At 72.6% G+C, this 54,000-nt stretch carries 48 protein-coding genes; 26 read left to right on the top strand and 22 right to left on the bottom strand.

The genetic code is table 11. The annotated features are described in order from the left end of the window. Window positions 1-460: 460 nt before the first annotated feature. The 3 genes from pcaC (at window position 461) to ACIG3E_RS20120 (ending at window position 3,298) form a co-directional block, all read left to right on the top strand. On the top strand, window positions 461-1,756 hold the full coding sequence (gene pcaC / locus ACIG3E_RS20130) for a 4-carboxymuconolactone decarboxylase (protein ID WP_399617990.1): 1,296 nt from the start codon (window positions 461-463) through the stop codon (window positions 1,754-1,756). Between the two features lie 81 nt (window positions 1,757-1,837). Further along, window positions 1,838-2,470 (top strand): MBL fold metallo-hydrolase, encoded by a 633-nt coding sequence (locus tag ACIG3E_RS20125; protein WP_399618823.1) that lies wholly within the window; start codon window positions 1,838-1,840, stop codon window positions 2,468-2,470. A gap of 48 nt (window positions 2,471-2,518) precedes the next feature. Continuing rightward, window positions 2,519-3,298: an exodeoxyribonuclease III gene (locus tag ACIG3E_RS20120; RefSeq protein ID WP_138962536.1), complete on the top strand. Its 780-nt coding sequence runs from the start codon at window positions 2,519-2,521 to the stop codon at window positions 3,296-3,298. Here ACIG3E_RS20120 and ACIG3E_RS20115 read toward each other — a convergent pair. Continuing rightward, the gene (locus ACIG3E_RS20115; protein ID WP_399617986.1) at window positions 3,295-5,067 is read right to left on the bottom strand and encodes a GDSL-type esterase/lipase family protein; all 1,773 of its coding nucleotides are present in this window, start codon (window positions 5,065-5,067) and stop codon (window positions 3,295-3,297) included. The genes ACIG3E_RS20120 and ACIG3E_RS20115 overlap by 4 nt on opposite strands. A 171-nt stretch (window positions 5,068-5,238) precedes the next feature. Here ACIG3E_RS20115 and ACIG3E_RS20110 point away from each other — a divergent pair, with 171 nt between their 5' ends. The 6 genes from ACIG3E_RS20110 to ACIG3E_RS20085 all read left to right on the top strand — a co-directional run bounded on the left by ACIG3E_RS20110 (window position 5,239) and on the right by ACIG3E_RS20085 (window position 9,685). Next, window positions 5,239-5,682, top strand: coding sequence for a DUF3093 domain-containing protein (locus ACIG3E_RS20110; protein ID WP_399617983.1), 444 nt, complete (start codon window positions 5,239-5,241; stop codon window positions 5,680-5,682). Between the two features lie 167 nt (window positions 5,683-5,849). Beyond that, window positions 5,850-6,290, top strand: coding sequence for a DUF6278 family protein (locus ACIG3E_RS20105; RefSeq protein ID WP_399617980.1), 441 nt, complete (start codon window positions 5,850-5,852; stop codon window positions 6,288-6,290). Between the two features lie 179 nt (window positions 6,291-6,469). Next, entirely contained in the window at window positions 6,470-7,213 is a 744-nt protein-coding gene (locus ACIG3E_RS20100) for an amino acid ABC transporter ATP-binding protein (RefSeq protein WP_399617977.1), read from the top strand. 16 nt (window positions 7,214-7,229) lie between these two features. Further along, a complete protein-coding gene (locus ACIG3E_RS20095) occupies window positions 7,230-8,144 on the top strand; it encodes a glutamate ABC transporter substrate-binding protein (RefSeq protein WP_399617974.1) in 915 nt (304 codons plus the stop codon). A gap of 9 nt (window positions 8,145-8,153) precedes the next feature. Beyond that, entirely contained in the window at window positions 8,154-8,798 is a 645-nt protein-coding gene (locus tag ACIG3E_RS20090; protein ID WP_138962542.1) for an amino acid ABC transporter permease, read from the top strand. Then, window positions 8,795-9,685, top strand: coding sequence for an amino acid ABC transporter permease (locus ACIG3E_RS20085; protein ID WP_399617971.1), 891 nt, complete (start codon window positions 8,795-8,797; stop codon window positions 9,683-9,685). Before ACIG3E_RS20090 ends, ACIG3E_RS20085 begins: the two co-directional genes overlap by 4 nt. A gap of 48 nt (window positions 9,686-9,733) precedes the next feature. Here the strand turns inward: ACIG3E_RS20085 and ACIG3E_RS20080 are convergent, their stop codons facing one another. Together ACIG3E_RS20080 and ACIG3E_RS20075 are read right to left on the bottom strand one after the other, a co-directional pair. Continuing rightward, window positions 9,734-11,320, bottom strand: coding sequence for an alpha/beta fold hydrolase (locus ACIG3E_RS20080; RefSeq protein ID WP_399617968.1), 1,587 nt, complete (start codon window positions 11,318-11,320; stop codon window positions 9,734-9,736). 117 nt (window positions 11,321-11,437) lie between these two features. Further along, window positions 11,438-12,643: an Ig-like domain-containing protein gene (locus ACIG3E_RS20075; RefSeq protein WP_399617965.1), complete on the bottom strand. Its 1,206-nt coding sequence runs from the start codon at window positions 12,641-12,643 to the stop codon at window positions 11,438-11,440. 363 nt (window positions 12,644-13,006) lie between these two features. Between ACIG3E_RS20075 and ggt the strand changes: the two genes are divergently transcribed. Continuing rightward, entirely contained in the window at window positions 13,007-14,893 is a 1,887-nt protein-coding gene (gene ggt / locus ACIG3E_RS20070; protein ID WP_399617963.1) for a gamma-glutamyltransferase, read from the top strand. A 182-nt stretch (window positions 14,894-15,075) separates the two neighbouring features. Here the strand turns inward: ggt and map are convergent, their stop codons facing one another. Further along, window positions 15,076-15,843 carry a type I methionyl aminopeptidase gene (map, locus tag ACIG3E_RS20065; protein ID WP_399617961.1) on the bottom strand — a complete coding sequence of 256 codons (768 nt, stop codon included), beginning with the start codon at window positions 15,841-15,843 and terminating at the stop codon, window positions 15,076-15,078. A 48-nt stretch (window positions 15,844-15,891) separates the two neighbouring features. Between map and ACIG3E_RS20060 the strand changes: the two genes are divergently transcribed. Beyond that, window positions 15,892-16,143, top strand: a complete 252-nt coding sequence (locus tag ACIG3E_RS20060; protein ID WP_399617958.1) for a helix-turn-helix domain-containing protein — start codon at window positions 15,892-15,894, stop codon at window positions 16,141-16,143. Here the strand turns inward: ACIG3E_RS20060 and ACIG3E_RS20055 are convergent. Beyond that, entirely contained in the window at window positions 16,100-17,311 is a 1,212-nt protein-coding gene (locus ACIG3E_RS20055) for a Cmx/CmrA family chloramphenicol efflux MFS transporter (protein WP_399617955.1), read from the bottom strand. The two genes, ACIG3E_RS20060 and ACIG3E_RS20055, sit on opposite strands and share 44 nt — an antisense overlap. Window positions 17,312-17,834: 523 nt before the next feature. Here ACIG3E_RS20055 and ACIG3E_RS20050 point away from each other — a divergent pair. The 6 genes from ACIG3E_RS20050 (at window position 17,835) to ACIG3E_RS20025 (ending at window position 25,015) form a co-directional block, all read left to right on the top strand. Continuing rightward, window positions 17,835-19,466: a hypothetical protein gene (locus ACIG3E_RS20050; protein ID WP_399617952.1), complete on the top strand. Its 1,632-nt coding sequence runs from the start codon at window positions 17,835-17,837 to the stop codon at window positions 19,464-19,466. Window positions 19,467-19,662: 196 nt separating this feature from the next. Next, a complete protein-coding gene (locus tag ACIG3E_RS20045; RefSeq protein WP_399617950.1) occupies window positions 19,663-20,505 on the top strand; it encodes a nitrilase-related carbon-nitrogen hydrolase in 843 nt (280 codons plus the stop codon). Continuing rightward, entirely contained in the window at window positions 20,502-21,782 is a 1,281-nt protein-coding gene (locus ACIG3E_RS20040; RefSeq protein ID WP_399617947.1) for an aspartate aminotransferase family protein, read from the top strand. The genes ACIG3E_RS20045 and ACIG3E_RS20040 overlap by 4 nt, the downstream gene beginning before the upstream one ends. Before the next feature lie 63 nt (window positions 21,783-21,845). Continuing rightward, window positions 21,846-23,249: a dihydropyrimidinase gene (gene hydA, locus ACIG3E_RS20035; protein WP_399617944.1), complete on the top strand. Its 1,404-nt coding sequence runs from the start codon at window positions 21,846-21,848 to the stop codon at window positions 23,247-23,249. A gap of 9 nt (window positions 23,250-23,258) precedes the next feature. Next, entirely contained in the window at window positions 23,259-24,257 is a 999-nt protein-coding gene (locus ACIG3E_RS20030; protein WP_399617941.1) for a TIGR03842 family LLM class F420-dependent oxidoreductase, read from the top strand. A gap of 50 nt (window positions 24,258-24,307) precedes the next feature. Beyond that, a complete protein-coding gene (locus ACIG3E_RS20025; RefSeq protein ID WP_399617938.1) occupies window positions 24,308-25,015 on the top strand; it encodes a DUF4232 domain-containing protein in 708 nt (235 codons plus the stop codon). Here the strand turns inward: ACIG3E_RS20025 and ACIG3E_RS20020 are convergent. Continuing rightward, window positions 24,981-26,045 (bottom strand): lipoyl protein ligase domain-containing protein, encoded by a 1,065-nt coding sequence (locus tag ACIG3E_RS20020; protein WP_399617935.1) that lies wholly within the window; start codon window positions 26,043-26,045, stop codon window positions 24,981-24,983. The two genes, ACIG3E_RS20025 and ACIG3E_RS20020, sit on opposite strands and share 35 nt — an antisense overlap. Before the next feature lie 107 nt (window positions 26,046-26,152). Between ACIG3E_RS20020 and ACIG3E_RS20015 the strand changes: the two genes are divergently transcribed. The 6 genes from ACIG3E_RS20015 (at window position 26,153) to ACIG3E_RS19990 (ending at window position 33,249) form a co-directional block, all read left to right on the top strand. Then, entirely contained in the window at window positions 26,153-27,976 is a 1,824-nt protein-coding gene (locus tag ACIG3E_RS20015) for a gamma-glutamyltransferase family protein (protein ID WP_399617932.1), read from the top strand. A gap of 163 nt (window positions 27,977-28,139) precedes the next feature. Further along, window positions 28,140-28,994 (top strand): inositol monophosphatase family protein, encoded by an 855-nt coding sequence (locus tag ACIG3E_RS20010; RefSeq protein ID WP_399617929.1) that lies wholly within the window; start codon window positions 28,140-28,142, stop codon window positions 28,992-28,994. A 107-nt stretch (window positions 28,995-29,101) separates the two neighbouring features. Further along, window positions 29,102-30,523, top strand: a complete 1,422-nt coding sequence (locus ACIG3E_RS20005) for a phytoene desaturase family protein (RefSeq protein WP_399617926.1) — start codon at window positions 29,102-29,104, stop codon at window positions 30,521-30,523. Then, on the top strand, window positions 30,520-31,050 hold the full coding sequence (locus ACIG3E_RS20000) for an O-acetyl-ADP-ribose deacetylase (RefSeq protein ID WP_399617923.1): 531 nt from the start codon (window positions 30,520-30,522) through the stop codon (window positions 31,048-31,050). Before ACIG3E_RS20005 ends, ACIG3E_RS20000 begins: the two co-directional genes overlap by 4 nt. 139 nt (window positions 31,051-31,189) lie before the next feature. Further along, complete coding sequence (locus ACIG3E_RS19995; RefSeq protein WP_399618820.1) at window positions 31,190-32,743, top strand: DNA-3-methyladenine glycosylase 2 family protein; 1,554 nt, start codon at window positions 31,190-31,192, stop codon at window positions 32,741-32,743. A gap of 20 nt (window positions 32,744-32,763) precedes the next feature. Then, window positions 32,764-33,249, top strand: coding sequence for a methylated-DNA--[protein]-cysteine S-methyltransferase (locus tag ACIG3E_RS19990; protein WP_242725900.1), 486 nt, complete (start codon window positions 32,764-32,766; stop codon window positions 33,247-33,249). 7 nt (window positions 33,250-33,256) lie between these two features. Here the strand turns inward: ACIG3E_RS19990 and ACIG3E_RS19985 are convergent, their stop codons facing one another. From ACIG3E_RS19985 to ACIG3E_RS19970, 4 genes are all read right to left on the bottom strand, one after another. Further along, window positions 33,257-33,577, bottom strand: a complete 321-nt coding sequence (locus ACIG3E_RS19985; protein ID WP_399617919.1) for a DUF4326 domain-containing protein — start codon at window positions 33,575-33,577, stop codon at window positions 33,257-33,259. Then, window positions 33,574-33,837 carry a hypothetical protein gene (locus ACIG3E_RS19980; RefSeq protein WP_399617916.1) on the bottom strand — a complete coding sequence of 88 codons (264 nt, stop codon included), beginning with the start codon at window positions 33,835-33,837 and terminating at the stop codon, window positions 33,574-33,576. The genes ACIG3E_RS19985 and ACIG3E_RS19980 overlap by 4 nt, the downstream gene beginning before the upstream one ends. Window positions 33,838-33,983: 146 nt before the next feature. Next, entirely contained in the window at window positions 33,984-34,478 is a 495-nt protein-coding gene (locus ACIG3E_RS19975) for an NUDIX domain-containing protein (RefSeq protein WP_399617913.1), read from the bottom strand. 49 nt (window positions 34,479-34,527) lie between these two features. Continuing rightward, entirely contained in the window at window positions 34,528-36,246 is a 1,719-nt protein-coding gene (locus ACIG3E_RS19970; protein WP_399617910.1) for a BCCT family transporter, read from the bottom strand. Window positions 36,247-36,470: 224 nt separating this feature from the next. Here ACIG3E_RS19970 and ACIG3E_RS19965 point away from each other — a divergent pair, with 224 nt between their 5' ends. Then, window positions 36,471-37,592, top strand: coding sequence for a glycerate kinase (locus ACIG3E_RS19965; RefSeq protein ID WP_399618817.1), 1,122 nt, complete (start codon window positions 36,471-36,473; stop codon window positions 37,590-37,592). A 108-nt stretch (window positions 37,593-37,700) separates the two neighbouring features. On the opposite strand, the gene pssA is transcribed toward ACIG3E_RS19965, so the two are convergent. From pssA to ACIG3E_RS19920, 9 genes are all read right to left on the bottom strand, one after another. Next, window positions 37,701-38,564: a CDP-diacylglycerol--serine O-phosphatidyltransferase gene (gene pssA, locus ACIG3E_RS19960; RefSeq protein ID WP_399617907.1), complete on the bottom strand. Its 864-nt coding sequence runs from the start codon at window positions 38,562-38,564 to the stop codon at window positions 37,701-37,703. Continuing rightward, window positions 38,551-39,207, bottom strand: a complete 657-nt coding sequence (locus ACIG3E_RS19955) for a phosphatidylserine decarboxylase (protein ID WP_399617904.1) — start codon at window positions 39,205-39,207, stop codon at window positions 38,551-38,553. The genes pssA and ACIG3E_RS19955 overlap by 14 nt, the downstream gene beginning before the upstream one ends. Before the next feature lie 182 nt (window positions 39,208-39,389). Next, entirely contained in the window at window positions 39,390-40,595 is a 1,206-nt protein-coding gene (locus ACIG3E_RS19950; protein ID WP_138962570.1) for an acyl-CoA dehydrogenase family protein, read from the bottom strand. 2 nt (window positions 40,596-40,597) lie between these two features. Further along, window positions 40,598-41,110, bottom strand: coding sequence for a MaoC family dehydratase (locus ACIG3E_RS19945; RefSeq protein ID WP_399618814.1), 513 nt, complete (start codon window positions 41,108-41,110; stop codon window positions 40,598-40,600). Between the two features lie 5 nt (window positions 41,111-41,115). Next, on the bottom strand, window positions 41,116-42,132 hold the full coding sequence (locus ACIG3E_RS19940) for an HpcH/HpaI aldolase/citrate lyase family protein (RefSeq protein ID WP_399617900.1): 1,017 nt from the start codon (window positions 42,130-42,132) through the stop codon (window positions 41,116-41,118). Beyond that, on the bottom strand, window positions 42,129-44,180 hold the full coding sequence (locus tag ACIG3E_RS19935; protein ID WP_399617897.1) for a protein meaA: 2,052 nt from the start codon (window positions 44,178-44,180) through the stop codon (window positions 42,129-42,131). Before ACIG3E_RS19935 ends, ACIG3E_RS19940 begins: the two co-directional genes overlap by 4 nt. A 46-nt stretch (window positions 44,181-44,226) precedes the next feature. Further along, the gene (gene ccrA / locus ACIG3E_RS19930; protein WP_399617894.1) at window positions 44,227-45,564 is read right to left on the bottom strand and encodes a crotonyl-CoA carboxylase/reductase; all 1,338 of its coding nucleotides are present in this window, start codon (window positions 45,562-45,564) and stop codon (window positions 44,227-44,229) included. Between the two features lie 499 nt (window positions 45,565-46,063). After that, window positions 46,064-46,873, bottom strand: a complete 810-nt coding sequence (locus ACIG3E_RS19925; RefSeq protein ID WP_242725921.1) for a TetR family transcriptional regulator — start codon at window positions 46,871-46,873, stop codon at window positions 46,064-46,066. Window positions 46,874-47,009: 136 nt separating this feature from the next. Then, window positions 47,010-48,824, bottom strand: a complete 1,815-nt coding sequence (locus tag ACIG3E_RS19920) for a 3-hydroxyacyl-CoA dehydrogenase family protein (protein WP_399617891.1) — start codon at window positions 48,822-48,824, stop codon at window positions 47,010-47,012. Window positions 48,825-49,188: 364 nt separating this feature from the next. Between ACIG3E_RS19920 and ACIG3E_RS19915 the strand changes: the two genes are divergently transcribed. Next, window positions 49,189-49,767: an adenylosuccinate lyase gene (locus tag ACIG3E_RS19915; protein ID WP_399617888.1), complete on the top strand. Its 579-nt coding sequence runs from the start codon at window positions 49,189-49,191 to the stop codon at window positions 49,765-49,767. Window positions 49,768-49,885: 118 nt separating this feature from the next. On the opposite strand, the gene ACIG3E_RS19910 is transcribed toward ACIG3E_RS19915, so the two are convergent. The 3 genes from ACIG3E_RS19910 to ACIG3E_RS19900 form a co-directional block, all read right to left on the bottom strand. Beyond that, a complete protein-coding gene (locus tag ACIG3E_RS19910; protein ID WP_399617885.1) occupies window positions 49,886-50,302 on the bottom strand; it encodes a RidA family protein in 417 nt (138 codons plus the stop codon). A 120-nt stretch (window positions 50,303-50,422) separates the two neighbouring features. Further along, entirely contained in the window at window positions 50,423-52,009 is a 1,587-nt protein-coding gene (locus ACIG3E_RS19905) for an alpha/beta hydrolase (RefSeq protein ID WP_399617882.1), read from the bottom strand. A 144-nt stretch (window positions 52,010-52,153) separates the two neighbouring features. Next, a complete protein-coding gene (locus ACIG3E_RS19900; RefSeq protein WP_399617880.1) occupies window positions 52,154-53,188 on the bottom strand; it encodes an Rv2578c family radical SAM protein in 1,035 nt (344 codons plus the stop codon). Between the two features lie 157 nt (window positions 53,189-53,345). Here ACIG3E_RS19900 and ACIG3E_RS19895 point away from each other — a divergent pair, with 157 nt between their 5' ends. Continuing rightward, window positions 53,346-53,789, top strand: coding sequence for an SRPBCC family protein (locus tag ACIG3E_RS19895; RefSeq protein ID WP_138962580.1), 444 nt, complete (start codon window positions 53,346-53,348; stop codon window positions 53,787-53,789). The last annotated feature ends 211 nt before the right edge of the window (window positions 53,790-54,000 follow it).

Below are 54,000 nucleotides of genomic sequence, written 5' to 3'. Positions count from 1 at the left end.
CCGCAAAATTCTCAATCATACCCGTGGCCGACACTTGGGGTGGCACAGATTGCTTGTTCGGCTGGGATGCCCTGGCGGAATCGGGGTGCGGCATGCCTCTGATCGTAGGCGTGGGGGAGACCCCACTCCCTCGCGATGAGAGGGAGCCCGCCGCCCCCGGCTGTGGCAAAGTCGCCGACCCGGTGGGTGCAGATCTTGTTCACCATGTGGTGTTCGGGCTGCTGGTGGGGAGATTGTGGAACGTTTTCGGGCCGGTCGCGTCGAGCCTCGTCCGTGTCACCAAACTTGGTGCGTCACCTGAGTCACCCTGAAAGCCGTGCCCTACGGGCAAGGAGGGACTGACGGAGGGCGCGCGACAGGAGGGTCCGGCAGTGCCCGGCCCCGCGTCGCGAGCGAGCCAGGACCCGCTAGGTTCACCCCGACGGTGTGACTTTTTGTGACTGATGAGAGGGTCGGGCGGGTGAGTGAGACGCCGATGAACACCCTGCAATACCGCTTTGACGGGCCAGAAGACGCCCCGGTCCTGGTCTTGGGTCCCTCACTGGGCACCACATGGCACATGTGGGACCGGCAGGTGCCCGAGCTGAGCAAGCACTGGCGGGTGCTCCGCTTCGACATGCCCGGACACGGCGGCGCCCCCGCCCACCCCGTGGCCTCCGTCGGTGAGCTCGCCGCCCGCGTGCTGGCCACGCTCGACGAGGTGGGCGTGCAGCGCTTCGGCTACGCGGGCTGTTCGCTCGGCGGCGCCATCGGCGCGGAACTGGCCCTCAGGAACCCGCAGCGGGTCGCCTCGCTCGCGCTGATCGCCACCTCGCCGCGGTTCGGCACCGCCGACGAGTGGCGCCAGCGCGGCGTGATCGTCCGCACCAACGGCCTCGACCCGGTCGCCAGGACCTCGCCCGAGCGCTGGTTCACGGCAGGCTTCGCCGCCGCCCAGCCCGCCATCACCGACTGGGCCGTGCAGATGGTGCGCACCACCGACCCCGGCTGCTACATCGCCGCCTGCGAGGCGCTCGCCGCCTTCGACGTCCGCGGCGAGCTCGGCAGCATAGGAGTGCCCACGCTGGTCCTCGTCGGCTCCGAGGACCAGGTGACCGGCCAGGGCGAGGCCCGGACGCTCGTCGCGGGCATCCCCGACGCCCGCCTCGCCGTGGTGCCCGGCGCATCCCACCTCGCGCCCGTCGAGCAGCCCGCCGCGGTCACCGACCTGCTCGTCCGCCACTTCGGCAGCGCCTGGCAGGCCGCGCCGGACATCGGCGCGACCGGGCAGCACGCGATCGCGGCGGCGCCCGTCAAGCCCGTGCTCGCCCCGCCGCCCGCCGCGCCCCCGGCCGAGATCGCGCCCGTGGAGCGGCCCGAGGAGCGCGCCGAGCGCCCCGACGCGTACGCCACGGGCATGAAGGTGCGCCGCGAGGTCCTCGGGGACGCGCACGTCGACCAGGCCCTGGCCGCGGCCGACGACTTCGCCGAGGACTTCCAGGAGCTCCTCACGCGCTACGCCTGGGGCGAGGTCTGGAGCCGCCCCGGCCTGGACCGCCGCACCCGCAGCTGCGTCACGCTCACGGCCCTCGTCGCGGGCGGCCACCTGGAGGAGCTGGCCTTCCACGTCCGCGCCGCGCTGCGCAACGGCCTGACCCCGCCCGACATCAAGGAGGTGCTGCTCCAGGCCGCCGTGTACTGCGGCGTGCCCGCGGCCAACAGCGCCTTCCGGGTCGCGCAGGCGGTCATCCGTGAGGAAACGACGCCCCAGGAGTAGCGCGGGACCCCGCGGCGAGCAGGATGGGGACCACGGAACGGAGAAGGGGAGTCCATGACGAAGGCCACCGGTAGCACCGGCATGAAGCTCACCAAGCAGTCCCACGCGTGCGTGCGCCTCGAAAAGGAGGGCCGGACGCTCGTTGTCGACCCTGGAGGCTTCAGCGAGGCCGACGCGGCCGTCGGCGCCGACGCGATCCTCGTCACCCACGAGCACCCCGACCACTTCGACGAGGCCCGCCTGCGCGCCGCCATGGAGGCGAACCCGGCCGCCGGGATCTGGACCCTGGCGGCCGTCGCCGACCGGATCGCGGCGGCCTTCCCCGGCCGTGTGCACCGGGTCGGCCACGGCGACACGTTCACGGCCGCCGGGTTCGACGTCCAGGTCCACGGCGAGCTGCACGCCGTGATCCACCCCGACATCCCGCGCGTCACCAACGTCGGCTACCTGGTGGACGGCGCCGTGTTCCACCCTGGTGACGCGCTCACCGTCCCCGAGCACCCCGTGGACACCCTCCTGGTCCCGGTGATGGCTCCCTGGAACAAGATCTCCGAGGTCATCGAGTACGTCCGCGAGGTCAAGCCGCGGCGCGCGTACGACGTCCACGACGCGCTGCTCACGGATCTGGCGCTGCCCATCTACGAGGGGCACATCGGCAGGCTCGGCGGCACCGAGCACACGCGGCTCGCGCCGGGCCAGTCCGCGCGGGTGTGACCGCCGCCGGGCGGCCCGCTGTCACACCCGGCAGGTAGGTTGTCCGTCATGCGCATCGCCACCTGGAACGTGAACTCGATCACCGCCCGCCTGCCCCGTCTCCTGGCCTGGCTGGAGAAGAGCGGCACGGACGTCCTGTGCGTCCAGGAGACCAAGTGCACCGCGGAGCAGTTCCCCACCGAGGCCCTGCGCGAGCTGGGCTACGAGTCGGCGGTCAACGCCACCGGCCGGTGGAACGGCGTCGCGCTGCTCTCCCGCGTCGGCCTGGAGGACGTCACCACCGGCCTGCCCGGCGGCCCCGACTACGACGGCGCGCAGGAGCCCCGGTCCATCGCGGCCACCTGCGGCCCCCTGCGCGCCTGGTCGGTCTACGTGCCGAACGGCCGCGAGGTCGACCACGCCCACTACGCCTACAAGCTCCAGTGGTTCGAGGCCCTCAAGGCCGCCGTCACCGCCGACGCCGCGGGCCCGCGCCCCTTCGCCGTCCTCGGCGACTACAACGTCGCGCCGACGGACGACGACGTCTGGGACGTGGCCAGGTTCGAGGGCCTCACGCACGTCACCCCCGCCGAGCGCGCGGCCCTCGCCGCCCTCCGCGAGACCGGCCTGACGGACGTCGTCCCGCGCCCCCTCAAGTACGACCACCCCTTCACGTACTGGGACTACCGCGAGCTGGGCTTCCCCAAGAACAAGGGCATGCGCATCGACCTGGTGTACGGCAACGCGCCGTTCGCCAAGGCCGTGAGCGACGCCTATGTGGACCGCGAGGAGCGCAAGGGCAAGGGCGCCTCGGACCACGCCCCGGTGGTCGTGGACCTCGACCTCTAGCCCCGGAGCACCTCCAGGGGCACCGCCCCGGCAAGGGCGGCCAGGCCCGCGTCGCCGGGATGCAGATGGTCGCCGCTGTCGTAGCGCGGCAGCAGGCGCGCGGGCAGCTGAGGGTCGCGAAGCACCGCGTCGAAGTCGAGCACGGCGTCGAAGCCCGCCCCGCCCCGCCGCAGCGCCGCGTTCACCGCACTCCGCTCCGCGTCGACGGCCGCCGTGCACCGGGCCTCCCCGGCGCACGGCACCAGCGTCGCCGCGACGACCCGCAGGCCCCGCGCGCGGGCGCGTGCGGCGATCTCCCGCAGCCCGTCCAGGACCTCCGCCGCGGGCGTCCCGGCCCGCAGGTCGTTGATGCCCTGGAAGACGACCACGGTGCGCGCGGACGTCTGCGCGAGCACGTCACGGTCAAGGCGGTGCAGCGCGCTGACGCCCCCGGTATCGGTGGACACGCCGTCCCCGGGGTAGCGGTCGCCGACGACGCGGTTGGCGGAGACGCCCTGGTTGAGGACGCCGTGGCGCGGCACCCCCGGCTCCTCCAGGAGCCGCCGCGCGAGCACGTCGGGCCACCGCCGGTTCGTGTCGGGCGTGGAGCCGACCCCGTCCGTGATGGAGTCGCCGAGCAGCACCACGGAGCCCGCCCCGCCCGCCACGTCGACCCCGGTCAGCAGCGGCCACACCCGCACCGTTGAGGTGTACGCGGCCCCCGACCCGTCCGCGGCGTGATCGCCGGGCTCGCTCACGTACGAGGTCTGCAGGGCCTGGCTGTGCAGGGGCGCCGCAGCCACCGTCCCCGGCAGGTGGAAGCTGACCAGCAGATCCGCGCCCGCGGGCACCGCGAACCGCAGCGGGTCGCTGAACACCCGCGCCCCCGCGGGGATCTCGGCCCCCCTCGCCCCGCCGAACGTCAGCGCCACGGGCGCGCCCCGCGCCCGCGCCCCCGCGTCCCGCACGGCGACGCTGGCGCTCCCGACGCGCACGGGCGCCCCCGCGAAGGTGTTGTCGAGCCGGATCCGCACCCGGGGCCCGCCCGCACTGGTGTGCACCACGAGCCGCACGGTCCGGTCCGCCCACGGCCCCACGGGCGCGTACCCGGCGGTGGACGCCGACCAGGTTCCCGTCCACCCGGTGGCAAGGGGCCGTACCGAGAGGGCGAAGACGTGCAGATCGGCCGCCCCGGGGGCGCGGGGCAGGCGCACCGACGCCACCTCGCGCCCGCGCGCGAGCGGCACGGTGACGACGTACAGCCGTGCCTTCTCGGCGCGTTGCCCGTCCGGCGTGTTGACGTGCGGCAGGGCGACGGCCTTGGTGGCGAGCGGACCGGTGCGCCAGTCGGGGGCGGTCAGCCGGTACGTGGAGCGCGACCCGTCGCGGTAGCGCACGGTCCCGGTGCCGCGCGCGGCGCCGCCCGTCCCGGCCACCAGGAGGGCGAGGGCGTCGCCGCGCCCGCGCAGCCGCACCCACTGCCCGTCCGCCCGTACGTTGTCCGGCTCGCCCGCCCGGGTGTCCGGCAGGGCGAGGCGCGCGCCCTCAACTCCCAGGGTGCGCCCGGGAGTCCACCCGGCCGCCGCCAGGTCCGGCGCGGACAGCGAGGCGCCCGAGCCGTCGAAGTCCGCGTCACCGGGCCGCGCGTCGTCGCTGATGGCGCGGTTGTCGAAGAGCCGCTCCAGGGGGAGCGGCCCGGATCCGGGCGGCGCGGCCCCCGCGGCGCCCACGGGGGCCAGACCCCCCAACAGCGCGAGTACGACGGCGGTGCCCCAGGCGCGTCGGCGCACGACGGCCCCTTCCCCGAGCCTCGGTGTTCCCGGTGTGACGGTGGACGCGCCCTGGAGCGTGTGACGGTGGACGCGCCCTGAAGCTAAGGAGCCGTCAGGCGCCAGTCAAGACGGCGGCCGTGTCCGTCACCCCGACCACCGGTCCCCGAACCCCTTTGCCAGGATGGGCCCATGCATCTCTACGATGAGCGTCTGACTGTCCCGGTCGCGTGGTGGTTCCTCGTCGTGCTCGGCGGCGGGCTCTTCGCCGGGCTGCTGCTGCCGCTCGGCCCCGTGGCCGCCGCGGCGGGTCTCCTCCTCGTCGTCGCCGTCTTCGGCCCGCTCGTGCACCGGTACGGCTCGGCGCGCATCGTCGTGACGCCGGGCACGCTCGTCGCGGGCGGCCGGGCGATCCCCATCGACGAGCTCGGCCCGACCGAGATCCTGGACGCGGGGGAGGCCTTCGAGTGGCGCACCCGCAAGGCGAACGCGTACGCGCACCTGCTGCTGCGCAGCTATGTGCCGACCGCCCTGCGCGTGGAGCTGCGGGGCCCGCACCACACCGCGCCCTATCTGTACCTCTCCACGCGCCGTCCGATGAACCTGGCCACGATCCTCGCCTTCACCCGCCGCTGAGCCCGCGTCGGCGGCGCCGCGCTCGGCTCCGCCGCGGGTGCGACACGTACGCCCGGTGCACCAAGGGGAGTGATTCGCCTGATTCCGTGATCAACTGCCGCAAGATACATTCCTTGGAATGCGGAGCCGCCGTCCGAACGCTCGGGCGCCCCACGGAGAGGCCGGTCATGAACATTCCGTTCCTGGACAAGTGGCGCAAGCGGCACGCGGGCGACCCCGGTCCGCGGCTCGCCGCCGCCTTCGAGGCCGATCCGGACGGGGTGGCCGAGCTGCTCTCGGAGTGCGAGCTGCTGCGCTCCCAGGCGGCGCGCGCCGGGCTCGAACTGGACGACACGCCCGCGTCGTTGGCGGCGCTCGACCAGCTCACGCCGCGCTGGCGGGAGGACCCGGAGACCCTGCCCTGGTTCGGCAACGACGCGGGCCTCTACCTCGGCACGGTCATCGTCCGCACCGTCCCCGGCGCCGTGTGGCACGTCCTGCCCGGCGGCACGCCCGTCGTCCGGCTCGCCTCGGGCCGGGAGCTCCAGGTGGTCGCCGCGGGCCTCGACTGGGCCGTCCAGGGCACCCCCGAGCTGTCCCAGATGTACGCCGAGACCTCCGAGACGTAGCCCCGGCGTGACCGGCTCATGACCCGCGCATGGCCGGAACACGGCCGGTCCATGGCCGGACGGCGAACCCCCGGTCTCAAATACGGTTAATGCTCGTAAGTGCGTGTCGTCCCATAAGTCCTGTTTTGCCGTGGATAGTTTGCGCGGACCGACACAGCTGAGAGTGAGCAGGTCCGGGCATGGCCGTCGATCCGTTGATCGAGCTGCGTGATGTGAACAAGTACTACGGCGAGTTGCATGTCCTGCAGGACATCGACCTCACCGTCGGCAAGGGGGAGGTGGTCGTGGTCATCGGCCCGTCAGGGTCGGGCAAGTCGACGCTCTGCCGGACGATCAACCGTCTTGAGACCATCCAGTCGGGCACCATCCGCCTCGACGGACAGCCGCTGCCCGAGGAGGGCAAGGCCCTGGCCCGGCTCCGCGCCGAAGTCGGCATGGTCTTCCAGTCGTTCAACCTCTTCGCGCACAAGACCGTGCAGCAGAACGTCTCCCTGGCCCAGATCAAGGTCAGGGGCCGCAAGAAGGACGAGGCGGACCGGCGCTCCCGCGAGCTCCTGGAGCGGGTGGGGCTCGCCGCGCACGCGCAGAAGTACCCCGCGCAGCTCTCCGGCGGCCAGCAGCAGCGCGTGGCCATCGCCCGCGCGCTCGCCATGGACCCCAAGGTCATGCTCTTCGACGAGCCGACGTCGGCCCTCGACCCCGAGATGATCAACGAGGTCCTCGACGTCATGCAGTCGCTCGCACGCGAGGGCATGACGATGGTCGTCGTCACCCACGAGATGGGCTTCGCCCGCTCGGCCGCCAACCGCGTGGTCTTCATGGCCGACGGCCGGATCGTCGAGGACCGGGCGCCCGAGGACTTCTTCACCCACCCGGAGAGCGACCGAGCGAAGGACTTCCTCTCCAAGATCCTCAAGCACTGACGGGGGGATGAGTCCCATGCGCATGACACGTCTGCTCGGGCTGCTCGCGGCCCTGTCGCTCACCGCGCTCGCCACGGCCGCCTGCGGGAAGGAGGGCAGCCCGCCGACCAAGGGCCCCGCCGCCGGGAAGCTGCCCGTCTACCGGGTCGCCGAGGGCTTCGAGCTGCCCGGGTCCGGCACCTGGCGCAAGGCCAAGAACCGCGGCCGCTTCGTCGTCGGAGCCAAGGAGGACCAGCCCTACCTCGGCGAGAAGGACCCCGCGACCGGCCGCTACTCGGGCTTCGACATCGAGATCGCCAAGATGGTCTCGGCCTCCCTCGGCCTTGACCCCCAGCGCATCTCCTTCAAGACCATCGCCTCCGCGAACCGCGAGACCGCCCTGCAGAACGGGCAGATCGACTACTACGTCGGCACCTACACCATCAACGACAACCGCAAGAAGCTCGTCGGTTTCGGCGGCCCCTACTACATGGCGGGCCAGGGGCTGCTCGTGCGCCACGACGAGGAAGACATCAAGGGCCCGAACGACCTCGACGGCAAGCGCGTGTGCTCGGCCGCGGGCTCCACCCCGTACCAGCGCATCCAGAAGGACTACCCGAAGGCCACGCTCGTCGCGTACGACACGTACTCGGTGTGCGTCGACAACCTGCTGACCTACCAGGTCGACGCGGTCACCACCGACGACGCGATCCTGATCGGCTACGCGGCGAAGGTCCCCGACGAGCTGAAGGTGGTCGGCAAGCCCTTCTCCGAGGAGCCCTACGGCATCGGCGTCCCCCGGGGCGACAACACGCTGCGGTTCGCCATCGACGACGCCCTCGCCGCCCGCGAACGCGACGGCGACTGGAAGAAGGCGTACGACGCGACCCTCGGCCTGTCCGGGGTGCCCGCGCCGAAGCCGCCCGCCATCGACCGCTACCCGGCGAGCTGAGGAGGCGTCGTGGACGTACTGACGGACAACTTCTCCACCTACGGCGAGGGCTTCCTCGGCACGGTCGAACTCACCGTGTACGCCTCCGTCCTCGCGCTCGTCCTTGGCTTCGTCATGGCCTCCTTCCGGGTGGCGCCCGTCGGCTCCTTCCGGGTGTTCGGCGCGGTGTGGGTGGCCGTCCTGCGCAACACCCCGCTGACGCTGCTCTTCTTCGCCGTCCTGCTCGGCCTGCCGCGCTTCGGACTCGTGCTGCCCTTCAAGGTGTTCGCCGTCCTCGCGCTCGGCTGCTACACCTCCGCGTTCATCTGCGAGGCGCTGCGCTCCGGCATCAACACCGTGCCCCGGGGGCAGGGCGAGGCGGCCCGCAGCCTCGGCATGACGTTCGGTCAGACCCTGTCCGTGGTGGTGCTCCCGCAGGCCTTCCGCTCGGTGATCCCGCCCGTGGGCTCCACGCTCATCGCGCTCGCCAAGAACTCGGCGATCGCGGGCGCCTTCAGCGTCACCGAACTGCTCGGCACCTACAAGACGCTCAGCGAGCTCGGCTACAACATCGTCTGGACCTTCCTCTGGATCGCCCTTGGCTATCTGATCATCACCCTCGCCATCAGCGCCGTCTTCCACATCCTCGAAAAGCGCTGGGGAGTCGCCCGATGACCACCACCGCCGCCGAAGCCACCGCCCTCTACGACATCCCGGGGCCGAAGACCCGCAGGAGACACCTGCTGTACGGCGTCCTCTCGACCGCCGTCATCATCGGGCTCGTCGCCTGGGTCCTGTACCTGCTGTTCGACACCGACCAGTTCACGCGCACCAAGTGGACGCCGTTCGAGTACAAGGGCATCCAGGAGCTGCTCCTGCGCGGGCTCGGCAACACGCTCAAGGCCTTCGCCGTCGCCGCCGTGCTCTCCCTTGCGCTCGGCGCGCTGCTGGCCACCGGGCGCCTCTCCGAGCACCGCGTGGTGCGCTGGCTGGCCACGCTGGTCGTGGAGTTCTTCCGGGCCATGCCCGTACTCGTGATGATCTTCTTCGTCTTCGTGGCGCTGAAGGTCCAGCCGCTTCCGGCGCTCGTCGCCGGGCTGACGCTCTACAACGGCTCCGTGCTCGCCGAGGTGTTCCGCTCCGGCGTCAACTCCGTCGAGCGCGGACAGAGGGAGGCCGCCTACGCGCTGGGGATGAGAAAGACTCAGGTCATGTCGTACGTCCTGGTGCCACAGGCCGTGCGGGCCATGCTGCCCGCCATCATCAGCCAGTTGGTCGTGGCCCTGAAGGACACCTCGCTCGGTTATCTGATCACCTATGAGGAGTTCCTGCACGCCGGGAAACTGATCGCGTCGAACCTCGACTACGATTTGCCTTTCATCCCCGTGGTCATGGTGATCTCACCGATCTACATCGGGATGTGCATGCTGCTGTCGTGGTTCGCCTACTGGGTGTCCAAGCGCCAGCGGCGCAGTCCCAAGACAGAGGCCGTGGACGTCGCCCCGGCTGAACCAGGGACGCTGCTGCCGGGAGGGGGTCCCCCCAGGGCCCCCGCCCCCTAGGGGGGAGCAGTAGCTGGAGGGCCAGGCCCGCCCGGCAGCAGCCGGTGATCACTGCTCGCGCAGGGGGATTGACACGTACGACGGGTCGGTCCCGGGCGAGGAGAAGGTCAGCTGCGCGCCGGACGGGTTGTGCTCGATATAGAGCGGGTCGACCGTGTCGACCACCAGGGCGAGCCTGTGTCCTGCCGGGACGTCGTAGGCCGTGGAGAACAGCTCCAGGTCGACGCCGAACGGCTTGCCGGGGGTCTTGCCGTGGAAGGTGTACGGCGCGTTGCTGACCAGCTTGCCGAGGCCGAGCGGGCCCACGTCGTAGAGGTACGCGACGAGGGTTCCGCTCTCCTTGGTGCTGGTGAGCGTGGTGTGCAGCTTCGCGGTGCCGCGCACGCGCTGGGGCCGCTCGGCCCGCTGCCCCTGCCAGACGGCCGCGTACCGGCGCGGCAGCAGCGGCATCGACGCCACCGGCGGCAGCTTCAGGAACTGGTCGAGGGCGTTGGAGAGCATCACGATGCCTCCGTTGGCGCCGGAGTCGACGTTCGTGTGGATCGTGGTGGTGCCCGCGAGGTCCAGCTTGTGCCGGTTGGCGCCGACCGACTTCCAGTCGGGGTAGCCCTCGTAGCCGCCGGTGGAGCGGGACTTCAGCTGGACGGGCTGCTCCTGGTCGATGCCGTTGTGCTCGCCCTTCAGATAGCGGTCGAACCAGCGCCGGGTGTTCGTCCAGGTGTCGTTGGGCAGGCCGAACAGGCCGGTCGCCTCGGCCGTCGCGTGGTCGCCGGGGCGGAACTCCAGGCGCTTGGGGCCCTTGAGCTTCTCGTAGAACGCGGCGTACGCGTTGGGCGGGAAGATGGTGTCCCCCCAGGCGTTGCCGAGCATGACGGCGGCGCCATTGCTGTTGATCCGGTCAAGATAGGTCGCGGGGGAGCGCTTGGCGCCCCACGCGATCATCTCGTCCTCCTGGTCGAGGTCGGAGGCCAGGAAGTCCTTCAGGATCCGCTGGAGCTCGGCGCTGGGACGGCCGGTGAGATAGCCCGCGCCGCCGAGCAGGGCACTCGCCTGGACGTGCTGGGTGCGGCCGCTGTAGATGGACTCGACGAGGTCGCTCCAGCCGCTGAGGGCCGCGACCGCCTTGACCCGCTTGTCGTGCCCGGCGGCCAGCAGGCTGATGCCCGCCCCGTAGCTGACGCCCGCCATGCCGACCTTGTCCGGGTCGGCGGGGGTGTTCCGCAGCGTCCAGTCGATGACCCGGGAGGCGTCCGCGACGTCCTCGGGGCCGCCGACCTCGATCTCGCCGCCGGACTGCCAGAAGCCGCGCGAGTTGTAGCTCACCACCGCATAGCCCGCGTCGGCGAGCTTCTTGGCCTGCGCGATGTACTCGATCTGCGGCATGGCCCAGCTCGTGGGCAGCACGACGACGGGGTACGAGCGGTCCGCCGCGGCGCCCTCGGGCGTGACGACGTTGGCCTTGAGGACCGTGCCGCCGTCACCGGGGATGTCGACGAAGCGGACGCCGGGCGCGGCGGCCTGGGACGGGGGTGCCGCCTGCGCGGCGGGGGCGAGTCCGAAGGCGGTACCGGCGACCAGGACGGTGGAGACGGCCCCCGCGGTCAACGACCGCAGGGACTGGTGGGGGTCTCGCACAGGTCACTCCTCACTCGTTGAAAGTGCAAAGTGACCGCACGGTAACCACGGTTCCTTACCGAGGGTAACCCGTCGGTAAGTTACGCCCCGGTAACGATTGTTGACGTGATCGTCACCTCAAGAGGCCTGCTTCAGCGCACTTTTGGCCTGCCAGTCCGTCCACGACAGGTTCCACTCGCCGAAGCCGTTGCCCGGGTCCGGCGTGCCCTTGGAGCCGTTGCCCGAGACCTCGAACGGGTCGCCGATCTGGACCTGGCCGTACAGCCACGCGGCGTCGCCCGTGCTCATGCCGACGCAGCCGGAGCTGTGGTTGGTGTTGCCGAAGTACGCCGCGTTCCAGGGGGCCGCGTGGGCGTACATGCCCGACCAGGTCAGGCGCATCGAGTAGTCGACCATCTTGTCGTAGGCGTTGCCCAGGCCGACGGTCTCGGAGCGCATGTTGATCGTGCCCTCCTTGGCCATCAGGACCGACGTGCCGCCCCAGGAGGCCTTCTCGCCGCCGGGCGTGCCCGCGGACATCGGTACGGTCTTGACGGTCTTGCCGTCGCGCGTCAACGTAGCGGTCTTGTTGTCAAGATTGACCTTGACGACCTGGTTCTTGCCGACGGTCATCGCGGTGTCGTAGTCGCGCACGAACCAGCCGCCGTCGGCGCCGGAGTCGACCCCGTTCAGCTGGGCGTCGAGGGCGACCTTGGTGCCGGACTTCCAGTAGTCCTTGGGCCGCCAGTCGACGCGGTCCCTGCCGTCGTAGTTCTTGATCCAGCCCCAGGAGCCGACGGTGTCGTCGGACGTCTTCACCTTGAGGTGCTTCTCGACCTCCGCCTTGTTCTTGACGGGGTGGTCGAAGACGATCGACAGGGGCTGGGCCACGCCGACGGTCTTGATGTTCCGGCCCGGCGTGATGGTGACCTTGTTGACCTTCTCGGGCGCGGCCGTGGTGAACGCCTTGCCTGCCTTGCCGCCCTCCTGCGTGGTGGCGCGCACGGTGTAGCTGGTGCCGGGCGCGGCCACGCGCGCCGAGGTCCAGCCGCGGCCGTCGGCGGAGACCTTGCCGGGCAGCTCGGTGCCCTCGGCGTCGGCGACCTTCACGTCCTTCAGCTTGGCGTCCCCCGAGGCCAGCTTCACGGTGACCGGGACGCCCGCCTTGGCCTGCTTGCCGGTGAGGTTCACCGAGAGCTTCGGCTTCTCGGCCTTCGCGTCGTCACCGGAGCCGCCGCCGGAGCAGGCGGTCAGGGCGGCCGCCAGGGCCGCGGCGCCCGCCACGGCCGCGTACCGGGGGCGTATGGAGCGGCGGCTGGAGCTCAGGGACCTGCGGGACCTCAAGGAAACGTACCTCCGTGCGGATGTTCATGCCTGCCCGGAGTGAGAGGGCGGAGGGTTCCCCGAGGTTGCCTGGTGTCCGGAAAATCCGGACTGCGTCATGGAAGCGTTATACGGTCCTTGCGTTCCGTGAAGGTTTGCTCACTCGGCGCGAGCTTGCGCCCCGAAGGGGCGCGGGGCTGTGTCGATATGCGGCTCCGCCGCGCGGGCGCGACCAGTCACGACGGACCCGCAGGCGGTCGACGGCCCATCCCGGCAATTCCAGCGAAGCGCTGAGCGGTGGTGCCCGGCCACCTCGGGAGGCGCCGTGGCCCGGGAGAGGGCACGAAGTTACGCTGCGCGGAGGGTTGTTGACCGGAGGTGTTCATGCGGCATGACGTGGTACGGAATCTGACGCTATTGGCGGTGGGCGGGGTATTGGTGACGGTCGGTGCGGCCGCGCCCCCTTCGCCTTCGCGCACAGCGGAACCGGGCACTGCGGCCGAAGCGGCCGCACACGCCCAAGCGGGCACAAGACCGGATTCGGCCCGTACGGCCGGTGCGTCCGGGACTCCGCGGAAGGTGCCCGAGGCCGTCGGCTACGGCGGGGCCGTCGCGAGCGTCGACGCGGACGCGTCCGCCGTCGGCATCGAGGTCCTGAAGAAGGGCGGCAACGCCGTGGACGCGGCCGTCGCCACGGCCGCCGCGCTCGGCGTCACCGAGCCCTACTCGGCGGGCGTCGGCGGCGGCGGGTACTTCGTGTACTACGACGCGAAGACGCGGAAGGTGCACACGCTCGACGGCCGCGAGACCGCCCCGCGCACCGCGGACGCGGACCTCTTCCTGGAGGACGGCAAGCCCCTGCCGTTCGCGGACGCCCAGACCAGCGGCCTCGGCGTGGGCACGCCCGGGACCCCGGCCACCTGGCGGGCGGCGCTCGACAACTGGGGCAGCGAACGGCTCGGCACGCTCCTGCGGCCCGCCGAGCGCCTCGCCCGCGACGGCTTCACGGTGGACCGGACGTTCCGCGCGCAGACCGAGGCCAACCAGGCGCGCTTCAAGGACTTCCCGGACACGGCGGAGCTGTTCCTGCCGGGCGGGAAGCTGCCCGTCGTCGGCTCCACGTTCAAGAACCCGGACCTCGCGCGCACCTACGCCGAGCTGCGGCGCGAGGGCATCGGCGCGCTGTATAGGGGCGACATCGGCAAGGACTTCGTACGGACGGTCAACAAGCCGCCGGTGGACCCGGCCTCGGGGCGCGACGCGCGCGCCGGTGACCTGTCGATGAAGGACCTGCGGGCCTACGAGGTCAAGGAGCAGGCCCCCTCGAAGACCACGTACCGCGGGCTCGGGGTCTACTCGATGGCCCCGTCGACGTCCGGCGGCACGACGGTCGGCGAGGCCCTCAACATCCTGGAGCGCGGCGACCTCTCGCGGGTGAGCAAGGCGCGCTATCTGCACCGCTTCATCGAGGCGAGCCGGGTGGCGTTCGCCGACCGGGGGCGCTGGGTGGGCGACCCCGACTTCGAGGACGTCCCCACCAAGGAACTGCTCTCGCAGCGGTTCGCGAACTCCCGCGCCTGCCTCATCAAGGACGACGCGGTGCTCAAGAGCCCCGTGGCGCCCGGTGACCCGCGCGACCCGGAGCCCTGCGCCAGCGGCGGCAAGGCGGCCCCGACGACGTACGAGGGCGAGAACACCACGCATCTGACGGCGGCCGACAAGTGGGGCAACGTCGTCGCCTACACGCTCACCATCGAGTCCACCGGCGGCAGCGGCATCACCGTGCCCGGGCGCGGCTTCCTGCTGAACAACGAGCTGACCGACTTCTCCTTCGCGCCCGTCCGGCCCGGCGTGCACGACCCGAACCTGCCGGGGCCCGGCAAGCGGCCGCGCTCGTCGATCGCGCCGACCATCGTGCTCGACGAGGACCGCGAGCCGGTCGTGGCGCTCGGCTCGCCCGGCGGCGCGACCATCGTGACGACGGTCCTGCAGACCCTGACCGGCTTCCTGGACCGGGACCTGGAGTTGGTCGACGCGATCGCGGCGCCGCGCGCCAGCCAGCGCAACGCCGCGCAGACGGAGCTGGAGCCCGGCTTGTGGGACAGCCCGCTGCGGCGCGACCTGGAGGAGCTCGGCCACTCCTTCAAGCAGAACCCGGAGATCGGGGCGGCGACCGGCGTGCAGCGGCTGCCCGGCGGCAAGTGGCTCGCGGCGGCGGAGCCGGAGCGCCGGGGCGGCGGCTCGGCGATGGTGGTGCGCCCGAGCTCCTAGAGCCGCTCGGCCACGAGCCGCTCGGCCACCGTGTGCACCGGGGCCCGTACCGCTCACTGGGGCGGTGCGGGCCCCGTGCGCGTACGCGCCGCTGTCGTAGGGCCGCGTGGGCCCGTACGGCTCCGGCCCCGCGCGTCGCGTGAGCCCCTCAGGCGGGCCTCAGAGGCTCGTACGGGCGTCGGTCAGAGCGCGGTCAGGATGCGCGGCCCCGCGTCCGTGATGGCCACCGTGTGCTCCGCGTGGGCGGCGCGGCTGCCGTCGTCCGTGCGCAGCGTCCAGCCGTCCGGGGCGGCGTGGAAGCCGTCCTTGCCGCCGCCGATCACCATCGGCTCGATGGCGAGCACCATGCCGTGGCGCAGGGGCATGCCGCGGCCCGGCCGCCCCTCGTTCGGCACGGAGGGGTCCTCGTGCATCTGGCGGCCGATGCCGTGGCCGCCGAAGCCGTCCGGGATGCCGTACCCCGCGGCGCGGCAGACGGTGCCGATGGCGTGGGCGATGTCCCCGATCCTGTTGCCCACCACCGCCGCGTCGATGCCCGCCTGGAGGGCGCGCTCGGCGGTCTCGATCAGGCGGACGTCCTCGGGGCGGGGCGTGCCCACGACGAAGCTGATCGCGGAGTCGCCCGCCCAGCCGCCGAGGTGCGCGCCGAAGTCGGCGGAGAGCAGGTCGCCGTCGCGCAGGCGGTAGTCGTCCGGGATGCCGTGCACGATCGCGTCGTTCACCGAGGCGCAGAGCGTGGCCGGGAAGGGGACCGGGGCGAACTCCGGGTGGTAGTGCAGGAAGGGGGAGGTCGCGCCCGCGTCCTTGAGCACCTGGTGCGCCACGTCGTCCAGGTCGCGCAGGCTGACGCCGACGGCCGCCGCGGCCCGCACCGCGGCCAGGGCCCGCGCGACCACGCGCCCCGCTTCCCGCATCGCGTCGATCGATGTGTCTGTCTTGAGTTCCACCATGCCAATTACTATACCGGTATTTGAATGGGGTACGCGTAGACTGGTGCCATGGTGCGCACTCCTCTGACCCCCGAAGAGCGCGAGCGCGGCGAGCGGCTCGGCCGACTGCTGCGGGAGGCGCGTGGCGCGCGGAGCATGGCGGAGGTCGCCGCGAGCGCCGGTATCTCCGCGGAGACGCTCCGCAAGATCGAGACGGGCCGGGCGCCGACGCCCGCGTTCTTCACGGTCGCGGCGCTCGCGGTGACCCTGGAGCTGTCTATGGACGAGGTGGCACGGACGTGCGTCCTGGTCCCGGTGTGAGGCCCGCGGGGCGGACCCGCGTCGAGCGGCGGGCCAGGAGGGCCGCGCCGCCGCCCGTGGCGAGCGCGAGTGCCATCAGCGCGGCGCTGACCCACAGCGGCGAGCGGTAGCCGAGCCCGGCGTCGATCGCCCGGCCCCCGGCCCAGGGGCCCACCGCCGCACCGATGTTGAGGGCCGCCGTGGCGAAGGCCCCGCCCAGGGTGGGTGCCGCCGTCGCCGCGTACAGCGCGCGGGCGATCAGCGTGGAGCCCACCGCGAACGACAGCGTGCCCTGGACGAAGGCGAACGCCACGGTCGCCGCGGTGTGCTGGGCGGTCAGGGCGAAGGCCGCCCACCCCGCGAGCAGCGCGAGCGAACCGGCCACGAGCAGCGGCAGCGGACGGCTGTCGGCCACGCGCCCGCCGAGCGTGACCCCGACGAAGGAGCCGAGCCCGAACAGCGCGAGAAGGCCGGGCATCCAGGCGTCCCCGACCCCGGCGACGTGCGTGGCGAGCGGTTCGAGATAGGTGAAGGCGCAGAACGTGGCGCCGTTCACGAGCGCGCCGAGCAGCAGGGTCACCAGCAGGCGCGGGGCGCGCAGGGCGGCCAGCTCCGAGCGCGCGCTCACCGGTGCGGCGCCGGGGGAGTCCGACGGCACGGACCGCGCCACCGCGACGACGGCGGGCAGCGACACCAGGGCCACCGCCCAGAACGCGGCGCGCCACCCCCAGAGCTGGCCGAGCAGCGCGCCGCCCGGCACGCCCGCGACGCACGCGAGCGTGGTGCCGCCGAGCAGCACCGACGTCGCCCGGCCCTTGGCGTCCGGCGCGACCAGGCTCGTCGCGGTCGCGAGCGCCACCGCGAGGAACCCGGCGTTGGCGAGCGCGCCGACGACCCGGGTGGCCAGCAGGACGCCGTAGCTCGTGGTGAGCGCGCCCACCACGTGCGCGAGGAGGAAGGTGACCAGGAAGGCGAGGAGCGCCCGGCGGCGCGACCAGCGCAGGCTCAAGGCCGCCATCAGCGGCGCCCCGACGACCATTCCCACGGCGAAGGCCGAGGTCAGCGTGCCTGCGGCGGAGACCGACACCTCCATGTCGGCGGCGATGTCCGACACCAGGCCGGACAGCATGAACTCGGACGTGCCCTGAGCGAACACGGCGAGGGCGAGCAAGTAGAGGACCAGCGGCACAGCGGGACTCCAGCGTCACGTCACCACGGTGTGGGCGCGGCGCGCCCATGACGGTGCGCGGGGGCCCACGGAGTGGCTGAGGAAAAGGGGGGAAGGTCCGTGACTGCGGCGCGGTGGTGGTCCCGAGGCGTGGCCGCCGCGGAGCCCCGTGCGGGGCTGCTACGCGGTGTCGAGCCGGGTCGGCTGGATCGGGCCGGGTCGGCTGGATCGGGCCGGATCCGTCAGGGTCGACTGGGTCCGTCCGGATCAGCCGGTTCGGCTCGGATCGGATCAGTTCGGATCGGCTCGGATCAGCCGGATCAGACGGATCGGCTCGGATCAGGAGCGAGGCCACCGGAGCGCGCCGGTGGCCGACGTCTGTCGGCTTCGGGACTGGACATGTGCGCAGACTAGCCACGCTTCCCGGCGCACGTCCACGTAATTAACGAGGGCTCCGGAAAACCACGTGTAGCCGTCCCGTAACGCGTCTGGTGTTATCTTCCGGACCGGCAGACCCTAGTCTCCCAGGGGACGGTGCCCGACGATGGCAGTGGGACAACTCCCGGAACAAGTAACGGAGTTCGCGCGGTACTTGAACGACCTCCTGGCGCGCCTCGACCAGAGCGCCGGGTGGTGCGGCGTGTTCTGGTCCCGCGACCCCGACGGCATGCGGGCCTGCCTCGACGGCACCGAGGTGCCGCCCTGGGACGTGGTGCAGGCGCTGCTCCACGACCTCGCGGCCGACGTCGGCGTGGGGGCCGCGCAGGCGGAGACCGGCCGCGCCCGGTCGCTGCACGCCGCGTCCGTGGCGGCGCACGACGACCGCCCCGGCGGCCGCGAACTCCTCAGCGACCGGCTCGACATGATGCTCCAGGAGCAGCGGTTCGCGGTCGAGCGGGAGCAGGAGCTCGCCCGCGCCCTCGCCCTCGCCGCGACGCCCGACGAGGTGGACCGCATCCATCTGGACCTGGCCTGGGTGCGCGACGACCACGAGCGCGCCGCGGCGCGCTGCGGCGAGCTGCGCCGACGCATGGAGCGGCTCGACCGGGCGCGGGCGCCGCACTGGGTGGACTTCGGCGGCGCCCCCGCGGAGGGCGGGGACTTCGACGTCAGGGAGTTCCCCGCCGACCCGTCCGGCACCGCGGCCGAGCCCCGCGCCGCCGCCGACCTGGGCGGCGCGCACGACGGTCAGGGCGACGCGTACGACGACGACCGCGCGCTCTCCTACGACGACGGCACCGGCTACGGCTATGGCTACGACTACGACGGTGAAGGCCGCACGGAGGCGTACGACCGTGACGGCCGCGCCGCCCCCTACGGCACGGACGGCCATGACACCGCCCACGGCCACCCCCAGAGCCCCGAGGACCCCGACCCGCCCCACCGGGACGCCGAGCGCGCCCCCGGCCAGGACACGGCCCCGCGGGTCCCCGCCCAGCCCGGCCGCTCCCGGCTCGGGGTGCGGCGGCGCCCGCGCGGTGCCCGGTTCGCGGGCCTCGACGGCGCGGGCGACGACACGGCCGGGCCCGTCGCCGCGCCGACCGCCGAGCCCGCCCCGGGCACCCCGCGCGGCGCCCGCTACGTCCAGGCCGTCGAGGCGCCGCCGCGGGCGCACCCGGAGCCGTCGGCCGCCCCGGACGGCGCCGCGGCCGACGAGCGCGCCACCGTCGACGCGGTCAAGGCCCTCATCCGGCTGCGCGGCGAGGGCCGCAGCGGCGAGGCGCACGGCGTGCTCGTGGAGGCGGCCGGGTGGCCCGCCGCGCGGCTGCCGCTGTTCGCCGACGAGCTGCACCACGCGGGCCTCACGGCCGACTGGGCGACCCTGCTGTGGGAGGCCGCCTCGCTGCCGCCCGACCGCCTCGTGGCGGTCGCCGACGCGCTCGCGGGCGCGGGCCGCGCCGACGACTGCCGCAAACTCCTGCGCCAGGGCGTGGCCCGGCCCGCCCCGGAGATCGCCGAGTCGCTGCTCGCGCTCCTGGACGCGGGGCGCGAACGCGAGGCCCGCGCGCTCCTCGACGCGTATGTGCGCGTGCGCAGCGCCGAGGACGTCGCGGCCTGCGCGCACGCCGACGCGCAGCGGCTCATCCCGCTGCTCCTGGAGATGGCCAAGGGGGTCTCCGACGCGCACCACTGGGACCTCGTGCACGCGCTGCGCGTCGCGGGCTTCACCACCTGACCGCCGCCCGCGCGGCGTGCGCGGCCGCCCGTCCCGCACCCGCTCGGGTGATCGGTGGCCCGTGGAACAAGATCGACTCCGCCGCGTTGAGGCGATGGTCTTGGCAAGGCCGTCCAGGAGGCTTACGTTCGTCTGTCTACGCACCAAGTCTACGGGCGTAGAGGCTCTCTGACGTCCTGTCGAAGGAGCACAGCTCATGGTCAACGTCGTACGCGCCGCACTCGTCCAGGCGACCTGGACCGGCGACACCGAATCCATGATCGCCAAGCATGAGGAGCACGCCCGCGAGGCCGCCAGGCAGGGCGCCAAGGTGATCGGCTTCCAAGAGGTCTTCAACGCCCCCTACTTCTGCCAGGTCCAGGAGAAGGAGCACTACCGCTGGGCGGAGCCGGTGCCGGACGGGCCGACCACGCGCCGGATGATGGACCTGGCCCGCGAGACCGGCATGGTGATCGTCGTACCCGTCTTCGAGGTCGAGCAGTCCGGCTTCTACTACAACACCGCGGCCGTGATCGACGCCGACGGCAGCTACCTCGGCAAGTACCGCAAGCACCACATCCCCCAAGTCAAGGGGTTCTGGGAGAAGTTCTACTTCCGCCCGGGCAACCTCGGCTGGCCGGTCTTCGACACCGCCGTCGGCCGCGTCGGCGTCTACATCTGCTACGACCGGCACTTCCCCGAGGGCTGGCGGCAGTTGGGCCTGAACGGCGCCCAGCTGGTCTACAACCCGTCGGCCACCTCGCGCGGCCTGTCCGGCTACCTGTGGCAGCTGGAGCAGCCCGCCGCCGCGGTCGCCAACGAGTACTTCGTCGCCGCGATCAACCGCGTCGGCCAGGAGGAGTACGGGGACAACGACTTCTACGGCACGAGTTACTTCGTGGACCCGCGCGGGCAGTTCGTCGGCGAGACGGCGAGCGACAAGGCGGAGGAGCTCCTCGTGCGCGACCTGGACTTCGACCTGATCGACGAGGTCCGCGAGCAGTGGGCGTTCTACCGGGACCGCCGCCCGGACGCGTACGAAGGGCTGGTCAAGCCGTGAAGGACCTGCACACCCGGCACAAGGCCGTCCTGCCCGACTGGCTCGCGCTCTACTACGGCGAGCCGATCGAGCTCACCCACGGCGAGGGCCGCCACGTCTGGGACGCCCGGGGGCGGCGCTACCTGGACTTCTTCGGCGGCATCCTCACCACCATGACCGCGCACGCGCTGCCCGAGGTCACCAAGGCCGTCGCCGAGCAGGCGGGCCGCCTCATCCACAGCTCGACGCTGTATCTGAACCGGCCGATGGTGGAGCTCGCCGAGCGCGTCGCCGCGCTCTCCGGCATCCCGGACGCGCGCGTGTTCTTCACGACGTCCGGCACGGAGGCGAACGACGCGGCGCTGCTGCTCGCCACCGCCCACCGCGGCTCGAACCAGATCCTGGCGATGCGCAACAGCTACCACGGCCGCTCCTTCTCGGCCGTCGGCGTCACCGGCAACCGCTCCTGGTCGCCCACCAGCCTCTCCCCGCTCCAGACGCTCTACGTCCACGGCGGCGTCCGCACCCGCGGCCCCTACGCCGCCCTGAGCGACGCCGAGTTCACCGAGGCGTGCGTCGCCGACCTCAGGGACATGCTCGGCCAGACCCGTGGTGTCGCCGCGCTGATCGCCGAGCCGATCCAGGGCGTCGGCGGCTTCACCTCCCCGCCCGACGGCCTGTACGCGGCCTTCCGTGAGGTGCTCAAGGAGCACGGCGCCCTGTGGATCGCCGACGAGGTGCAGACCGGCTGGGGCCGCACCGGCGACCACTTCTGGGGCTGGCAGGCGCACGCCCGCTCGGGCCCGCCGGACCTGCTCACCTTCGCCAAGGGCATCGGCAACGGCATGTCGATCGGCGGTGTCGTCGGCCGCGCCGAGGTCATGAACTGCCTGGACGCCAACTCCATCTCCACCTTCGGCGGCTCCCCGGTGACGATGGCCGCGGGCCTGGCCAACCTCACGTACCTGCTCGAACACGACCTCCAGGGCAACGCGCGCCGGGTCGGCGGGCTGCTCATCGAGCGCCTGCGGGCGATCTGCGCCCAGCTGCCCTACGTCCGCGAGGTGCGCGGCCGCGGCCTGATGATCGGCGTCGAGCTGGTCAGGCCCGGCACCGACGAGGCCCACCCGGAAGCGGCCGCCGCCGTCCTCGAAGCGGCCCGCGAGGGCGGCCTCCTCATCGGCAAGGGCGGCGGCCACAACACCAGCGTGCTGCGGATCGCGCCCCCGCTGACCCTCACCGTCGCCGAGGCGGAAGAGGGCGCGGCGATCCTCGAACGGGCCCTCCGGGAGATCTAGTTCACGCCCGCGCCCACCCGCCGCCGACGCCCGTCACCCCCGTACGAAAGGGAGCGCACCACCATGAGCACCCGCACCCTGATCCGCGGCGGACTCGTCGTCACCGCCGCCGAGGAACTCCACGCCGACGTGCTCGTCGAGGACGGCCGGATCGCCGCGCTCGCCGCCCGCGGCACCGAGGCCGCGGCGGCCTGGACCGCGGACCGCGTCATCGACGCGAGCGAGAAGTACGTCATCCCGGGCGGCGTGGACGCCCACACGCACATGGAACTCCCCTTCGGCGGCACCTTCGCGTCGGACTCCTTCGAGACCGGCACCCGCGCCGCCGCCTGGGGCGGCACCACCACCATCGTGGACTTCGCCGTGCAGACCATGGGCCGGTCCCTGCGCTCGGGCCTGGACGCCTGGTACGCGAAGGCCGACGGCAAGTGCGCGATCGACTACGCCTTCCACATGATCCTCTCCGACGTCAACGAACGGACCCTGAAGGAGATGGACCTCCTCGTGGAGGAGGGCATCACGTCCTTCAAGCTGTTCATGGCCTATCCGGGGGTCTTCTACAGCGACGACGGACAGATCCTGCGCGCCATGCAGCGCTCCGCGGCCAACGGCGGCCTGATCATGATGCACGCCGAGAACGGCATCGCCATCGACGTCCTCGTCGAGCAGGCCCTCCAGCGCGGCGAGACCGACCCCCGCTACCACGGCGAGGTCAGGAAGGTGCTCCTGGAGGCCGAGGCGACGCACCGCGCGATCCAGCTCGCCCGGGTCGCGGGCGCCCCCCTGTACGTCGTGCACGTCTCCGCCGAGGAAGCCGTCGCCGAGCTCATGACCGCCCGCGACAAGGGCCTGCCCGTCTTCGGCGAGACCTGTCCGCAGTATCTGTTCCTGTCCACCGACAACCTGGCCGAGCCCGGCTTCGAAGGCGCCAAGTACGTGTGCTCCACGCCCCTGCGGCCGCGCGAGCACCAGGCCGCGCTCTGGCGGGGCCTGCGCACCAACGACCTCCAGGTGGTGTCCACCGACCACTGCCCCTTCTGCTTCACCGGCCAGAAGGAGCTGGGCCGCGGCGACTTCTCGAAGATCCCGAACGGTCTGCCGGGCGTCGAAAACCGCATGGACCTGCTCCACCAGGCCGTCGTCGACGGGCACATCAGCCGCCGCCGCTGGATCGAGATCGCCTGCGCCACGCCCGCGCGCATGTTCGGCCTCTATCCGAAGAAGGGCACCATCGCGCCCGGCGCGGACGCCGACGTCGTCGTCTACGACCCGGCCGCCACCCAGGTGCTCTCCGCCGAGACCCACCACATGAACGTCGACTACTCGGCGTACGAGGGGAAGCGGATCACCGGCCGCGTCGAGACGGTCCTCTCGCGCGGCGAACCGGTCATCGACCGGCGCACGTTCACCGGGCGCGCCGGGCACGGCGTCTACACGCCCCGCGCGACCTGTCAATACCTGAACTAGGAGGCACTCGTGGACTTCGGACTCGTCCTGCAGACCGACCCGCCCGCGTCCGAGGTCGTCGGCCTGATGCGGCGCGCCGAACAGAACGGCTTCCGCTACGGCTGGACCTTCGACTCGGCCGTCCTGTGGCAGGAACCCTTCGTGATCTACAGCCAGATCCTGGAGCACACCCAGGAGCTGATCGTCGGCCCCATGGTCACCAACCCGGGCACCCGCACCCCGGAGGTCACCGCCTCCACCTTCGCGACGCTCAACGACATGTTCGGCAACCGCACCGTGTGCGGCATCGGCCGCGGCGACTCCGCCATGCGCGTCGCGGGCCGCAAGCCCCACACGCTGGCCCGGCTCGGCGAGGCGATCGAGGTGATCCGCGACCTGGCCGAGGGCCGCGAGGCCGACGTCGGCGGGCAGGCCCTGCGCATCCCGTGGATCAAGAACGGCAAGCTCCCCGTGTGGATGGCCGCGTACGGTCCGAAGGCGCTCGCGCTCACCGGCGAGAAGGCCGACGGGTTCATCCTCCAGCTCGCCGACCCCTATCTGACCGAGTGGATGATCAAGGCCGTGCGGGACGCGGCCGCGGCCGCCGGACGCGACCCCGCGGCCGTCAAGATCTGCGTGGCAGCGCCCGCGTACGTGAGCGCCGACGTGGCGCACGCGCGCGAGCAGTGCCGGTGGTTCGGCGGCATGGTCGGGAACCACGTCGCCGACCTCGTCGCCAAGTACGGCGAGCACTCCGCGAAGGTCCCCGAGGCCCTCACCGCGTACATCAAGGAGCGCGAGGGCTACGACTACAGCCACCACGGGCGGGCCGGGAACCCCGACACCACGTTCGTGCCCGACGAGATCGTCGACCGCTTCTGCCTGATCGGGCCCGCCGCCGCGCACATCGAGAAGCTGCGTGCCCTGAAGGACCTCGGCGTCGACCAGTTCGCCCTGTACGCCATGCACGACGCCCGCGAGGACGTCATCGACGCCTACGGCGCGGAGGTCATCCCGGCCCTGACCTGATCCAGCCCGCCCCGCCGTGCGCGCGGTGCCGGGCGTGGCATGATCCCGGCATGAGCCGCATATCCGCGGGGCGCGCCGCCGCGCTCGGTGCCGTCGCCGTCGCCCTGCTCGTCTCCGGCTGCGGGCAGGAGGGGCGCGGCGGGGGCGGGCAGGGCGGTGGCCCCGGGGCAGGCGTTCCCTCGCGGCCGGTCGCCGCCGACTCGCTCGACCCCGATGCCCCGCGCCACGGGGCGGAACTGGCGGAGCAGCCCGCGCAGCCTTCGCGCGACTGCACCGGCGAGACCGGCACCCTGCTCGAGGCGGGCCCCGTCGACAGCGCGATGGGCCTGCGGGCCATGACGCTGTGGCTCACCCACTGCGGCACCGGCACGTACCGCCTGGACGGCTACCCGACGCTCCAGGTCCTCGCCGAGGACGGCACCGCCTTCGACGTGCACAGCCTGCGGGGCGCGCGGGCCATCACCACCGGCGTGGAGGACCCCGGGCCGCACCCCGTGACACTGCGGCACGGCGAGTCGGCGACGGCCGGGGTGGTGTGGCGCAACACCTACGCCAACACCGCCAAGGACCCCGTCAACGGCGCCCGCCTCCAGGTGCTGCCCGTTCCCGGCAGGCCCGCGCTGACCGTCGCCCCGGACGGCGGGATCGACCTCGGCAGCACGGGCCGCGTCGGCACGACGGCCTGGCGGAAGGCCCCGGCGGCCGAGTCCGGCGCCGGGCGGCCTACGGGACCCGCGCCGTCCACTCCGGCGAGCTGAACTTCGTCCGCGCGAGCTCCTGCGCGCGGGCCAGCTCCCCCTCGGTGACCTTGCCCGGCGTCAGGCCGTACCGCCCGCGGAAGGAGTCGACCATCCGCTCGATGACGGCCTCACGCGGCAGGCCGGTCTGGCGGCGCAGCGGGTCCACGCGCTTCTTGGCGCTCTTCGTGCCCTTGTCGGAGAGCTTCTCGCGGCCGATGCGCAGGACGTCGAGCATCTTGTCGGCGTCGATGTCGTACGCCATGGTCACGTGGTGCAGGACCGCGCCCGGGCCGCCTCCGGGGCCGACCATCCGCTTCTGCGCGGCGCCCGCGATCTTCCCGGCGTCCGTGGCGATGTCGTTCAGCGGCTGGTACCAGGCCTTGACGCCCATGTCGCCGAGCGCGCCGAGCACCCAGTCGTCGAGGTAGGCGTAGCTGTCCTGGAACGACAGGCCTTGCACGAGGGCGTCGGGCACGGACAGCGAGTACGTGATGGTGTTGCCCGGCTCCACGAACATCGCGCCGCCGCCGGAGACGCGCCGCACCACGTCGATGCCGTGCCGGGCCGCGCCCTCGGGGTCCACCTCGTTGCGCAGCGACTGGAAGCTGCCGATGATCACCGAGGGCGCGCCCCACTCCCACACCCGCAGCGTCGGCGGGCGGCGCCCGGCGGCGACCTCCTCGGTGATGACCTGGTCGAGCGCCATGTGCAGCGCGGGCTGCTGCGGCCCCTCGTGGACGAGCTGCCAGTCGTAGTCCGTCCAGTCCGTGGCGTGCGCGAGGGCCCGTCGCACGGCGATCGCCACGCCCTCCGCCGTCAGCCCGTACATGACGGTCCCCGCGGGCAGAGCCGCCTCCACCCGCGCGGCGAGCCCGACGGCGTCCGTGTCCCCCGGAGCCCCCTCCAACGCGGCGTCGATGGCGAGGATCGCCTCATCGGGCTCAAGAAAGAAGTCCCCGGCCACGCGCACGTTCCGCAGCCGGCCGTCCTCGACGTCCAGGTCCACCACGACGAGCTTGCCGCCAGGGACCTTGTACTCGCCGTGCACCGCGATCCTCCTGTTGTCCGCTGCCTCCCGGGGCCCGCCCGGAAAGTCCCTCTACGCTAACTCAGCGCCCCTGTGGCGAGCGGCGGGGCGGCGCTAGCCTGCCGGGCATGTTCACCTCGCGTCCTACTCTCCAGGGCACCTTCGGCATGGTGTCCTCCACGCACTGGCTCGCCTCGCAGTCCGCGATGGCTGTTCTCGAGGACGGGGGGAACGCGTACGACGCGGCGGTCGCCGCGGGGTTCGTGCTGCACGTCGTCGAGCCGCATCTGAACGGGCCCGCAGGGGAGGTGCCGATCATCCTGGCGCCCGCGGGCGGGCCCGTGCGGGTGCTGTGCGGCCAGGGCCCGGCGCCCGCGGGGGCGAGCGTCGCGCACTACCGGGACGAGCTGGGCCTGGACCTGGTGCCCGGCACCGGGCCGCTGGCCGCGGCCGTGCCCGGCGCCTTCGACGCGTGGATGCTGCTCCTGCGCGACCACGGCACGAAGCGCCTCGGCGAGGTCCTGAGATACGCCGTCACGTACGCGGAGGACGGGCATCCGCCCGTGGAGGGCGTCGGCCGGACCGTCGAGGCCGTGCGGCGGCTGTTCGAGACGGAGTGGCCCTCGTCGGCGGAGGTGTACCTGCCCGGCGGCACCGCGCCCACCCCGGGCGAGCTGTTCCGCAACCCCCGCCTCGCCGCCGCCTGGCGGCGCCTCGTCGCCGAGGCCGAGGCGGCGGGCGGCACCGACCGCGTCGCGCAGATCGAGGCCGCCCGAGAGGTGTGGCGGTCCGGCTTCGTCGCCGAGGCCCTGGTGCGCCAGGCCGCGCGCCCCACCCTGGACACCAGCGGCGCGCGGCACACGGGCACCCTCACGGCCGCCGACCTGGCCGGGTGGTCGGCGACGTACGAGGACCCCGTGACGTACGACTGGCGGGGCTGGACGCTGTGCAAGGCCGGACCCTGGAGCCAGGGCCCGGCCTTCCTCCAGCAGCTCGCCCTGCTGCCCGACGAGCTGCCCGCGTACGGCTCGGCCGACTACGTGCACCTGCTCGTCGAGGGCTGCAAGCTCGCCATGGCGGACCGCGAGGCCTGGTACGGCGACGCCGCCGACATCCCCCTGGACGCGCTGCTCTCCGCCGCCTACAACGCCGAGCGCCGGGCCCTGATCGGGGCGAAGGCCTCCCACGAGCTGCGGCCCGGGCGCCCGGACGGCCGGGAGGTGAAACTGGCCTCCCGCGCGCGGGAGGCCGCCTCCGGCGCGTCCCCGTACGACCCGCAGGGCATCCTGGCGGGCACCGGGGCCGCCGCGGGCGCGGGGGAGCCCACCGTCGCCCGGGACGGCGCCACCCGGGGCGACACCTGCCACCTGGACGTCGTCGACCGCTGGGGCAACATGGTCGCGGCCACGCCGTCCGGCGGCTGGCTCCAGGCCAACCCCGTCGTGCCCGAACTCGGCTTCCCGCTCGGCACCCGGCTCCAGATGGCCTGGCTGGAGGAGGGCCTGCCCAACTCGCTCACCCCGGGCCGCCGCCCCCGCACCACCCTGACGCCGTCCCTCGCACTCAGGGACGGCGCAGCGGTCATGGCCTTCGGCACGCCCGGCGGTGACCAGCAGGACCAGTGGCAGCTGCACTTCTTCCTGTCCGTCGCCCTGCGCGCGAGCGTGCGCGGCGGCCTCGACCTCCAGGGCGCCATCGACGCCCCGAACTGGCACAACGACTCCTTCCCCGGCTCCTTCTACCCGCGCGGGATGCGCCCCGGCAGCGTCACCGTCGAGTCCCGCACGGACCCGGCCGTCGTCGAGGGGCTGCGCCTGCGGGGGCACGACGTGACCGTGGGGGAGCCGTGGTCGGAGGGGCGGCTGTGCGCGGTGGCGCGGGACCCGCGCACCGGGGTGCTCTCGGCGGCCGCGAATCCCCGGGGGATGCAGGGGTACGCCGTGGGGAGGTGAGCCGGGGCGGCCGTCCCGGCCGTCCTAGCCGTCCTGGTCGCCCCGGCTGTCCCGGTCGTCCCAGCTGTCCCGGCCGGACTGGCGCCGGGCGATTTCATCCCGATTCCACCCTTTGTTCACCCCCTCCGCACGGGATGTCAGTGGCGCGTGCTCTCATGGAGGCATGATCGAAACGCAGGAAATCAAGGAAAGCATCGACGACTTTCTCGCACGTCAGGCCGCCGACGTGGAGCGCGTGATCCGCGCCGCCGCCACCGCGGAGATCACTCCGCGGTTCCGGCAGCTCGCCGAGGACGAGGTGGTCCAGAAGAGCGGCCCGCACGACCTGGTGACCGTCGCCGACCGCCTGGCGGAGGAGTTCCTCACCCGCGAGCTCACGGCGCTCCTGCCCGGCTCGGTGGTCGTCGGCGAGGAGGCCGTGCACGCCGACCCCTCGACGTACGAGGCGATAGCCGAGGGCGCCCCGGTGTGGATCGTCGATCCCGTCGACGGGACACGCCAGTTCGTCCGCGGCGACGCGGGCTTCTGCACCCTGGTCGCCCTCGCCCTGGACGGCGTGGTCCTGGCCTCCTGGACGTACGCCCCGGCGCTCGACCAGTGCGCGGTGGCCGTCCGCGGCAGGGGCGCCACGCTGAACGGCACGCCGCTGCGCGCCGGGACCCCCGAGCCCGGCCACCCCCTCACCGTCGCCACCTCCCACCCCGACTTCACGACGGACGACCAGAAGCACGCCCTGCTCGGCGTGTTCACCGACGGCTTCGCGGCCCGCCCGTGCGGCTCCGCGGGCCTGGAGTACCTGGCGGTGGCGCGCGGCGAGCTCGACGCCGTCGCGTTCACCTGGGAGCTGGCCTGGGACCACGCGGCGGGCCTGCTCCTGGTCGAGGAGGCGGGCGGCGCCCACCTCACCCGCGAGGGCGTGCCCTTCGCCATCACCGGGGGCAACGCGCTGCCGTTCACGGCCGCCCGGGACGCGGCCACGGCCCGCCGGGTCGCCGACGCGCTGGCGGCCGGGGCCTGAGTGCCCCGCCCTGCCGCCGGGGCCCGCGGCCGGGGCCCCGCGGGCCCTCCGGCATATCCTGTGCGGCACTGGCCACCGGCTGACGAAGGAGTCCGAAGGTGCCGTCGATGCTCGATGCCGTCGTCGTGGGAGCGGGTCCGAACGGTCTGACCGCCGCCGTGGAGCTGGCCCGCCGAGGCTTCTCGGTGGCCGTCTTCGAGGCCGAGGCCACCGTCGGCGGCGGCGCCCGCACCGAGGAGCTCACGCTGCCGGGCTTCCGGCACGACCCCTGCTCGGCCGCGCACCCCCTGGGCATCAACTCCCCGGCGTTCCGCGCCCTGCCCCTGCAGCGGTACGGCCTGCGGTGGCTGCACGCCCCGCTGCCCATGGCCCACCCGTTCCCCGACGGCGGCGCCGCCGTGCTCGCCCGCTCCGTCGCCGAGACGGCCGCCTCCTTCGGCCCCCGCGACGCGGGCACCTACCGGCGCCTGGTCGCGCCCTTCCTGCCGCACTGGGACACCCTGGCGCGGGACTTCATGTCGCTGCCCCTGACCGCCCTGCCGCGCGACCCCGTGCTGCTCGCCCGCTTCGGGCTCCAAGGACTCCCGCCGTCGACGTGGCTGCTGCGGCGGTTCCGGGACGACCGGGCGCGCGCGCTGTTCGCCGGGCTCGTCGCCCACGTCATCGCGCCCCTCAACGGCCTTGCGACGACCGCCGTCGGCATGGTCTTTGCCCTCGCCGCCCACGCGCGGGGCTGGCCCGTCGCCCGCGGCGGCTCCCAGGCCATCTCCGACGCCCTCGCCGCGTACCTCAAGGACCTCGGCGGCGCCGTCCACACCGACTACGAGGTCAAGCGCCTCGACGACCTGCCGCCCGCGCGCGCCTACGTCTTCGACACCTCGCCCACCGCGCTCGCCCGCATCGCCGGACTCGGCCGCTACTACGACGCGTACCGGTACGGCGCCTCCGTCTTCAAGATCGACTACGCCCTGGACGGCCCCGTGCCCTGGACCGCCGAGGCGCCGCGCCGGGCGGGCACCGTGCAGATCGGGGCCACGAGCCAGGAGATCGGCAGCGCGCTGCGGGCCGCCTCGCGCGAGGGCCGGGCCCCGGACACGCCGTTCCTCATCACCGTCCAGCCCAGTGTCGCCGACCCCACCCGCGCTCCCGAGGGCAAGGCGGCCTTCTGGGCGTACGGCCACGTGCCCAACGGCTGGCGGGGCGACCTCACGGACGCCGTCGAGCGTCAGCTGGAGCGCTTCGCGCCCGGCTTCCGCGACCGCGTCCTGGCCCGCGCCACCGCGGGCCCGCCCCAACTCGCCACGCGCAACGCCAACTACGTGGGCGGCGACATCGCCTGCGGCGCCGCCAGCGGGCTGCAACTCCTCCTTCGGCCCCGGCTCACCGCGTTCCCGTACCGCACCCGGCACCCGGCCGTGTTCCTCTGCTCGTCCGCGACACCTCCGGGCCCCGGCGTGCACGGCATGTCCGGGCACAACGCCGCGAAGGCCGTCTGGAAGCGGCTCAGGCAGCAGGACGCGGCCTCATGACCGCCCGCGTCACGCTCGTCCAGGGCGACATCACCGAGCAGCGCGCCGACGCCGTGGTGAACGCGGCGAACTCCTCGCTCCTCGGCGGAGGCGGCGTCGACGGCGCCATCCACCGCCGGGGCGGCCCCGAGATCCTCGCCGCCTGCCGCCGCCTGCGCGCCGCCCACTACGGCAAGGGCCTCCCGACCGGCGAGGCGGTGGCCACGACGGCGGGGAAGCTGGCCGCCGCACACGTCGTCCACACCGTCGGACCCGTCTGGTCGGCGACCGAGGACCGCTCCGCGCTGCTCGCCTCCTGCTACCGCGAGTCCCTGCGGGTCGCCGCCGGACTCGGCGCCCGCACGGTGGCCTTCCCGGCGATCTCGACGGGCGCGTACCGCTGGCCGATGGCCGACGCCGCCCGCATCGCGGTCCACGCGGTCCGCGAGTCCCTGGCGGCGCACCCGGAGGTGAGCGAGGTGCGGTTCGTCCTCTTCGACACGGCGGCCTACCAGGCCTTCGAGGAAGCGCTGGCCGACGAAGGCTGATGTCGGATTCCCGCCAGCTGTGGGGGCGGCGATCGCCCATCCTTGAGCCATGCCCACCGTGACGCCCAGCGCATCCGAGCCGCGTACGCCCCACGAGTCGTACGCGGGAGGAGCCCCGGGAACAGCCGCCCCCGCCGGGATGCACGGGGACTTCGACCGCTGCGTGCGGGCCGTGCAGTCCAAGGACGACCGGTTCGACGGATGGTTCTTCACCGCCGTCCTGACCACCCGGATCTACTGCCGCCCCAGCTGCCCCGTCGTGCCGCCCAAGCCCGAGAACATGACGTTCTACCCGAGCGCCGCCGCCTGCCAGCAGGCCGGGTTCCGCGCCTGCAAGCGGTGCCGCCCCGACAGCAGCCCCGGCTCGCCCGAGTGGAACCAGCGCGCCGACCTCGTCGCCCGCGCCATGCGCCTCATCGGCGACGGCGTCGTCGACCGCGACGGCGTGCCCGGCCTCGCCGCCCGCCTCGGCTACAGCACCCGCCAGATCGAGCGCCAGCTCCGCGCCGAGCTCGGCGCCGGACCCCTCGCGCTCGCCCGCGCCCAGCGCGCCCAGACCGCGCGGCTGCTCATCGAGACGACCACGCTGCCCATGGCGCAGATCGCCTTCGCCGCGGGCTTCGCCTCCATCCGTACGTTCAACGACACCGTCCGCGAGGTCTTCGCGCTCGCCCCGGGCGAGCTGCGCACCCGCGCCGCCCGCCGGGGCCGCGGCCACAGCGGCCAGGCGCCCGCCGCCCACGGCACGCTCTCGCTGCGGCTGCCCTTCCGTGCCCCGCTCAACCCGGACAACCTCTTCGGCCACCTGATCGCGACCGCCGTACCCGGCGTGGAGGAGTGGCGCGACATGGGTGGGGGCGGCGCGGAGCGCCACGATGGAAGGGCGGTGGCGGGAGACGGGTGGGCCTACCGCCGCACCCTGCGCCTGCCCTACGGGCACGGCGTCGTCGCGCTCACCCCGCACCCCGACCACATCGGCTGCCGCCTCACCCTCACCGACCCGCGCGACCTGACCCTCGCCATCAGCCGCTGCCGCAGGCTCCTCGACCTGGACGCCGACCCCGTCGCCGTGGACGGCCAGCTGCGCGCCGACCCGCTGCTCGCGCCCCTCGTCGACAAGGCGCCGGGGCGGCGCGTGCCGCGCACCGTGGACGAGGCCGAGTTCGCGGTCCGCGCGGTGCTCGGCCAGCAGGTGTCCACGGCCGCGGCCCGCACCCACGCCGCGCGCCTGGTCACCGCGCACGGCGAGCCGGTCGACGACCCCGAGGGCGGCCTCACCCACCTGTTCCCGGCCCCCGCCGCGCTCGCCGCGCTGGACCCCGACTCGCTCGCGCTGCCCCGCAGCCGCCGCGCCACCCTCATGACCCTCGTACGCCATCTCGCCGACGGCACGCTCCGGCTCGGCGTGGAGAACGACTGGGAGCTGGCCCGCGCCCAGCTCACCGCGCTGCCGGGCTTCGGCCCCTGGACCACCGAGGTCATCGCGATGCGGGCGCTCGGCGACCCCGACGCCTTCCTGCCGTCCGACCTCGGCGTCCGCCGCGCCGCCCAGGGCCTCGGCCTGCCGCACACGCCCGCCGCGCTCACCGCCCGCGCGGCGGCCTGGCGGCCCTGGCGGGCGTACGCCGTCCAGTACCTGTGGGCGACGGACGACCACGCCATCAACCACATTCCCGCGCACCCCGCCCCCTGAAGACCCCGGGACCGATCACCATGCACCGTACGCACACCGTCATCGACAGCCCCTACGGGCCGCTCACCCTCGTCGCCACCGACGGCACCCTCAGCGGCCTGTACATGACCGAGCAGCGCCACCGCCCCGCGGAGGAGACCTTCGGCGACCGCGACCCCGACGGCTTCGACGCGGCGACCGAGCAGCTCACGGCCTACTTCGCGGGCGAGCTGACCCGGTTCGACCTGCCGCTGCGCCTGGACGGCACGCCGTTCCAGCAATCCGTCTGGCAGCAGCTCCTGAAGATCCCGTACGGGCAGACCCGTACGTACGGGGAGCTCGCCGACGCCCTGGGCAAGCCCGCCGCGTCCCGTGCCGTCGGCCTGGCCAACGGCAAGAACCCCATCGGCGTCATCGTGCCGTGCCACCGCGTCATCGGCGCGGGCGGCGGCCTGACCGGCTACGGCGGCGGCCTCGACCGCAAGCGGCGCCTCCTGGAGCTGGAGAGCGGGACCGCCCTGTTCTGAGCCGCGCTCAGTCCGCACCGGCCCCCGAGTCGGCCAGCTCCGCGATCACCTCGGCGTGGCAGGGCTCCGGCACGCACCAGCAGCCAAGGCGGCGCCCCCGCAGCGCGGGCAGCAGCGCGAGCAGGTCCGGGCGGCTGAGCAGATGGTCGCGGTACATCGCCACGACCTCCTCCCGCGTCCCGTCCTTGCCGGGCCTGAAGGGGCTGGCCAACGGAGAGCCCTTCAGCTGCCAGCCGCCGCGGTGCATGGCCCGGCCCACGTAGACGACGTCGGCGTAGTCGGGGTCCTCCCGGTGCCCCTTGAGGTTGACGACCGTCGTACGGCTCATGACGCGGCTCCCTCCGGGCGCGGCGCCGCGAAGACCGCGCAGGTCGTCGTGGCATGGGCGTGCAGCTTGCCGCCGACGGAGCCGACGACACGGGCCTCGGCCGTGGCCGTGGTCCTGCCGACGTGGTCCCCGTCGAGGATCTTCCGCAGCAGGGCCGCGCCGCTCACGCCCGCCGCCCCTGCCCAGGGCACCGGCGGCTGCCAGGTGTGCGTGCGCACGCGCGGCGCGTGCGGGTCCGGCCGCGTCGGCTGCGTGGTCATCGGGGCACTCCGTCCTTCGGCCCTGGCGCGCTCTGCTCGGCTCGCGCCGCTCTCCTACGACTCTCGCTGGCTTCGGCGACGGCCGCGCGCCGTGAGGCCCCGCGCGGGGCCTCTCGAAGGGGCCGGTGCCCCGCCTCGCGCGCGGATCAGCCGACCCGGCGCCCGTCCTCCAGCTCCACCGCGCCGCCGCCCGCCGCCAGCACGTCGAGCGCGACCCGCAGCCGCCGCGCGAGCGGCACCGAGAGGTACGCGTCCAGGTCCCCGGGCGCCACCAGACGCCAGGAGAGCAGTTCCTCCTCCTGGATCCGGATGTCCGCGAACCGCTCGTCGGGGAGCACCCCGCCGTCGTACAGATACGCCACCAACGGCGGCCGCTCGTCCGTGCCCGGCACCCAGTCGACCACGAGCAGTCCGCCGAGGTCGATGTCCAGGCCGACCTCCTCGGCGGTCTCGCGGCGGGCGCCCTGACGCGGTGTCTCGCCGTCGGCCGACTCGACGCCGCCGCCCGGAAGCGCCCATTTCTCACGGTAGTTCGGCTCGACGAGCAGGACGCGGCCCGCCGGGTCCCGGATGACGGCGGCGGCTCCGGCGAGGACGCGGGGCAGCCCCGCGATGTAGGCGGCGTAGTCGAGGGTCGTCACGGGGGAAGCGTAGCCCCACGCGGTGGACCGCCGGTGGAGCGCGGTGGCCTCACTCGTCCGACCTGCCCCGGGACTTGGCGATCCGGCGGAGCCTGGGGTGGCGGTCGGTCGACTGCGAGGTCAGGGCGTCGCCGACCATGGCCCGCACCGCGTCCCGCAGGCCGTGCAGGGCCGTGTGCCGCGCGGGTCCCGCCCCCGGGTCCGCCCTGAGTTCCTTCAGGAGCGCCCAGCACAGCGCCAGCATGACCACGACGAACGGCAGGGCCACCAGGATGGTCGCGCTCTGCAGGGACTTGAGGCCGCCCGCGACGAGCAGCACGGCGGCCACCGCCGACATCAGCGCGCCCCAGGTGACGACGAGCCAGGTGGGCGGGTGCAGCGAGCCGCGGCTGCTGAGCGAGCCCATCACGAGCGAGGCGGAGTCGGCGCTGGTGATGAAGTACGTCATGACGAGGACCATCGCCACCCACGAGGTGACCGTGGTCAGCGGAAGGCCGTCCAGCATGGCGAACAGGGACGCCTCGGCGCCCTCCTTGGCCTTGGCCGCCATGTCCACCGCCCCGGTCGTGTCGAGCCGGATGCCGGTGCCGCCCATCACGCAGAACCACACGACGGTCGCCCCGCTCGGCACGAGCAGCACCCCGACCAGGAACTCCCGGATCGTCCGGCCGCGGGAGATGCGCGCGATGAACGTGCCGACGAACGGCGCCCAGGACAGCCACCACGCCCAGTAGAAGATCGTCCACGCGCCGAGCCAGGAGCTGTCGGTGAAGGCGCCGGTGCGCGTGGCCATCGGCAGGAGCTGGTGCAGGAAGCCGCCGACGCTCGCCGGGATCGCGTCCAGGATGAACACCGTCGGGCCGAGCACGAAGACGAACAGCATCAGGAGGGCGGCGAGCCCGAGGTTGAGCGTGCTGAGCCACTTCACGCCGCGGTGCACCCCGGAGAAGGCGGAGAGCACGAAGGCCGCGCCGAGCGAGACGATGATGATCAGTTGGAGGGTGGTGCTGTCCTCGGCGCCCGCGGTCAGATGCAGCCCCGTGGAGACCTGGAGCGCGCCCACGCCGAGGCTCGTGGCGGTGCCGAAGACGGTCGCGAAGACGGCGAGCAGATCGATGATCCGGCCGGGCCAGCCCGTCGCCCGCGCCTCGCCGATCAGCGGTACGAAGACCGAACTGAGCCGGTTCCCGCGCCCCTTGCGGAAGCCCGCGTACGCGAGCGCGAGGCCCGCGATGCCGTAGATCGCCCACGGCGTCAGGGTCCAGTGGAAGAAGGAGTACTCGAACGCGACGCGGGCGGCGCCCCCGGTGCGCGCCTCGACGCCGGAGGCGGGCGGCGGGTCGAGGTAGTGCGTGAGCGGCTCCCCGACGCCGTAGAACATCAGGCCGATGCCCATGCCCGCGCTGAACATCATCGCGATCCAGGCGAGGCTCGTGAACTCCGGCTCGGAGTCGTCGGCGCCGAGCCGGATCCGGCCGAAGCGGCCGAAGGCGAGCAGCACGCACAGGACCAGGAAGACATCGGCCGCGATCACGAAGAGCCAGGCGAAGTTGTCCAGGACCCAGGACAGGGCGGAGCCGGTCGTGTTCTCGAAGGACGTCTTGCCGATGGCCGCCCAGGCGACGACGCCGAGGACGACGAGGGCGCCGATGCCGACGACGGTGAAGTCGGGGGAGCCGTCGGGGGCGGAACCGGGCGCAGGGGGCGGGTCCGGCGGGCCGCCGGGGGTTCCGTCGGGGAGCGGCTGATCGATCACTTCCGTGCTCATGACGCCCCACTATGGAGCGGTACGCGCCGCTTTTTCCGGCTGACGCGCCGTCCTTGCGCCCAGCTGACCATGGGCAGGGGGCCCTTCCTGCGGTTATGGTCGCAGCGGCGCGACTGCCTTGCCGCGAGCAAGGCCGGAAGCAAGGGGAACGCAAGGTGGCGGACGCAGGGACGACAGCTCACGACGGGGGCCGTGAGACGCGGAGCGGACACGGCCGCGGACACGTGCTGATCGCCGCGGACAAGTTCAAGGGGTCGCTCACGGCCGTCGAGGTCGCGCAGCGCGTGACGGCGGGCCTGCGCCGCGTCGTGCCGGACCTGTCGGTGCGCGCCCTGCCCGTGGCGGACGGCGGCGACGGCACGGTCGACGCGGCCGTCGCGGCCGGGTTCGAGCGCCGTCAGGCGCGGGTCACCGGGCCGCTCGGCGACGAGGTCACCGCGGCGTACGCGCTGCGCGACGGCACGGCGGTCGTGGAGATGGCCGAGGCGTCGGGCCTGCAGCGCCTGCCCGAGGGCGTCTTCGCACCGCTCACCGCGTCGACGTACGGCACGGGCGAGCTGATCCGCGCCGCCCTGGACGCGGGCGCGCGCAGCATCGTCTTCGGGGTCGGCGGCAGCGCCACCACGGACGGCGGCGCGGGCATGCTGGCCGCGCTCGGCGGCCGGTTCCTGGACGCGGCCGGGCAGCCGGTCGCCCCGGGCGGCGGGCCGCTGCGCGACCTGGAGACCGCTGATCTGTCCGGGCTCGACCCGCGCCTGAAGGACACTGAGATCGTCCTCGCCAGCGACGTCGACAACCCCCTGACGGGCCCCAAGGGCGCCCCCGCGGTGTACGGCCCGCAGAAGGGGGCGTCGCCGGAGGACGTGGCGGCGCTCGACACCGCGCTCGCGCACTTCGCGCGGGTGCTCGGCCGGTCCGTGGGGCCGCGGGCCCTGGAGTACGCCGAGGCGCCCGGCGCGGGGGCCGCGGGCGGCATCGGCTTCGGCGCCCTCGTGGGGCTCGGCGCGTCCTTCCGGCCCGGCATCGAGGTCATGCTGGACGTCCTGGGCTTCGCGCCCGCCCTGGCCGGGGCGCAGCTCGTCATCACCGGCGAGGGCTCCCTCGACGAGCAGACCCTGCACGGCAAGGCGCCCGCCGGGGTCGCGGCCGCGGCCCGCGCGGCCGGGGTCGAGGTCATCGCCGTCTGCGGGCGCCTGGCCCTGCCGCCGACCTCCCTCGGCACGGCGGGCATCCGCCGTGCGTACGCCCTGACGGACATCGAGCCGGACGTCGCCCGCTGCGTGGCCGAGGCGGGCCCGCTCCTGGAGCGCCTGGCGGAGGGCATCGCCCGGGACTATCTGCGCTGACTGCCCCGGCGCCCGGCGCCCCGGCCCGGGCGTGTGCGGGCAGCGAAAAGCCGGATGGGCCCGAACCACGAGGTTCAGGCCCACCCGGCTCGGGTCGGTCGAGGGAGGCTACGGCAGCTGTGCCGCCCGCGCCTCACGCCGGTTGTCCCGGAAGTTGTTCACCCGGCGGGCCGTGGCGAAGAGCGGGATCACGGCCCCGAGCACCAGCTGGAGCGCGCAGCCCGTCTGCAGCAGCAGCTGCCCGCCCGGCGCGTCGAAGGCCCACGCCGCGAGCAGCCCCATCGCGGAGACGATCCACGCCAGCATGGCCACCGCGAGGGGACCGCGCGGCTTCGGGTACTCGACGCGGCTGACCATCAGCCACGCCGTACCGATGATCGCGAGGAGCGTGGCCACGAAGGGCAGCTCCAGGAGCACGATCGAGACGACCGTCAGCGCCCCGAAGGGCGAGGGCATCCCCTGGAACACCCCGTCACGGAGCGTCACGCACGAGAATCTCGCAAGCCGCAGCACCACCGCCAAGAGCACCACGATCGCGCCCACCGCCGCGACCCGCTGGTGCGCGTCGTCGGCGACCATCCCGTACACGAGCACGAAGTACGCGGGCGCGAGCCCGAAGCTGATCAGGTCCGAGAGGTTGTCCAGCTCCGCGCCCATCGGCGAGGACCGCAGCTTGCGCGCGACGAGGCCGTCGAACAGGTCGAAGACCGCCGCGCAGAGCATCAGGATCACGGCCGTGGCCGCGCTGTGCCGGGCCATGCCCGACTCGTCACTGCCCGTGAGGTGCGGGATGAGGATGCCGGTGGTCGTGAAGTAGACCGCCATGAATCCGCACGTGGCGTTGCCGAGCGTGAGGGTGTCCGCTATTGACAGGCGCAGCGACAGCGGCATGTCCTCGTCGGCGTCGTCCACCGCGTCGACGGCCTCGGGCACCCAGCTGCCCGTCTGCGCCTCGGGATCAGTCACGGTCAATGCGAGTCACCCCAGCCACGGTCTTCTGACCGACCTCGACATCCACCTCGACGCCCTCGGGCAGATAGATGTCGACGCGCGAGCCGAAGCGGATCAGCCCGATCCGCTCGCCCTGCTCCACCTTCGTGCCCTGCGGCACGTACGGCACGATGCGCCGGGCCACCGCGCCCGCGATCTGGATCATCTCGATGTCGCCGAGCTCGGTGTCGAAGTGCCAGACAACGCGCTCGTTGTTCTCGCTCTCCTTGTTGAACGCCGGGACGAAACCGCCGGGGATGTGCTCGACGGACGTCACCGTGCCCGCCAGGGGCGCGCGGTTGACGTGCACGTTGAGCGGGCTCATGAAGATCGCGACGCGGGTGCGCCCGTCCTTCCACGGCATGATGCTCTGCACGACGCCGTCGGCCGGGGAGATCACCCTGCCCTGGGTGATCTCGCGCTCGGGGTCGCGGAAGAACCACAGCATGCCCGCGGCGAGCGCGGTGGTCGGTACGGCGAGGGCCGCGGCGCCCTTGGACCGGCGCGCCCGGGCCAGGCTGAGGGCCGCGGTGGCGACGGTCGGCAGGAGCCACGGCGATGCTCCGCGCGCGAGGCGTACACCAGCCAGGCTGTCGCGAGGTGCAGAGGTTTGGCTGTGGGGCATGGATGACCTTCGTAGCGGATGATGCCGCACTGCATACGGGGGGACGGCGGCTTTCCCGGGATCGTATCGGTTGCGAGCCACAACTGGGCAAGCCAGGAAGCCGAGTCGGCCGCCCGCGCGTGCTGACTGGGTGTGATCTTCTTCTCGATTAGATCTCGAAGAAACCGTCCCAAACCGGGCATTCAGCCCTGAAGTCGATACTCTTCGAGGAGTCGTCGGCCAATGATCATTTTCTGGATCTCGGCGGTTCCTTCACCGATCAGCAGCATGGGCGCCTCTCGGTACAGGCGCTCGATCTCGTACTCCTTCGAGAAGCCGTAACCACCGTGGATCCGGAACGCGTCCTCCACGACTTCCTTGCAGTATTCGGACGCCAGATACTTCGCCATCCCTGCTTCGAGGTCGTTTCGCTCCCCGGAGTCCTTTTTGCGTGCTGCGTTTACCATCATCGCATGGGCGGCCTCGACCTTGGTAGCCATCTCCGCGAGCTTGAACTGAATTGCCTGGTGCTGCGCGATCGGCTTGCCGAAAGTGTGCCGTTGCTGGGCATAGGAGACGCCGAGCTCGAAGGCACGCTGAGCGACACCGCAACCACGCGCCGCTACGTTCACGCGGCCGACTTCGACGCCGTCCATCATTTGGTAAAACCCCCGGCCGGTGGTCCCGCCGAGCACGCGATTGGCTGGAATGCGCAGGTCATCCATGACCAGCTCGGTGGTATCGACGCCCTTGTAGCCCATCTTGTCGATCTTGCCCGGGATCGTCAGGCCGGGGCGCACCTCGCCGAAGCCCGGCTCCTTCTCCACCAGGAAGGTCGTCATCGACTTGTGCGGCGCCGTCCCCTCGGGGTGGCCTTCGTCACTTCTGACGAGCACGGCCACGAGCGTTGACGTACCGCCGTTCGTCAACCACATCTTCTGACCGTTCAGGACGTACTCGTCGCCGTCCTTGACCGCCTTCGACGTGATCGCCGACACGTCCGAGCCGAGCGCCGGCTCCGACATCGAGAACGCCCCGCGGACCTCGCCGAGCGCCATCCGCGGCAGGAAGTACTCCTTCTGCTCCCGCGTGCCGTGCTGCTTGAGCATGTACGCCACGATGAAGTGGGTGTTGATGATGCCGGACACCGACATCCAGCCGCGCGCTATCTCCTCCACGCACAGGGCGTACGTCAGGAGCGACTCGCCCAGGCCGCCGTACTCCTCGGGAATCATCAGGCCGAACAGGCCCAACTCCTTGAGCCCGTCCACGATCCGCTGCGGATACTCGTCGCGGTGCTCTAGGTCCGTCGCGACCGGGATGATCTCTTTGTCGACGAAGTCACGGACGGTGGACAGGATTTCCCGCTGGACATCCGTGAGGCCCGCGGTCTGGGCGAGTCGGGACATGGCTACTTCTCCTGGCTCTTCGGCTCCGGGCGGCCGGGCTGCTCGCCGCCGCGCTCCTTGATGTACGTCTCGGTGGGCACCATCACCTTGCGGCGGAACACGCACACCAGGGTGCCGTCCTGCTTGTAGCCCCTCGTCTCCACGTGGACGACGCCGCGGTCCGACTTCGACTTCGACGGCGTCTTGTCGAGGACCGTGGTCTCGCCGTAGATCGTGTCGCCGTGGAAGGTCGGCGCCACGTGCTTGAGCGACTCGACCTCCAGGTTCGCGATCGCCTTGCCCGACACGTCCGGCACGGACATGCCGAGCAGCAGCGAGTACACGTAGTTGCCCACGACGACGTTCTTCCCGAAGTCCGTCGTCTTCTCCGCGTAGTTGCTGTCCATGTGCAGCGGGTGGTGGTTCATGGTGAGCAGGCAGAACAGGTGGTCGTCGTACTCGGTGACCGTCTTGCCGGGCCAGTGCTTGTAGACGGCGCCGACTTCGAACTCTTCGTAGGTACGGCCGAACTGCATGTCCCTCACGCCTCCGGAGCTTCGAACGCCGACGTGCGCCGCATGCCCGCCGCACGGCCCTTCCCGGAGATGACGAGCGCCATCTTCCGGCTCGCCTCGTCGATCATCTCGTCGCCGAGCATCGCCGAGCCCTTCTTGCCGCCCGCCTCGGAGGTGTAGTACGCGTACGCGTCGAGGATCAGCTCGGCGTGGTCGTAGTCCTCCTGGGACGGCGAGAACACCTCGTTCGCGGCCTCCACCTGGCCGGGGTGCAGGACCCACTTGCCGTCGAAGCCGAGGGCCGCGGCGCGCTGGGCGACCTCGCGGTAGCCGTCGATGTTCTTGATCTGGAGGAAGGGGCCGTCGATCGCCTGGAGGTCGTGGGTGCGGGCGGCCATCAGGATGCGCATCAGGATGTAGTGGTACGCGTCCGCCGGGTAGCCGGGCGGCTGCATGCCCACGACGAGCGACTTCATGTTGATCGACGCCATGAAGTCGGCAGGGCCGAAGATGATCGTCTCAAGTCGTGACGAGGCGCCCGCGATCTCGTCAACATTGACCAGACCCTTCGCGTTCTCGATCTGTGCCTCAATGCCGATGCGCCCGACCTCGAAGCCCATCGTCTTCTCGATCTGCGTGAGCAGCAGGTCCAGGGCCACGACCTGCTGGGCGTCCTGGACCTTGGGCAGCATGATGCAGTCGAGGTTCTGGCCCGCGCCCTCGACGACGGTCACGACGTCGCGGTACGTCCACTCCGTGGTCCAGTCGTTGACGCGCACCACACGCGTCTTGCCCGTCCAGTCGCCCTCGTTGAGGAACTTGACGATCGTGTGCCGTGCCTCCGGCTTGGCGAGCGGCGCGCAGGCGTCCTCCAGGTCGAGGAAGACCTGGTCGGCGGGGAGGCCCTGGGCCTTCTCCAGGAAGCGGGGGTTGCTCCCGGGCACCGCCAGACAGGAGCGGCGGGGACGAAGGCGGTTGATGTCAGGAAGGTGCGCGGCGGAGCCGCTCGTTAGAGGGGTGGTGGCGGGCGACGGGCGGGTCATGCGGGGACCTCCAACGGGTCGAGGTGGTTCGCTGTGCGGATCTCGTCGACGATACGGCCGATGATCTCCGTGATGCCGAAGTCCTTGGGGGTGAAGACGGCGGCCACACCCGCCGCCCTCAGGTCCTCGGCGTCGCTGCTGGGAATGATGCCGCCGGCGATGACGGGGATGTCGTTGGCCCCGGCGGCGCGCAGCCTGGTCAGGACGTCCGGCACGAGCTGCGCGTGCGAGCCGGAGAGGATCGACAGGCCCACCGCGTGCACGTCCTCCGCGAGCGCCGCGTCGACGATCTGCTCGGGGGTGAGCCGGATGCCCTGGTAGACGACCTCGAACCCGGCGTCGCGGGCCCGGACCGCGATCTGCTCGGCGCCGTTGGAGTGCCCGTCGAGGCCGGGCTTGCCCACCAGGAAGCGGAGCTTGCCGGTGCCCATGTCCGCGGCCGTCTTCTCGACCTTCTCGCGGACCAGGGCGAGCGGCGTGCCCGCCTCGGCGGTGACCGCGAGCGGCGCCCCGGAGACGCCCGTGGGCGCCCGGAACTCGCCGAAGACCTCCCGCAGGGCCCCCGCCCACTCGCCGGTCGTGACCCCGGCGCGGGCGCACTCCAGGGTGGCCTCCATGAGGTTGCCGGTGCCCTGCGCGACCTCCTTGAGCCGGTCGATGGTCTGCTGGACGGTCGGGAAGTGGAACGGGTCGCCGCCGCCCTGCCGGTCGGAGGACTCCTGCCGCGTGGTGCGCCAGTCCCGCACCGCGGCCACGACGCGCGCCTCGACCGCCGGGTCGACCGTCATGATCGCCGTGTCCAGGTCGGCCGTGAGCGGGCTCGGCTCCGTCGCCTCGAAGACGTTCACGCCCACGATCTTCTCGTCGCCCGCCTCGATCCGCGCGCGCCGCTCCGCGTGCGAGGACACCAGCTGCGACTTCAGATAGCCGGACTCGACGGCGGCCATCGCGCCGCCCATCTGCTCGATGCGGTCCATCTCCGCCAGGGACGCCTCGACGAGCGCGTCGACCTTGCCCTCGACGACGTGCGAGCCCGCGAAGATGTCCTCGTACTCCAGGAGGTCCGACTCGTGCGCGAGGACCTGCTGGATGCGCAGCGACCACTGCTGGTCCCAGGGCCGGGGCAGGCCGAGCGCCTCGTTCCAGGCCGGGAGCTGTACGGCACGCGCGCGTGCGTCCTTGGAGAGCGTGACGGCGAGCATCTCCAGGACGATGCGCTGGACGTTGTTCTCCGGCTGGGCCTCGGTCAGGCCGAGCGAGTTGACCTGCACGCCGTAGCGGAAGCGCCGCTGCTTGGGGTTGGTGATGCCGTAGCGCTCGCGCGTGACCTGGTCCCAGATGCGGCCGAACGCGCGCATCTTGCACATCTCCTCGATGAACCGCACGCCCGCGTTCACGAAGAACGAGATGCGCGCGACGACGTCACCGAACTTCTCCTCCGGCACCTGCCCGGAGGCGCGCACCGCGTCGAGCACGGCGATGGCCGTGCTCATCGCGTACGCGACCTCCTGGACCGGCGTGGCCCCGGCCTCCTGCAGGTGATAGCTGCAGATGTTGATCGGGTTCCACTTGGGGATGTGCGCCACCGTGTACGTGATCATGTCGGTGGTCAGCCGCAGGCTCGGCCCCGGCGGGAACACGTGGGTGCCGCGCGACAGGTACTCCTTGACGATGTCGTTCTGCGTCGTCCCCTGGAGCGTGGTGATGTCGACGCCCTGCTCCTCCGCGACGACCTGGTAGAGCGCGAGCAGCCACATGGCGGTCGCGTTGATCGTCATGGAGGTGTTCATCTGCTCCAGGGGGATGTCCTGGAACAGCCGCCGCATGTCCCCGAGGTGCGCCACGGGGACGCCGACCCGGCCCACCTCCCCGCGCGCGAGGACGTGGTCCGGGTCGTAGCCGGTCTGCGTCGGCAGGTCGAACGCGACCGAGAGGCCCGTCTGGCCCTTGGCCAGGTTGCGCCGGTAGAGCTCGTTCGACGCCTCTGCCGTGGAGTGCCCGGCGTACGTCCGCATGAGCCACGGCCGGTCCTTCTGGCGTTCCGTCATGTGCGTAACCTCGGTGTCCTCGGTGTTCTCAATGACCTCGGCGTCCTCAGACGTTCCGGAAGCGGTTGATGGCGTCGATGTGCTGGGCGCGCTTCTCGGGGTCGCGCACGCCGAGGCCCTCGGCGGGCGCGAGCGCGAGGACGCCGACCTTGCCCTGGTGCAGGTTGCGGTGCACGTCATAGGCGGCCTGCCCGGTCTCCTCCAGGGGGTACACCTTCGAGAGCGTCGGGTGGATCTTGCCCTTGGCGATGAGCCGGTTGGCCTCCCACGCCTCGCGGTAGTTGGCGAAGTGCGAGCCGATGATGCGCTTGAGGGACATCCACAGGTAGCGGTTGTCGTACTCGTGCATGTAGCCCGAGGTGGAGGCGCAGGTGGTGATGGTGCCGCCCTTGCGGGTGACGAAGACGCTGGCGCCGAAGGTCTCCCGGCCGGGGTGCTCGAAGACGATGTCGATGTCCTCGCCGCCGGTGAACTCGCGGATGCGCTTGCCGAAGCGCTTCCACTCCTTGGGGTCCTGGGTGCGCTCGTCCTTCCAGAACTTGTAGCCCTCGGCGCTGCGGTCGATGATCGCCTCGGCGCCCATGGAGCGGCAGATGTCGGCCTTCTGCGGGCTGCTCACCACGCAGATGGGGTTGGCGCCGCCCGCGAGCGCGAACTGTGTGGCGTACGACCCGAGTCCGCCGCTCGCGCCCCAGATCAGCACGTTGTCGCCCTGCTTCATGCCCGCGCCGTTGCGCGAGACGAGCTGCCGGTACGCGGTGGAGTTCACCAGGCCGGGGGCGGCGGCCTCCTCCCAGCTCAGGTGGTCCGGCTTCGGCATGAGCTGGTTGGACTTCACCAGGGCGATCTCGGCGAGCCCGCCGAAGTTGGTCTCGAAGCCCCAGATGCGCTGCTCGGGGTCGAGCATCGTGTCGTTGTGCCCGTCGCTGGACTCCAGCTCCACGGACAGGCAGTGCGCGACGACCTCGTCGCCGGGGTGCCAGGCGTTGACGCCGGGCCCGGTGCGCAGCACGACGCCCGCCAGGTCGGAGCCGATGATGTGGTACGGCAGGTCGTGACGCTTCGTCAGGTCGCTGAGCTTGCCGTACCGCTCCAGGAAGCCGAACGTCGACAGGGGCTCGAAGATCGACGTCCACACGGAGTTGTAGTTCACGCTCGACGCCATCACCGCCACCAGGGCCTCGCCCGGGCCGAGTTCGGGCACCGGCACCTCGTCCAGGTGCAGCGACTTGCGCGGGTCCTTGTCGCGCGTGGCGAGCCCCGCGAAGAGCTCGGTCTCGTCCTTGTGCACGGTCACGGCGCGGTACGACTCGGGCAGTGGCAGCGCGGCGAAGTCGGCGGCCGACGTGTCCGGCGATTGGATCGCGTCCAGGATTTCCTGCATGGGTTGCCTCCGGCGAAGGGCACCCCGTGGGGGGGTGCTCTGAGGGGTACGTCGGGGTGGTGCGTGGCGTGGTGCCCGGGTGCTTCGTGGGGGGCGTGCTCGGTGCTCGACGGGTACGAGGGGGCCTCGGACCCGTGGGGTGACGGGAGGTGCGAAGCGGTGGTGCCGTCGGTTCGGCGGAGGTGGTGCTGCGGCGGCGCCGTGGTGGGGCGCAGGGTGCCTGTGACGCAGGCGTCCGGGCGCGCTCGCCGAGGCTTGCGGGGACAGCCGGCGTACGGGTGGTGTCCGTGCGCCGGCCGCCCGGACAACATCAACGTATGACACCGCGTGCCAGTCGGCAAGACACTCAGTGCCAACAATTTCACTCAGTTGTCATTGACCCGGTTCATCTGAGCGATGATCGATCATTGCAGGTCAGAGGGGGTGCGCCGGGCAGGCAGAAAGAAGCCCGCCCGCTCCTGAGGGGGAGCGGGCGGGCGGAGTGGGAGTGCGGGGCGGGTCAGGGGCGCGTGCGCAGGGCCTTCTCGATGGTGCGCATGATCTCGTCCAGGGGCGCGTCCGTGCGGGCCACGGTCACCAGGACCTCACCCCGGTCCGATACGGTCGCGGGCGCCCCCGAGGGGGCCGCGTCGCGCCCGGCTCCGATGCCCGTCCCGAAGGTCCGCCGCACGATGCCGAAGGCGTGGTCGAGCTGGCCCTCCACGTCCCCCTGGCCCCCGGCCCGCAGCCACCGCCGCAGCACGTGGTTGTGGGCCGTGACGACGGCGGACGCCGCGACCTCCGCGAGCAGCGGGTCGTCGTTGCCGTCGTGGTGGGCGTGCTCGTCGAAGTGGCCCAGGAGATAGCGCGTGAACAGCCGCTCGTAGCGCGCCACGGAGGCGATCTCGCGCTCCCGCAGCGTCGGGACCTCGCGCGTGAGGCGGTAGCGCTCCACGGAGACGGCGGGCGAGGCCGCGTACATCTTCATGACTTCCTTGATGCCGCGGCACACGGTGTCGAGCGGATGCTCGTGCGCGGGCGCCGCGTTGAGCACGGCCTCCGCACGGATCAACGTGTCGTCGTGGTCGGGGAAGATCGCCTCTTCCTTGGAGCGGAAGTGGCGGAAGAAGGTCCGCCGGGCCACCCCGGCCGCGGCCGCGATCTCGTCGACCGTCGTGGCCTCGTACCCCTTGGTCGCGAACAGCTCCATGGCCGCGGCCGCGAGCTCGCGGCGCATCTTGAGCCGCTGCGCGGCGGCACGGCTGCCCGCGGCGCTCTCCGGAGCGTCGGGCGTAGCGGGCGTACGTGAGGACTTGGCGGCCTTGGGCATGACCCGAACGTACTGCATGTGCGCAGCTGAGTGCGCCCGTGGGAGCGGACCGCCCGAGGGTTCGAGCAGCCCTCCCCAGTCCGCCCGCCCGGCGCGCACGACACCGTGCGCGCCGGACGGTCCTTCGTGGGCCGGGTCAGCGCCGGGCATATTCGCGGAAGCCACGGCCCGTCTTGCGGCCGAGGCAGCCCGCGGCCACCAGATGCTCCAGGAGCGGCGCGGGCGCGAGGCCCGGCTCGCGGAACTCGCGGTGCAGGACCTTCTCGATGGCCAACGACACGTCCAGGCCGACGACGTCCAGGAGCTCGAAGGGGCCCATGGGGTAGCCGCCGCCCAGCTTCATCGCGGCATCAATGTCGTCAAGGGACGCGTAGTGCTCCTGGACCATCTTGATCGCGTTGTTGAGGTACGGGAACAGCAGGGCGTTCACGATGAACCCGGCCCGGTCCCCGCAGTCCACCGGATGCTTCTTGATCGTCGCGCACAGCTCCCTGGCTGTCGCGTGCACCTCGTCGGTGGTGAGCACCGTCCGCACGACCTCGACGAGCTTCATCGCGGGCGCCGGGTTGAAGAAGTGCAGACCGATCACGTCACCGGGGCGCGAGGTGGCGCGGGCGCAGGCCACGACCGGCAGCGAGGACGTGGTGGTGGCGAGGACGGCGCCCGGCTTGCAGATCTTGTCGAGCGTCGCGAACAGCTGCCGCTTGACCTCCAGGTCCTCCGCGACGGCCTCCAGGGCCAGATCGACGTCCGCGAACGCCTCGTACGAGCCGCTCGGCGTGATCCGGTCCAGCGTCTTCGCGGCCGACTCGGCGGTCATGCGGCCCTTGTCGACGGAGCGCGAAAGCGACTTAGCGACACGGGTCTTGGCCGCGGCCGCCTTCTCCTCGGTGCGGGCGGCGAGCACCACGTCGTACCCGGCCTTCGCGAAGACCTCCGCGATGCCGGACGCCATCGTCCCGGAACCGGCCACGCCGACGGAGCGCACCTCGCGCCCCCGCATCTGCCGCGCCCCCTCGACGGGCGTCAGCGCGTCCCGCACCACCTCGCCGCTGTCCGGCTCGGCGTACGTATAGAAGCCGCGGCCCGCCTTGCGCCCCGTCAGGCCCGCCTCGCTGAGCTGCTTGAGGATCGGCGCGGGCGCGTGCAGCCGGTCGCGCGACTCGGCGTACATGGCGTCCAGGACGGTCCGGGCGGTGTCGACGCCGATCAGGTCGAGCAGCGCGAGCGGCCCCATCGGCAGGCCGCAGCCGAGCCGCATCGCCGCGTCGATGTCCTCGCGGCTCGCGTACTTCGCCTCGTACATCGCCGCGGCCTGGTTGAGGTAGCCGAAGAGCAGTCCGTCGGCGACGAATCCGGGGCGGTCGCCGACGGCGACGGGCTCCTTGCCGAGCGCGGCGGCGAGTTCGGTGACGGCGGCGACGGCCGCGGGGGCGGTCAGGACGGACGAGACGACCTCGACGAGCTTCATCGCGGGCGCCGGGTTGAAGAAGTGCAGGCCCAACACCCGCTCGGGGCGGGCCGACTCGGCCGCGAGCCGCGTCACGGACAGGGCGTTGGTGCCGGTGGCGAGGATCGCGTCCGGGCGCACGATGCCGTCGAGCGCGCGGAAGATCTGCTGCTTGACCTCGTACGACTCCGGCGCGACCTCGATCACCAGGTCCGCGTCGGCGGCGGCCTGGAGATCGGTGAAGGTGCGGAAGCGGGCGACGGCGTCCGCGCGCTCGCCCTCGGTGAGCCGCTCGCGGCGCACGGCGCGCGCCGTCGAGGCCTCCAGGGCGGCGACGGCGTGCGCGGCGGCCTGCTCGCTGATGTCGATGCCGATGACCTCGCGGCCCGCGACGGCGAGGACTTCGGCGATGCCCGCGCCCATCGTGCCGAGGCCGACGACGGCGACGGTGTGCAGCGGCGCGCCGGACGTGCTGGACGTACGGGCGGAGGGAGCGTCCATGCGGGGACTCCAGGGAGTGAGTGACGACTGAGAGGGCGCACGCGCGGGGCGCGCGGAGGGGCGCGTCGGACACGACGGCGCGCGCGTGACAGCCACGCGAGCGGCGTGAAGGGGTGTACGGCGCGCGTCAGTTGCGCGAGAAGGGGAGCCGACGGGCCCGGTCCCGGAGCCGCGTCGTCCTGCGGTACGTGCGTACCGAACCGACAACACTCTCGACGGCTGCGTCACCAGGCCGTCAGGAGTCGTGGAACTGCTGGGTGGAGCTGCTACGGGGAGTGTGCCCCGCTCACTTGAGATTAACCGGTGAGTAACGAGCGCGCCAGCCCCCGGTGCCTGTGACCTCGGTCGCGACTAGGCTCACCGCATGGATGCGGAGTTGCGGACGGTGACGGATCGCTTACGACGCGAGGCGGCCGCGTCGGGAGCGCAGAAGGCGTACGAGAGACTGCTGGCCGTCAGCGACCCGGACGAGCTGGCGGGGATGCTCCAGGCGGCGGGACAGCCCCTGTGGGCGCGGGAGTTGGCGGCGGTGCGGCTCGGCCTCGCGGGCGACAAGCGCGCCTTCGAGTCGCTCGTGCTGCTGCTCAACCACCGGGACCCGCCGCGCTGCGCGGCCGCCGCGTACGCGCTCGCCCGGCTCGGCGACCCGCGCACCGCACGCGCGGCGGCCGCGCTCGCCACGAACGAGCTGCGGGTGGCCTACGCCCTGCACCCCGTGCGGCTGCTCACCGAGCTGCGCGCCCCGGAGTCGGCGCCCGCGCTGATCACCACGCTGCGCCGCCGCCTCGCCCCCAACGACCCCTACGGCAAGGTGGCCCTTGCCTGCGTGGAGGGTCTGGGCGCGCTGGGGGACGCCCGGGCGATCCCGGTGCTCACGGCCGCCGTCGCCCACCCGCGCCTCGCGGCGGCCGCGTCGGCGGCCCTGGCGCGGGTGTCGGCGTGAGCCGGTCGGGCACCCAGAGGGGGGCGCGCGTACGCACTCCGGCGGGCCGGGCGGGCTCCGGCGGCCCGGGGCGCGGAGGCGCGGGGCGGTGGCGAGGCGCTCCCGGTCCGCGGGCGCGCTACGCGCCCGTGGCCGCCTCGTCCGGCACGATCGCCAGGGCTTCTATCTCCATCAGGAACTCGGGCGAGATCAGCGCCGCGACCTGCATGGCCGAGGACGCCGGAAGGCGCGCCGGGTCGAGGTGCGCGTCCCGCGCGGCGCGCACCGCGGACATGTGGGCCATGTCCGTGACGAAGTACGTCAGCTTGATCACGTCGTCGAAGGTCGCGCCCGCGGCCGCCAGACAGCGGCGCAGGTTCTCGAAGACCCGCATGGCCTGGGCCGCGGGGTCGCCCGCGCCCACCAGCTCGCCCCGCTCGTCCAGGGCGAGCTGGCCGGAGACGGCGACCAGTCGGCCGGTGCCCGTCACGACGTGGGTGTACGCCGTGGCGGGTGCGACTCCGTCAGGGGCGTGGATGTGCGTCAGTCGGCTCATGATCCCCATGGTGGACCATGGGTCTGACAACGCCCTCGGCGCGGTCGCGCGGACCCCGTCGGCGGGCCCGGTGCCACGGGCCCGCCGGGCGCGGGATCAACGGGCCCGCCCGGCGCGGGATCAGCTGCGGAAGCCGAGCAGCCCGTGCAGTTCGGCGCTCCGCGCCGCCGAGCCGCGCGCCGGGGCCCGCCGCGGCTTCGGGTCCGGCAGCGCCTTGCACACCGCGTCGACCTCGCCGCCGCTGCTCGGCACCTGGCCCTTGTCGAGGTACTTCGCCAAGTACCGGTCCAGGCAGGCGTTCCCGCTCAGGGTGACGCCGTGGTTGCCGCCGCCCCACTCCACCACGAGGCGCGAGCCGCGCAGCTTGCGGTGCATCGTGATCGCGCCCTCGTAGGGGGTCGCCGCGTCGTCCGTCGCCTGGAAGAGGAGCACCGGCGGCAGCGCGGAGTTGCGGACGTCCGTCGGGCGCAGGCTGGGGGTCGGCCAGAACGCGCACGGCGCGTTGTACCAGGCGTTGTTCCAGGTGATGAAGGGCGCCTTCGCGTACACCGCCCAGTTGTCCGCGCGCCACCGGTCCCAGTCGCGCGGCCACGCCGCGTCCCGGCACTGCACGGCCGCGTACACCGAGTAGCCGTTGTCGCCCGCCGCGTCCACGGCCCCCAGGCTCTCGTACGCCTTCACGAGTGGCCCGGTCCGCCGGTGGTTGGCGTAGGCCGCGAACGCCTCGGCGAGCAGCGGCCAGTAGCCGTTGTAGTAGCCGCCCGGCAGATAGGTGTCCTCCAGCTCGGCGGCGCCGACCTTCCCGCCCGCGGGCCTCTCGGCGACGGCGGCGCGCATGGCGTACCACTTGGCCTCGACCTTGTCCGGGTCCTTGCCGAGCTTGTACGTCGTGTGGTGCTTGGCCACCCAGGCGAGGAACGCCTTGTGGCGGGCGTCGAACGCGAAGTCCTGGCTGAGGTTGGCCTCGTACCAGACGGCCGTCGGGTCGACCACGGAGTCGAGCACCATGCGGCGCACGTGGTGGGGGAACAGCCGCGCGTAGACGGCGCCCAGGTAGGTGCCGTACGAGTACGCGAAGTAGGAGATCTTCCGGGCGCCGAGGGCCGCCCGGATCGCGTCGATGTCCTTGGCCGCGCTGACCGTGTCGATGTACGGCAGCACGTGCGCGTACTTCTTCGCGCACGCCTTGGCGAAGGCCTGGACCCGACGCAGGTTCGCGCTCTCCAGGGCGGGCGTCGCAGGCACCGAGTCGGGCCGGACCGGGGCGGAGTGCCCGGGGCGGCAGGTGAGGGCCGGGGTGCTGCGGCCGACGCCGCGTGGGTCGAAGCCGATGACGTCGTACTGCGCGGCCACCTTCTTCGGCAGGGCCGCGGCGACGGATCCGGCCATCGTCAGGCCGCTGCCGCCGGGGCCGCCTGGGTTGACCAGGAGGGGCCCCTGGTACGTCTGGGCGGTGTGCCGCACGCGCGAGAGGGCGAGCGTGATCTGCTGCCCGTGCCGGTGGTCGTGGTCGAGCGGCACCTTCAGGGACGCGCACTGCAGGCGCGGGTGGTCGGGGGTCGCGCACTTCTTCCACACGAGGGTCTTCGGCGGGTGGGGGGTGCGCGGCGCGGTCCGTGAGTCGGCGCCCGCGGCGGCGGGCACCGCCGCGACGAGACCGGCCAGCAGGGCGGCGACACCGCACAGCGAGACGGCGCTTCTTCTCATCGAGCCTCCCGGGACGGAGGGTTCGGGGCCGTGCGGCCCACGACCCCCGCCGCATGGTCCCGGAATCCCTGCCCGGAAGAGGTCGTTCTGACAAGAAATGACCTGAAAGGAGCACGGTCTGAACGAGTGCCCGCCGGCCTTCGGTCAGAGCAGCGTGAGCTGCGTGGCCTCTGGTGCGGACGCGGCCTCCCGGGGTACGCGGATGCGGCGTGCGCCGCCCGCGCGCGTGGGGCCGATGCCGAACTCCTCGGCCAGCTCGTGCACCTGGCGGGTGACGCGGCGCTGGTACCACTTGGGCGCGTAGGCGCCCTCCGCGTAGAGGCGCTCGTAGCGCCGCACCAGATGCGGGTGGTGGTGTCCCAGCCACTCCATGAACCACTCGCGCGCGCCGGGGCGCAGATGCAGCACGAGCGGGGTCACCGACGTCGCCCCGGCCTCGGCGACCGCCCGCACCGTGGCGCGCAGCTGGTCCGGGTGGTCACCGAGGAAGGGGATCACCGGCGCCATCAGGACGCCGCAGCCGATGCCGTGCTCGGTGAGCGTGCGCACGACCTCCAGGCGGCGCCCGGGCGCGGGCGTGCCCGGCTCGACGGTGCGCCACAGGGTTTCGTCGAGAAAGCCGACGGACACCGAGATGCCGACGTCGGTGACGGCGGCGGCCTGCCGCAGCAGGTCCAGGTCGCGCAGGATCAGCGTGCCCTTGGTGAGGATCGAGAACGGGTTCGCGTGCGCGCGCAGGGCCTCGATGATGCCCGGCATCAGACGGTAGCGGCCCTCCGCGCGCTGGTAGCAGTCGACGTTCGTGCCCATCGCGATGTGGTCGCCGTGCCAGCGGGGCGAGGCCAGCTCGCGGCGCAGCAGGTCGGGTGCGTTCACCTTCACGACGATCTGGCTGTCGAAGCCGAGCCCGGTGTCGAGGTCCAGATAGCTGTGCGTCTTGCGCGCGAAGCAGTACACGCACGCGTGCGTGCAGCCCCGGTAGGGGTTGACCGTCCACTCGAAGGGCATGCGGGAGGCCCCGGGCACGCGGTTCACGATCGTTCTGGCCCGGACCTCGTGGAAGGTGATCCCACGGAACTCGGGCGCGTCGAAGGTCCGGGTGGTCACCGCGTCCGCGCCGAACAGCGCGGCGTCCGCGGTGCCCCGGCGCGGCCCGTCGGACAGGCTCTCCCAGCGCATGACGCCTCCTCGGTAGCACTGGCCACAGAATAGAACACATGTTCCCTTGATCGTGCGGACGTCACCCCCGACCTGAGGGGGACCCGATTTGGGGCGCCGCCGCACGGGGTGGTTGGGTGACGGTCGAACCTTTGAGACACCAACTGGAGGAAGTGCCATGGCGCAGGTCGAGGCGACCACGGAGCGGATCATCACGGCGCGGCCGGAGGACGTCTTCGATGCGCTCGCCGACTACAGCGGCACGCGCGCGAAGATCCTGTCCGAGCACTTCAGTGAGTACGAGGTGCGCGAGGGCGGCGACGGCGAGGGCACCCTCGTCCACTGGAAGCTCCAGGCCACCAGCAAGCGAGTCCGCGACTGCCTCCTCGAGGTGAGCGAGCCCACCGACGGCGAGCTGGTCGAGAAGGACCGCAACTCGTCCATGGTCACCACCTGGCGCGTGACCCCCGCGGGCGAGGGCAAGGCGCGCGTGGCCGTCTCCACGGTGTGGAACGGCGCCGGCGGCATCGGCGGCTTCTTCGAGAAGACCTTCGCCCCCAAGGGCCTCGCCCGCATCTACGACGCCGTCCTCGACAAGCTCGCCGCCGAGGTGGAGAAGTAGCCGGAGCCGAGACCGGCCGGGGCGCCGACGGGCAGTCGGCGCCGCGCGGCCGGGGTTGAGGAACGGCGGCGAGAAATCGCCGCACCCGGCACGGGAGTTGGGGGGGGGGGGGGGGGGGGGGCGGGGGGGGCCGCCCCCCCCCCCCCCCCCCCCCCCAAAGGCCGTCGCGGTAGCGGCGGAACTACCCACCGGGCGGTGGCGCTCCGCGTCG

This window comes from Streptomyces sp. NPDC053474, from assembly GCF_044544845.1.
In the GTDB taxonomy this organism is placed as follows: Bacteria; Actinomycetota; Actinomycetes; order Streptomycetales; family Streptomycetaceae; genus Streptomyces.
This window is presented reverse-complemented; position numbering and strand designations above follow the sequence as displayed.

Bases quoted from the DNA above. Each gene is read 5' to 3' on its own strand.
- ACIG3E_RS20125 (WP_399618823.1), top strand. From the start codon at position 1,838: ATGAAGCTCACCAAGCAGTCCCACGCGTGCGTGCGCCTCGAAAAGGAG.
- ACIG3E_RS20120 (WP_138962536.1), top strand. From the start codon at position 2,519: ATGCGCATCGCCACCTGGAACGTGAACTCGATCACCGCCCGCCTGCCC.
- ACIG3E_RS20110 (WP_399617983.1), top strand. From the start codon at position 5,239: ATGCATCTCTACGATGAGCGTCTGACTGTCCCGGTCGCGTGGTGGTTC.
- ACIG3E_RS20105 (WP_399617980.1), top strand. From the start codon at position 5,850: ATGAACATTCCGTTCCTGGACAAGTGGCGCAAGCGGCACGCGGGCGAC.
- ACIG3E_RS20100 (WP_399617977.1), top strand. From the start codon at position 6,470: ATGGCCGTCGATCCGTTGATCGAGCTGCGTGATGTGAACAAGTACTAC.
- ACIG3E_RS20095 (WP_399617974.1), top strand. From the start codon at position 7,230: ATGCGCATGACACGTCTGCTCGGGCTGCTCGCGGCCCTGTCGCTCACC.
- ACIG3E_RS20085 (WP_399617971.1), top strand. From the start codon at position 8,795: ATGACCACCACCGCCGCCGAAGCCACCGCCCTCTACGACATCCCGGGG.
- ggt (WP_399617963.1), top strand. From the start codon at position 13,007: ATGCGGCATGACGTGGTACGGAATCTGACGCTATTGGCGGTGGGCGGG.
- map (WP_399617961.1), bottom strand. From the start codon at position 15,843: ATGGTGGAACTCAAGACAGACACATCGATCGACGCGATGCGGGAAGCG.
- ACIG3E_RS20060 (WP_399617958.1), top strand. From the start codon at position 15,892: ATGGTGCGCACTCCTCTGACCCCCGAAGAGCGCGAGCGCGGCGAGCGG.
- ACIG3E_RS20050 (WP_399617952.1), top strand. From the start codon at position 17,835: ATGGCAGTGGGACAACTCCCGGAACAAGTAACGGAGTTCGCGCGGTAC.
- ACIG3E_RS20045 (WP_399617950.1), top strand. From the start codon at position 19,663: ATGGTCAACGTCGTACGCGCCGCACTCGTCCAGGCGACCTGGACCGGC.
- hydA (WP_399617944.1), top strand. From the start codon at position 21,846: ATGAGCACCCGCACCCTGATCCGCGGCGGACTCGTCGTCACCGCCGCC.
- ACIG3E_RS20025 (WP_399617938.1), top strand. From the start codon at position 24,308: ATGAGCCGCATATCCGCGGGGCGCGCCGCCGCGCTCGGTGCCGTCGCC.
- ACIG3E_RS20015 (WP_399617932.1), top strand. From the start codon at position 26,153: ATGTTCACCTCGCGTCCTACTCTCCAGGGCACCTTCGGCATGGTGTCC.
- ACIG3E_RS20010 (WP_399617929.1), top strand. From the start codon at position 28,140: ATGATCGAAACGCAGGAAATCAAGGAAAGCATCGACGACTTTCTCGCA.
- ACIG3E_RS20005 (WP_399617926.1), top strand. From the start codon at position 29,102: ATGCTCGATGCCGTCGTCGTGGGAGCGGGTCCGAACGGTCTGACCGCC.
- ACIG3E_RS20000 (WP_399617923.1), top strand. From the start codon at position 30,520: ATGACCGCCCGCGTCACGCTCGTCCAGGGCGACATCACCGAGCAGCGC.
- ACIG3E_RS19995 (WP_399618820.1), top strand. From the start codon at position 31,190: ATGCACGGGGACTTCGACCGCTGCGTGCGGGCCGTGCAGTCCAAGGAC.
- ACIG3E_RS19990 (WP_242725900.1), top strand. From the start codon at position 32,764: ATGCACCGTACGCACACCGTCATCGACAGCCCCTACGGGCCGCTCACC.
- ACIG3E_RS19985 (WP_399617919.1), bottom strand. From the start codon at position 33,577: ATGAGCCGTACGACGGTCGTCAACCTCAAGGGGCACCGGGAGGACCCC.
- ACIG3E_RS19980 (WP_399617916.1), bottom strand. From the start codon at position 33,837: ATGACCACGCAGCCGACGCGGCCGGACCCGCACGCGCCGCGCGTGCGC.
- ACIG3E_RS19970 (WP_399617910.1), bottom strand. From the start codon at position 36,246: ATGAGCACGGAAGTGATCGATCAGCCGCTCCCCGACGGAACCCCCGGC.
- ACIG3E_RS19955 (WP_399617904.1), bottom strand. From the start codon at position 39,207: ATGCCCCACAGCCAAACCTCTGCACCTCGCGACAGCCTGGCTGGTGTA.
- ACIG3E_RS19950 (WP_138962570.1), bottom strand. From the start codon at position 40,595: ATGTCCCGACTCGCCCAGACCGCGGGCCTCACGGATGTCCAGCGGGAA.
- ACIG3E_RS19945 (WP_399618814.1), bottom strand. From the start codon at position 41,110: ATGCAGTTCGGCCGTACCTACGAAGAGTTCGAAGTCGGCGCCGTCTAC.
- ACIG3E_RS19940 (WP_399617900.1), bottom strand. From the start codon at position 42,132: ATGACCCGCCCGTCGCCCGCCACCACCCCTCTAACGAGCGGCTCCGCC.
- ACIG3E_RS19935 (WP_399617897.1), bottom strand. From the start codon at position 44,180: ATGACGGAACGCCAGAAGGACCGGCCGTGGCTCATGCGGACGTACGCC.
- ccrA (WP_399617894.1), bottom strand. From the start codon at position 45,564: ATGCAGGAAATCCTGGACGCGATCCAATCGCCGGACACGTCGGCCGCC.
- ACIG3E_RS19925 (WP_242725921.1), bottom strand. From the start codon at position 46,873: ATGCCCAAGGCCGCCAAGTCCTCACGTACGCCCGCTACGCCCGACGCT.
- ACIG3E_RS19920 (WP_399617891.1), bottom strand. From the start codon at position 48,824: ATGGACGCTCCCTCCGCCCGTACGTCCAGCACGTCCGGCGCGCCGCTG.
- ACIG3E_RS19915 (WP_399617888.1), top strand. From the start codon at position 49,189: ATGGATGCGGAGTTGCGGACGGTGACGGATCGCTTACGACGCGAGGCG.
- ACIG3E_RS19910 (WP_399617885.1), bottom strand. From the start codon at position 50,302: ATGAGCCGACTGACGCACATCCACGCCCCTGACGGAGTCGCACCCGCC.
- ACIG3E_RS19905 (WP_399617882.1), bottom strand. From the start codon at position 52,009: ATGAGAAGAAGCGCCGTCTCGCTGTGCGGTGTCGCCGCCCTGCTGGCC.
- ACIG3E_RS19900 (WP_399617880.1), bottom strand. From the start codon at position 53,188: ATGCGCTGGGAGAGCCTGTCCGACGGGCCGCGCCGGGGCACCGCGGAC.
- ACIG3E_RS19895 (WP_138962580.1), top strand. From the start codon at position 53,346: ATGGCGCAGGTCGAGGCGACCACGGAGCGGATCATCACGGCGCGGCCG.